Origin of the sequence: Streptomyces sp. NPDC001902, assembly GCF_042891295.1 — a bacterium.
Taxonomy (GTDB): Bacteria; Actinomycetota; Actinomycetes; order Streptomycetales; family Streptomycetaceae; genus Actinacidiphila.
The window spans coordinates 56,986-112,440 of the sequence record NZ_JBIATA010000024.1 but is presented as its reverse complement, the minus strand read 5'-3'; the positions used below and the strand labels follow the sequence as shown (position 1 = coordinate 112,440).

The window sequence follows — 55,455 nt, the reverse complement described above, 5'->3', positions numbered from 1 at the left end:
TCGCCGCTGTCGCGCAACCACACCTTCGGCTTCAACCTGGGCAAGGGCATGACGCTGGAGGAGACCATCGCGGTCACCCGGCAGACCGCCGAGGGCGTCAAGTCCTGCGAGTCGGTGCTCGACCTGGCCCGCCGGCACGGCGTCGACATGCCCATCACCGAGACCGTCGTCGACATCGTGCACAACGGGAAGCAGCCCGTCGTCGCGGTCAAGGAGCTGATGTCGCGCTCCGCGAAGTCGGAACGCTGACGTCCGGAACGGTAAGGTCAACGCGACATGAGCATTCAGCCTTCTTCCCGCAAGCCGCGCGTCGCCGTCGTCTTCGGCGGACGCAGCTCCGAGCACGCCATCTCGGTCGTCACCGCAGGCGCGGTGCTGAGCGCGATCGACCGCGACAAGTACGACGTGCTGCCGATCGGCATCACCACCGACGGCCGTTGGGCGCTCACCGCCGACGACCCGTCCCGGATGGCGATCGCCGACCGCACGCTGCCCAGCGTCGCGCAGCTCACCGAGTCCTCCGACGGCACGGTGCTGCTGCCGGTGGACCCGGCCAGCCGTGAGGTCGTCTACAGCGAGCCCGGCTCGGTGCCCAAGGTCCTGGGCGACGTCGACGTCGTCTTCCCCATGCTGCACGGCCCGTACGGCGAGGACGGCACCCTCCAGGGCCTGCTGGAACTCTCCGGCGTGCCCTACGTCGGCTCCGGAGTGCTCGCCTCGGCCGTGGGCATGGACAAGGAGTACATGAAGCGGGTCTTCACCTCCTTCGGCCTGCCCGTCGGCCCGTACGTCGTGATCCGCCCGCGCGAGTGGGAGAACGACCCGGCCGCGGCCCGCAAGAAGGTCGTGGACTTCGCCGCCGACCACGGCTGGCCGGTCTTCGTGAAGCCCGCCCGTGCCGGGTCCTCCATGGGCATCAGCAAGGTCGACGACCTCGCCGGCCTGGACGAGGCGATCGAGGAGGCCCGCCGGCACGACCCCAAGGTGCTCGTGGAGTCGTTGCTGCGGGGCCGCGAGATCGAATGCGGCGTCCTGGAGTTCGAGGACGGCCCGCGCGCCTCGGTCCCCGCGGAGATCCCCCCGGTCACCGCGCACGACTTCTACGACTTCGAGGCGAAGTACATCGACTCCGCCGAGGGCGTCGTCCCCGCGCCGCTGACCGCGGAGCAGACCGCGCAGGTGCAGCGGCTCGCCGTGGCCGCCTTCGACGCGGCCTCCTGCGAGGGCCTGGTCCGTGCGGACTTCTTCCTGCAGGACGACGGCGAGTTCGTGATCAACGAGATCAACACGATGCCCGGCTTCACGCCGATCTCCATGTACCCGCGCATGTGGCAGGAGAGCGGCGTCGGCTACGCGGAACTGGTGGACCGGCTGATCCAGGCCGCGCTGCGGCGCTCCACCGGCCTGCGCTGAGCCGCGAGCGGCCGGGAGCGGTCCGCCGGACCCGTCAGAGTTCGGAGGGGATCGTCGTCTCCACGGCGCGTCCGAGGTCGGTCAGCGGATCGACCTCGGGCGCGTACTCGGCCGGCACCGTCACCTCGACGAAGGTCCTGCGGCCGGTCGTCGTGAAGCGGTAGCCGTCGTCGGTCTTCTCGATGAGCCAGCTCACGCCGTTGACCTCCACCGCGTCCGCGGTGGGGTTGTACGCCGTGCTGCCCGGGGTCAGCATCTCGGGTCGCGGCACGCCGCAGCGCAGCACCACCGTAGGATCCCCCCATCCGGCGGTGAGGTCGGAGACGGGGCTCACCGACCGCTTCGACAGGCCGTCGACCTTCCGCGGCAGCGCGTCGTGGAGGGCGCCGCACATCCGGGCGGCGGAGGCGGAGGGTGACGGGACGGCGACCCCGCCCGCGGCACCGCCGGAAGCGGAAATCCAGACCGCCGCCGCGGACGAGCACGCGACGGCGGACAGGGAGACGAGCGCGACCCGGCGGTACATCACCCGCCGAGCCTACAGGGGGCCTACAGATGGACGACCGGACAGGTCAGGGTGCGGGTGATGCCCTCCACCTGCTGCACCTTCGCCACCACGAGGCGCCCCAGGTCGTCGACCGTGTCGGCCTGGGCCCGCACGATCACGTCGTACGGACCGGTGACGTCCTCGGCCTGGATGACCCCGGAAATCTTGGAGATCACCTCCGCTACTGCCGAGGCCTTCCCGACCTCGGTCTGGATCAGAATGTACGCCTGTACCACGGAACCTCCAGGGCGGCTACGAGGATCATGTGGGAGGGAACGTCACGGTACCGCGTCGCCGCATGCCGCGGGGAGACCCGCGCGGTACCGGCCGTGCCGAAGCCGTCGCGCAAGCGCACACAGAAGGGGACCGGCCAGGTGAAGGGGACAGTCAGATGAAGGGCACCGTGGGCGAACTGGGGGAGTTCGGACTCATCAGGGAGTTGACCGCCCGGCTCACCTCCAGCCCCGCCGTCCGGCTCGGACCGGGTGACGACGCCGCCGTGGTCGCCGCCCCGGACCGGCGGGTGGTGGCCACCACCGACGCGCTCGTGGAGGGGCGGCACTTCCGCCGCGACTGGTCCACCGCCTACGACGTGGGCCGCAAGGCCGCCGCGCAGAACCTCGCCGACATCGCCGCCATGGGTGCCGTCCCGACCGCGGTGCTGCTCGCCCTGGTCGTCCCTGCCGACCTGCCGGTGACCTGGCCGGTCGAGCTGATGGACGGCATCCGGGACGAGTGCCAGGTGGCCGGCGCGGCCGTGGTCGGCGGCGACGTCGTCCGCGGTGACACGATCATGGTCTCCATCACCGCACTGGGTGACCTGCGCGACCGCGAACCCGTCACCCGATCCGGTGCCCGCCCCGGCGACGTCGTCGCCGTCACCGGCTGGCTGGGCTGGTCCGCGGCGGGACTCGCCGTCCTCTCCCGGGGGTTCCGCTCGCCGCGGGCCTTCGTCGAGGCCCACCGCCGTCCCGAACCGCCGTACCACGCAGGTCCCGCCGCCGCGGAACTCGGCGCGACGGCCATGACCGACGTGAGCGACGGGCTCGTCGCCGACCTCGGCCACATCGCCGCCGCCAGCGGCGTCGCCATAGACCTGTCCTCCGCCGACATCGACATCCCCGCGCAGATGGCCGACATCGGCCAGGCCGTCGGGGTCGACCCGCTGCACTGGGTGCTGACCGGGGGAGAGGACCACGCGATAGTCGCCGCCTTCCCCCCGGACACGAAGCTGCCCGCCCGCTGGCGGGTCATCGGCCGGGTGGTGAAGGCCACCACGGCACCCCAGGTCACCGTGGACGGCGCCCCCTGGGACAAGGCGGGCGGCTGGGACCACTTCGGATCCGAGTAGCGACGGCGACTAGATTCGCCGTATGACGATCCCACCGCGTGTGCTCACCGTCGCCGGCTCCGACTCCGGCGGCGGCGCGGGCATCCAGGCCGACCTGAAGACCATGCTCGCCCTCGGCGTCCACGGGATGAGCGTGGTCACGGCCGTCACGGCGCAGAACTCACTGGGCGTCCAGGGCGCCTGGGACCTGCCGGTGGACGCCGTACGGGCCCAGTTCCGCAGCGTCGTGGACGACATCGGCGTCCAGGCGGTCAAGACCGGGATGCTCTCCTCGGCGGAACTCGTCACCGCCGTCGCGGAACTCCTCGCCCCGCTCGACGTCCCCGTGGTCGTCGACCCCGTCGGCGTCTCCAAGCACGGCGACCCGCTGCTCGCCGCCGACGCCGTCGACGTCGTACGGACCCGCCTGCTGCCGCTGGCCACCGTCGCCACCCCCAACCTGGACGAGGTGCGCCAGATCACAGGAGTCGTCGTGGACGGCGAGCCCGCCATGCGCGAGGCCGCGGCGGCCGTCCTCAAGTGCGGCCCCCGCTGGGTCCTGATCAAGGGCGGCCACCTCAGCGGCGCCGCCGTCGACCTGCTCACCGACGGCAGCCGCGAGCACTGGCTGCGCGCCACGCGCCACGACAACCGGCACACCCACGGCACCGGCTGCACCCTGGCGTCCGCCGTCGCCTCGTTCCTGGCGCGGGGCCTGGACGTCCCCGAGGCGGCCCACGCCGCCAAGGAGTACGTCACCGGCGCCATCGCGGCGGGCTTCCCCCTGGGCGGCGGCATCGGCCCCGTGGACCACGCCTGGCGGCAGCGCTGAGGTGAACCGGCGGGAGGGCACAGCAGAAAGCCGGTCCACCACGAGGGTGGACCGGCTCCGGTAGCCGCAAGGCTGCGCTACGACGTCCTATGCGTCAGCGCGCGACCTTGCCGGCCTTGATGCACGAGGTGCAGACGTTGAGGCGCTTCGGCGTCCGACCGACCACAGCACGCACCGTCTGGATGTTGGGGTTCCAACGACGGCGAGTACGGCGGTGCGAGTGCGAGATGTTGTTGCCGAAGCCCGGCCCCTTGCCGCAGACGTCGCAGTTGGCAGCCACGGGTCACTCCAAAGACTTCAGATGCACTAACGGATAAATCCCGGCGGCATCCGGCATCCGTCAAAATGATTGAAGGAAGACCAGTGATGCCGAGGGACGGCCCGGGACAGCCCCAGGCAACCGGAGCAGCATACTACGTCCGCTCCTGTCCCTCGAAATTACCATGGTCAGCGGTACGGGCGGTCGCCCGGAGGGCCCCGGCGCTCAGTACGCTGCGTGCGGACACCTCCCCACCCCAGGTCCCCGGCCGCCCCCGCAGGAGGAACACGTGCCGCCGACGCTCGACCCTCCCGCGGTGCGCGCATGGTGCCGGCTGTCCCTCCAGGCGCTCGGCCGGGCCCGCGAGGAGATCGACGCGATCAACGTCTACCCCGTCGCCGACGGGGACACCGGCACGAACCTGTTCCTGACCGTGGAGTCCGCCGCCCAGTCCGTGGACGCCGTCTTCGAGGGCCACGCCGCCTCGGGCGGCATCCCGGACCTCACCTCGTGCCTGCGCTCCATGGCGCACGGCGCGCTCATAGGAGCACGCGGCAACTCCGGGACGATCCTCGCCCAACTGCTGCGCGGCATGGCCGAGGTCCTCGCCGAGGACGCCGGTGACCTGCGGCCGGCCCTGCGCCGGGCCGCGGAGTCCGCCTACCAGGCCGTCGCGCATCCGGTCGAGGGCACGATGCTCACCGTCGCCACGGCCGCCGCGGAGGCGGCCGCCGCCGTGACCGGCGACGTCCACGAGGTCTCCCGGGCCGCGTACGAGGCGGCCCGCCTCGCGCTGGCGGCAACTCCGCGGCAACTGGCCGTCCTCGGCGACGCCGGTGTCGTCGACGCCGGCGGCCGCGGCCTCGTCGCCGTCCTGGGCGCCCTCGCGGACGCGGTTTCGGGACAGGCCCCGATGGGCCCGCTCGACGACGCCCTGCGGGTGCCGTTGCCCAGGGGCGCGTCCCAGATCGTGCCCTACGGCTGCGCGACCGGCGGGGACGGCGCGGACCCGCACGCGGTGCCCGGCGGGCCGGACTTCGAGGTCATCTACCTCCTGGAGGCACCCGACCGCGCCGTCCCCGCGCTGCGCACCCGGCTGGACCGGCTCGGCGACTCCCTCGTCGTCGTCGGCGGGGACGGGCTGTGGAACGTCCACGTCCACGTCGACGACGTGGGCGCCGCCATCGAGGCCGGGATCGAGGCGGGACGGCCGTACCGCATCAAGGTGACGCACTTCGGCGACCAGGCCCGCGCGCTCGAGCAGGGCCGCCGCGGGGCCACCGGCGGGCGGGGCGAGCGCACGCTCCGGGCCGTGGTCGCCGTGGTGCGCGGCGACGGCCTCGCCGAGCTGTGCACCCAGGCCGGGGCCACCGTGGTCGCCGTACGGCCCGGAGAGCCGCCCGCGAGCGGCGACATCGCGGAAGCCATCCGCCGTGCGCACGCCCGCGAGGTCGTCCTGCTGCCCAACGACGTCGAACTGCGGCACGCGGTGGGCGCCGCGGCCGAACAGGCGCGCACGGAGGGCGTCCGCGTGGCGCTCATCCCCACGCGGTCCGCGGTGCAGGGCATCGCCGCCCTCGCCGTCCACGAGCCCACCCGGCGCTTCGACGAGGACGTCGTCGCCATGACCTCCGCGGCCGGCGCCACGCGCTACGCCGAGCTCGCCGTCGCGGAGGCCCAGTCCTGGACCATGGCCGGCGTCTGCCAGGCCGGGGACGTCCTCGGCCTCATCGACGGGGACGTCGCGGTGATCGGCGGCAACCTCGTCGAGACCGGGATCATCGTCCTGGACCGCATGCTCGCCGCGGGCGGGGAGATGGTCACGCTCGTCATCGGGTCCGACGCGCCCGCGGACCTGGCGGACCGGCTCGAGGCGCACGTCCGTGACAGCCACCTCGCGGTCGACACGGTCGTCTACGACGGTGGCCAGGAAACGTGCCCCCTCCTCATCGGCGTCGAGTAGCCGCCCCCGCGTCGCCGCGTGCGGCGCCGTTGTGGTTGCCGTTGGGGGTTTCCCCGCCGCCCGCCCTCCCCCCCCGGCCGAAGGCTGGGGGAGGGCGGGAGGGCGGGGGATGCCCGCCGCAGGCGCAACGCACCCGCACACGACCACCCGGGCAGCCCGGCGCAGCCGCAGCACCCCGGGCCGCAACACAAACTTTGTCGGCCCCGTGCGCAAAGATGGACGCGATGTCTGCTGCCCTTGACGAACCGCTCGCAAAATCCGTCGGCGGCCGCACCGCAAAGGTGTTCGCCGACCATCTCGACCTGCGCACCGTCGGCGACCTGCTGCACCACTACCCACGCCGCTACGCGGAACGCGGCGAGCTGACGCGCCTGTCCGACCTCCCGCTGGACGAACACGTCACCGTGGTCGCGCGCGTCGCCAAGGCGACGAAGAAGACCTACGGCCCCGGCAAGTCGCGCCTCGAGGTGGTCGTCACGGACGGCAGCGGCTCGCTGACCCTGGTCTTCTTCGGCCGGGGGGTGTTCAAGCCGGAGCACGACCTCCTCCCGGGCCGCCGCGGGATGTTCGCCGGCAAGGTGTCCGTGTTCAACCGGGCCCTGCAGTTGGCGCACCCCGAGTACCAGTTGCTGGACGCCGAGGACGGCAAGGAGGCCGTGGACGCCTTCGCCGCCCGGCTGATCCCGATCTACCCGGCGTGCAAGCAGGTCAATTCGTGGACGATCGCGAAGACCGTCGACACCGTGCTGACCTCCCTCGGCGCCACGCAGTGGTCCGGCACGGGCGAGCCGCTGCCCGCCACGCTGCGGGAGTCGCGCGGGCTCGTGGCGCTGCCGGAGGCGCTGGAGAAGATCCACCGCCCGCGGTCCAAGGCCGACATCATGATCGCCAAGGAGCGCCTGAAGTGGGACGAGGCGTTCGTGCTGCAGGTGGCCCTCGCGCGGCGCCGGGCGGCGGAGGACGCGCTGCCCGCCGTGCCGCGCGTGCCGGCGGAGGACGGACTGCTGAAGGCCTTCGACGCGCGGCTGCCGTTCACGCTCACCGAGGGCCAGGAGCAGGTGTCGGCCGAGATCTTCGCGGACCTGGCGACGGACCACCCGATGCACCGGCTGCTCCAGGGCGAGGTGGGTTCCGGCAAGACGATGGTGGCGCTGCGCGCCATGCTCGGCGTGGTCGACACGGGCGGCCAGGCCGCGATGCTGGCGCCGACGGAGGTGCTGGCGCAGCAGCACCACCGGTCGATCACGGAGATGATGGGCGACCTCGCCGAGGGCGGCATGCTCGGCGGCTCGGACCTGGGCACGAAGGTCGTGCTGCTGACCGGTTCCATGGGGGCCGCCGCCCGCCGCCAGGCGCTGCTTGACCTGGTGACCGGCGAGGCCGGGATCGTCGTGGGCACGCACGCGCTGATCGAGGACAAGGTGGGGTTCCACGACCTGGGGCTGGTCGTGGTCGACGAGCAGCACCGCTTCGGTGTCGAGCAGCGCGACGCGCTGCGGGGCAAGGCCAAGCAGCCGCCGCACCTGCTGGTGATGACGGCGACTCCGATCCCGCGCACCGTCGCGATGACGGTCTTCGGCGACCTGGAGACCTCCGTGCTGGACCAGTTGCCGGCCGGACGTTCGCCGATCGCCACGCACGTCGTGCCGGCGAAGGACAAGCCGCACTTCCTGTCGCGCGCCTGGGAACGGGTGCGCGAGGAGGTCGAGAACGGGCACCAGGCGTACGTGGTGTGCCCGCGGATCGGCGACGAGGAGCCGGACCCGAAGAAGAAGTCCGCGGAGGACGAGGCGGAGCGGCGGCCGCCGCTGGCGGTGCTGGAGATCGCCGAGCAGCTGGCCAAGGGGCCGCTGGCGGGGCTGCGCGTGGAGGTGCTGCACGGGCGGATGCAGGCGGAGGCGAAGGACGACGTGATGCGCCGCTTCGCCGCCGGCGAGGTCGACGTGCTGGTGGCGACCACGGTGATCGAGGTCGGCGTCAACGTGCCGAACGCCACCGCCATGGTGATCATGGACGCGGACCGCTTCGGCGTCTCGCAGCTGCACCAGTTGCGCGGCCGGGTCGGGCGTGGTGCGGCGGCCGGTCTGTGCCTGCTGGTGTCCGAGATGCCGGAGGCGACCTCGGCCCGCGCCCGGCTGGACGCCGTGGCCGGGACGCTGGACGGCTTCGAGCTCTCCCGCATCGACCTGGAACAGCGGCGTGAGGGCGACGTCCTCGGGCAGGCCCAGTCCGGGACGCGCTCGTCGCTGCGCATGCTCACGGTGATCGACGACGAGGACGTGATCGCGGCGGCCCGGGAGGAGGCCACCTCGCTGGTCGCCGCGGACCCCGGACTGGAGGGTCAGCCGGACCTGCGCAGCGCGCTGGAGAGCCTGGTCGACGCGGACCGCGAGCAGTACCTCGACAAGGGCTGACGGACCGTCATTGTCAGTGCCCCCTGGGAGAATGGACACAGTCCGCGCCGATCCGCTCGGGAATAGGCGTAGTTGGACCTTTGGGGGCTGATTTCATGTCGTTCCGTCACCTCAACGAACTGCCGCTCGGTGAGAAGGTCTTCCGGATCGAGCTCTCCAGCGACGACGACACCACCGTCACCCTGACCCTGGCCGGCTGGTCCGAGGACGACCCGGACACCCTCCTCGCCTCCGGCACGCTCACGCTGCCGCTGACCGACGTCCCGTCCCTGCGCATCGCCCTCAACCGTGCCCTGCGCGCCCTCGCCCTCGTGGCCGACGTGGCCGAGCCCATACCCGACCGCGACGTGCTGCGCGAGCTGTTCCCGGGGCACGGCGCGCCCTGGGTGCCGCAGCACGAGGAGGAACTGGTCCGCCGGTTCCACGACGGCGAGTCCATCGCCCGCGTGGCCGCGCGCTTCGGCCGTACGCCCGACTCCGTCCGGACGAAGCTGCGTGAGCTCGGTCACGACCCGCGCCGCCCCGAGCACTGCCCGCCCGACGGCTGCCTGTCCTGGTCGCGCTACGCCTCGCCGGCGCTCGTCGGGGCCGTGGAAGAGCAGGGCCGGGACTGACCTACGTATCGTGGGGGAGCGGCGCCGCGACGGCGCCGTTCCCCCCGCCCACGAGACGAATGAGCCGCAGATGACCCGCGTGATCGCCGGAGCCGCCGGTGGCCGTCGCCTGGCCGTGCCGCCGGGCAACGGAACCCGACCCACCTCCGACCGGGCGAAGGAGGGGCTGTTCTCCACCTGGGAGTCGCTGCGCGGCGTCCTGCACGGGGCGCGGGTCATCGACCTGTACGGGGGATCGGGCGCCGTCGGCCTGGAGGCGCTCTCACGCGGCGCGGCGCACGTGCTGCTGGTCGAGTCCGACCCTCGCGCCGCCCGCGTCATCCGGGAGAACGTCCGCGCCCTCGGGCTGCCCGGCGCCGAGGTGCGGGCCGGAAAGGCCGAGAAGGTCGTCGCGGGACCGCCTCCGACGGACCCGTACGACCTGGTGTTCCTGGACCCGCCGTACGCGGTCACCGACGACGAGCTGCGCGAGATCCTGCTCACACTCCGTACGCAGGGCTGGCTCGACGCGGACGCCGTCGCCACCGTGGAGAGGAGCACCCGAGGCGGGGAATTCCGCTGGCCCGAGGGGTACGAAGGGATCAGGGCCCGGCGGTACGGCGAAGGGACGCTTTGGTACGGTCGCGCCGCCGACGTCACCGACGCGTCATGAACCACCCGCAGAACCCTCAGAGCGAGGAGTCACCGTTGCGCCGCGCAGTCTGTCCGGGGTCCTTCGACCCCGTCACCAATGGACACCTCGACATCATCGCCCGAGCCTCGCGCCTGTACGACGAGGTCTACGTGGCCGTGATGATCAACAAGTCGAAGAAGGGCCTCTTCTCGATCGAGGAGCGCATCGCCCTCATCGAGGAGGTCACCGCCGGGTACGGCAACGTGCGCGTGGAGGCCTTCCACGGCCTGCTGGTGGACTTCTGCAAGCAGCGCGACATCCCCGCCATCGTGAAGGGCCTGCGCGCGGTCAGCGACTTCGACTACGAGCTGCAGATGGCCCAGATGAACAACGGGCTGTCCGGCGTGGAGACCCTGTTCGTCCCCACCAACCCCACCTACAGCTTCCTGTCCTCCAGCCTCGTCAAGGAGGTGGCGCAATGGGGCGGCGACGTCGCGCACTTGCTGCCCCCCGTCGTGCTGGAGGCCCTCAAGAAGAAGCTCGCGCAGCAGTAGAGTCTGGAACGTGGACGTCCAGAAGAAGCTCGACGAGATCGTGGCCGCCGTGGAGGCCGCCCGGTCCATGCCGATGTCGGCCTCCTGCGTGGTCAACCGTGCCGAGTTGCTCGCCATGCTCGAAGACGTACGGTCGGCGCTGCCCGACTCGCTCTCCCAGGCCCAGCAGCTGCTGGGCGGGCGGGAGCAGATGGTCGAGGAGGCCCGGGCCGAGGCCGGCCGGATCATCGGCGCCGCGCACGCGGAACGCGGTTCGCTGATCTCCGACACCGAGATCGCCCGCCGCTCGCAGCAGGAGGCCGAGCGCATCGTCACGGAGGCGCAGCGCGAGGCCACCGAGATCCGGGCCGAGGCCGACGACTACGTCGACAGCAAGCTCGCCAACTTCGAGGTCGTGCTGACCAAGACCATCGGCTCGGTGGACCGCGGTCGCGAGAAGCTGCTGGGCCACGGCCCGGCCCTCGACGAGAACGGCTACCCGTACGCGGACGAGGACGACGCGCCGGAGCGCAGCGGGGACCCCGAGACGCTGCGCCGCCGCGCGGACGAGTACGTGGACGCCAAGCTGGGCGCCTTCGAGGCGGTGCTCAGCAAGACCCTGGAGGCCGTCGGACGGGGCCGCCTGAAGCTGACCGGCCACCGCCCCATGGACGAACTGGGCGCCCACGACGCGGACCCCGAGGGCCAGGTCCCCGGGCAGTCCGACGCCGAGTACCTCGCGGGCCTGGCCGCCCCCGTGGCCCCCGGCGACTACCAGTACGACCCGAACGCCGTCCAGCAGCCCGACTACGGCTACCAGCAGCCGGACCCGTACCAGCAGCAGGTCCAGCAGCCGGACCCGTACCAGCAGCAGGGCCAGTACGCCGACCCGTACGCCGCCCAGCCGCAGCAGGCCTACTACGACCCGAACTACGGCTGGCAGCAGCCGCAGCAGAGCGGTTACGAGCAGCAGCAGTACGTCGTGCAGCAGCACCAGCAGGGGCAGGGCGCGGCGCTCGACGAGACGAGCTTCTTCGACACCAGCATGATCGACCTGAACCGGCTGCGTGAGCTGGAGCAGGAGCGCGGTTTGGGCTGAGCCCGGGGGACCGGTATCCTGATCCCTCAGCCGTGTGATCCCCGGCGCTTTGGCGTGCCCGCCGTCGTGGCGACGGGCACGCGCCGAACCGAAGAAAGCAGGAGCCCTGAACACCCGCCTCGACCACCGCAACCCGCTCGTGTTCGACACGCACGAGCTGGGTCGTCGTCCTGGGGCGATGAAGAAGGTCTCCCGCTCGGTGCCGGCCCCCAAGGACATGGGCATCGAGGTCATCGGTGTCCGCGAGGGCACGGAGATCGAGCTGGACCTCCGCCTGGAGTCGGTGATGGAGGGGGTGCTCGTCACGGGCACCGCCCGCGCACCGCTCTCGGGGGAGTGCGTAAGGTGTCTGGAGCCGCTCGAGCGTGAGCTCGAGACGGAGTTCCAGGAGTTGTACTCCTACCCCGACGCCGACACCCGGACCGGTGGGCACCACGGTGCCGCCGACGCCGGTGACGACGCCGAGGAGGAGGACACTCTCTTCCTCGAGGGCGACTTGTTCGACCTCGAGCCCGTGCTGCGCGACGCGGTGGTTCTCGAACTGCCGCTGCAGCCGGTGTGCCAGGACGACTGTCCCGGTCTGTGCTCCGATTGCGGGGCGCGGCTGGCGGACGACCCGGACCACCACCACGAGGTCACCGACATCCGTTGGGCGGCCCTGCAGGAAATCCAGCTGAGCGGTGCCGAGGACGGCGCCGACGAGAACCAGGAGAAGTAGCCGTGGCTGTTCCCAAGCGGAAGATGTCGCGCAGCAACACGCGCCACCGCCGTTCGCAGTGGAAGGCTGCGCCCGTGAGCCTGGTGGCGTGCGAGCGCTGCCACGAGCCGAAGCAGCAGCACATCGCGTGCCCGAGCTGCGGCACCTACAACCGTCGTCAGGTCCTCGAGGTCTGATCGGCGGGTGAGGGGCTCCATGTCGTCAGACGGCGCAACGTCGACGGACGCCGGTAAGGCAGCCTCGTCCCCCGCGGTTCTGGAAGGGCGGCTCGGGTACACACTCGAACCCGCCCTTCTGGTGCGTGCGCTGACCCATCGCTCGTACGCGTACGAGAACGGCGGTCTGCCCACCAACGAGCGCCTGGAGTTCCTCGGGGACTCCGTGCTCGGCCTGGTGGTCACGGACACGCTCTACCGCACCCACCCGGACCTCCCGGAGGGCACGCTCGCCAAGCTGCGGGCCGCGGTGGTCAACTCCCGAGCCCTGGCCGACGTCGGCCGTGGCCTCGACCTGGGCAGCTTCGTCCGCCTCGGCCGGGGCGAGGAGGGCACGGGAGGCCGGGACAAGGCGTCGATCCTCGCGGACACCCTCGAGGCGGTGATCGGGGCGGTCTACCTGGACCAGGGCCTGGACGCCGCGTCGGAGCTGGTGCACCGGCTCTTCGATCCACTGATCGAGAAGTCCTCCAACCTCGGGGCGGGACTGGACTGGAAGACCAGCCTCCAGGAACTCACCGCGGGCGAGGGCCTCGGTGTCCCGGAGTACGTGGTCTCCGAGACCGGACCGGACCACGAGAAGACCTTCACGGCTGCCGCCCGCGTCGGTGGTGTCGAGTACGGCACCGGCACCGGCCGCAGCAAGAAGGAAGCAGAGCAGCAGGCCGCCGAGGCCGCCTGGCGCGGGATCCGCGCCAAGCGCGACGCGAACGGCACTGTCGCGAGCTGAACCCGTCAGGCCCGTCCGGCCGGCCCCCGAGGCCGACCGGGCGGGCCTTCCGGTTCCCCGGGCGGGGAACCGCCTTCCGAGAGGAGCGCACCGCGTGCCGGAGCTGCCCGAGGTCGAAGTCGTACGCCGCGGTCTGGACCGCTGGGTCAGCGGCCGCACCGTCGCCCGGGCCGAGGTGCTGCACGCCCGCGCCGTGCGCCGCCACCTCGCCGGCGGCGCGGACTTCGCCGACCGGCTGGCGGCGCAGACCTTCGGTCCCGCCCTGCGCCGCGGCAAGTACCTGTGGCTGCCGCTCCAGGACTCCCCGCTCGCGCTCCTCGGGCACCTCGGCATGAGCGGCCAGCTGCTCGTCCAGCCCGAGGACGCGCCCGCCGAGACCCACCTGCGGATCCGGATCCGCTTCGAGGACGACCTCGGCACCGAGCTGCGCTTCGTCGACCAGCGCACCTTCGGCGGCCTGTCGCTGCACGAGTGCGTGCCCGGCGACCCCGAGCGGCTGCCGGTCCCCCTGTCGCACATCGCCCGTGACCCGCTCGACCCCCGCTTCGACGACGCGGCCTTCCACACCGCGCTGCGCCGCCGCCGCACCACGATCAAGCGGGCGCTGCTCGACCAGTCGCTGATCAGCGGGGTCGGCAACATCTACGCGGACGAGGCGCTGTGGCGCACCAGGCTGCACTACGAGCGGCCGACCGCGACCCTGACCCGCCCGGTCACCACCGAACTGCTCACCCACATCCGCGAGGTCATGACCGACGCCCTCGCCGCCGGCGGCACGAGCTTCGACAGCCTGTACGTCAACGTCAACGGGGAGTCCGGCTACTTCGACCGCTCCCTGGACGCCTACGGCCGCGAGGACGAGCCCTGCCGCCGCTGCGGCACCCCGATCCGCCGCCGTCCCTGGATGAACCGGTCGAGCTACTTCTGCCCGCGCTGTCAGCGACCGCCGCGCGGTCCGGGCGGCACGTCCGCCGTCACCGTCCGCCCGTCGTAGCGCCGCTGCGCCGCCAGCACCTCCGGCATCCGCGACTCCACGAGCCCGATCAGCGCGAGCAGCCGCTCGGCCGTGTCCCGGCCCAGCGGTGTGAGGCTGTAGTCGACCCGCGGCGGGTTGGTGGGCCGCGCCTCGCGGTGCACCAGCCCGTCCCGTTCGAGCGCGTGCAGGGTCTGGGAGAGCATCTTCTCGCTCACCCCGTCGACGCGGCGGCGAAGCTCGTTGAACCGCAGTGCCCCGTCGACCAGCGCGCCCAGCGTCAGCGAGCCCCAGCGGCCGGTCACGTGCTCCAGCGTGGGGCGCGACGGGCACGAGCGGGCGAACACGTCGAACTCCGGGTTCGCTGTGCCGGCACCATCACTGCCGCCGGTGGCGTCGCCGGCCCGCACGGACGTCTCCATGGGCGTGAGCGTACTCGTCCACAGCGCCACCCGTGGGGTTGCGCTTCCCCTCGGTGAGTTACGGCCCCGAATCCCCGGCGTGGCCGAGGCCTTACGGCGCACAATGGGCGGATGCTTCCCGACGGCCCGCCCGCTCCGCCCGCCCCCGCCGCCCCCTACGCCGAGACCGCCGAGCCGCAGCCGGAGATCCCCCTGGTCGGCGGTGACGTGACCGAGGGCGTCGTCCGCGTCGGCGACACCGTCCGCCGTCCGACCGGCGCCCACAGCCCCCTGGTGCACGCCCTGCTCCGTCACCTGGAGGACGTCGGATTCGCCGGCGCGCCGCGCCTCCTCGGCATCGACACCGCCGGCCGGGAGGTGCTGACCTACGTGGCGGGGGAGGTCGCCGGACGGCCGCGGCCCGCCTGGATCGCCGACGAGGGCCGCCTCGTCTCGGTCGGCCGCCTGGTCCGCGCCTACGACGACGCGGTAGCCGGCTTCACCCCACCCGACGGCGTCCAGGCCCCGGCCGGTCCCGCGCCGCACCCGGACATGCCTCCCGCGCCCGCGCATCCCGCCGAGGTGATCGGGCACATGGACTTCACGCCGGACAACATCGTCTTCCGGGCCGGCCGGGCCGCCGCGCTCATCGACTTCGACCTGGCCAGGCCGGTTCCCAGGGTCGAGGAGATCCACAACGCGATGCTCTACTGGGCCCCCATCGGCGACCCCGCCGACGCCGACCCCCAGTTGCGCGACGTGGACGTCCCCCGGCGCTGCCGCCTCCTCGCCGACGCGTACGGCATGTCCGGCATTGACCGCGGCCGCCTGCTGGAGGTCGCCGTGCTCCGGACCCGCCGCGCGTGGTTCTCCATGAAGCGGATGGCCGAGACCGAGGGCGGCGGCTGGGCCCGCATGTGGCACGAGGGGGTCGGCGACCAGATCAAACGCCGCGAGGCCTGGCTGGAACGCCACGGCTCCTCGATCGAGGCGGCTCTCACCGCCCCTTAGGGCACGACGCACACCGCGCCCGAACCCCGGGCGCCACCTGCTCCGGGAGGCTGCCGGGCCGCCCTCCGGCGGCGTGTCCTTCTCGACCACACCCACCTGTACGTGCCCGGAGCCGTCGGCGCTCAACGGAGCGCCGACGGCCGGTGGCCGGCTCAGTAGCCGAAGTCCTGCGTCCACCAGGGGCCGCCGTCGCCGAAGACGGCGCCGACACCGATCGTCTTGTAGTCGCAGTTGAGGATGTTGGCGCGGTGCCCCTCGCTGTTCATCCAGGCGTCCATGACCTCCTGGGCCGTGGCCTGGCCGCGGGCGATGTTCTCGCCGCCGAGGTCCTTGACGCCGGCCTGCGCGGCGCGGTCCCAGGGGTCGTCGCCGTCGGGGTCGGTGTGGTCGAAGAAGGCCCGGGCGGCCATGTCGGCGCTGAAGTCGGAGGCGAGCTCGGAGAGCTTCTTGTCGTCGCGCAGCGGCCGGCAGCCGGCGGTGGCCCGGACGGTGTTCACCAGGGCGAGGACGGAGACCTCGGCGACGCTCTGGTCGCCGTCCTGCGCCTCGTCGCCGCCCGGCACGAGGGTGGCCGCGGGCGGGGAGGGGACGGTGGCCGGCGCGGAGGACGCGGAGGGCTGCGGAGCGGTGGGGGTGGCAGCGCCGTCGTCCGGGGCGGAGGTGGAGGCGGAGGGGGTCGGCGTCGCGGTGGTCGCCGGTGCCGACGGGGCGGCGGGGGGCGCGGTCGTACGGGCGTTGCCGCGGCTGGCGGGTGCGGAGGTATCCCGGCCGGCGGGGACGGCGCCGACGTCCTGGGGGCTCGCGGTGTTCGGCAGCCCGGCGGCCTGGACCTGGCCGGGAGCGTCGTCGTGGTACGAGAACCCGCCGGAGCCGTCCGGCGAGGGCAGCAGCCCGCTGGAGACGCCGATCGCACCCACGGCCAGCGCGGCGGACGAGGCCAGGAGCCCGGTGCGCACCGGGTTCTGCTTGCGCCGCCGGGCCCTGCTGCTCTGCCCGCGGTGGCGCGGCGCCTCCTCCGAGAACGGCGCCGGCTCAAAGGCTTTACGGCTGTGGCGGCCCATCCGGTGCAGTCCTTTATGTCGACGGTGTTCACCCGAACGGGTGAGTCCTGTTGCGGCGCGACTGTACCGAAAGACAGGCGGGGCAGGTGTGAACCCTGGGCAACTGAGGGGTTAGCGTGCTTTCATGAACGACGCTGTCCGACTCACCGCCTGGGTGCGAGGCCGAGTGCACCAAGTGGGTTTCCGCTGGTGGACGCGGGTGAACGCACTGGAGATCGGCGGACTCGACGGGTATGTGAGCAATCTCTCGGACGGCCGCGTGCAGATCGTGGCCGAAGGTGAGCGGTCGCGCTGCGACGGTCTGCTCGACTGGCTGCGGACCGGCGACACGCCCGGACGCGTCGACGGCGTCACCGAAATCTGGGGCGAGCCGCGCGGCGGTTACGACGGCTTCGCGATCCGCTGACCCACCGACCCGCACACCGCCCCGTCCTCGCAGGTGAGGGGTGAGGTGACAGATCAACGGCAATCTCACGTGGCAAGAGCGACAAGGAGGTTGCCATTTCGCGCACCGCGTGCGAGGCTGCCGACATCGAGGACGCGGTGATCTTCGGGGAGCGGTCGACGGCCCTGTCCTCCACGCCACGCGGGACGCCCGCGGCGCCCTCTCGCGCCGTGTTTTCTTAGGCGCACCCGACGCCCGGGCTGTGATCGTGTTGACCGTCTAACTATTTGGTGAGACGCTGGAAGCCCCGCGCACCGCAGCTGTAGGCATGGCAAAGGGCAGCTTCGGCGCACACGGCGCGGGTGCCTATAACCCCTCACTCACGACCCACACCGCTCCCCGGTCGGTCACTCAGCGTGGAGGACCATCCATCATGGCAAAGGCGCTTCTCGGTTACGTCGGCGGCCCCGACCCTCGACTCCTCGCCGAGATGCGAAGGCTGCAGCAGCGTGTCCAGGACCTGGAAACCGAGCTCGTACGGATCCAGGCCGAGAACGATGCGCTGGCCGCTGCCTCGCACGAGCTCGTCGACGTACCTCACGCGGAGCCGGTTCTCGCCTGACCCGGCCTTTCGGCCGGTCAGGGGAAACGACTCCGTTTGGGAATGTGCAAGGGACGCCCCGGCGTCCCTTCGTCGTTTGCCGCCCCGTTCGCCCTCCCATGATCTCCGCCCTTGCATTGCATGTGCCCCCCGCATTCCTCGGTGAAACCGGGAGCGGGAGGTAGAGTCCAGCGGCGTGCACCTCAAGAGCCTGACCCTGCGCGGGTTCAAGTCATTCGCCTCGGCGACGACCCTGCGATTCGAACCCGGAATCACCTGTGTCGTCGGCCCGAACGGTTCCGGCAAGTCCAACGTCGTGGACGCGCTGTCCTGGGTCATGGGCGAACAGGGCGCCAAGTCGCTGCGCGGCGGCAAGATGGAGGACGTCATCTTCGCCGGCACGACGGGACGGCCGCCGCTCGGCCGGGCCGAGGTGTCGCTCACGATCGACAACAGCGACGGTGCCCTCCCGATCGATTACGCCGAGGTCACCATCACGCGGATCATGTTCCGCAACGGCGGCAGCGAATACCAGATCAACGGTGACACCTGCCGGTTGCTGGACATCCAGGAACTGCTCTCCGACTCCGGTATCGGCCGCGAAATGCACGTCATCGTCGGCCAGGGACAACTGGATTCGGTGCTGCACGCCGATCCGATGGGCCGCCGCGCCTTCATCGAGGAGGCGGCCGGGGTCCTCAAGCACCGCAAGCGCAAGGAAAAGGCGCTGCGCAAGCTGGACGCCATGCAGGCGAACCTGGCCCGCGTCCAGGACCTGACCGGTGAGCTGCGCCGTCAGCTCAAACCGCTGGGCCGGCAGGCACAAGTCGCCCGCCGGGCGGTGGTCATCCAGGCCGACCTGCGCGACGCCCGGTTGCGACTGCTCGCCGACGACCTGGTCACCCTGCGGAAGGCGTTGCACGCCGAGGTCGCCGACGAGGCCGCGCTCAAGGAGCGCCGCGACGCCGTCGAGGCGGAGCTGGCGGCCGCGGTACAACGCGAGGCGCGGCTGGAGGAGCAGGTCAGGGCGCTCGCGCCGCGGCTCGCCGAGGCCCGGGCCACCTGGTACGGGCTGTCGCAACTGGCCGAGCGGGTGCGCGGCACCATTGGCCTGGCCGAGCAGCGCGTACGTCATGCCACCGCGCAGCCCGCCGAGGAGCGGCGCGGCCGCGATCCGGAGGACATGGAGCGCGAGGCCGCCCGCATCCGCGAACAGGAGGCGGAACTCACCGACGCCCTGGAGGCCGCCCAGCGCGCCCTGGACGACACGGTCGACCACCGGGCCGAGCTGGAACGCCGCCTCGCGGACGAGGACAAGGCGCTCAAGGCCGCCGCCCGCGCCATCGCCGACCGTCGCGAGGGTCTGGCCCGGCTGCAGGGTCAGGTCAACGCCGCCCGCTCCAAGGCCGGATCCGCCGAAGCCGAGATCGGCCGGCTGACCGCCGCCCGCGACGAGGCGCGCGAGCGTGCCGAGTCCGCGCAGGAGGAGTACGAGGAACTCCGCGCCCGGGTCGAGGACCTGGACGCCGACGACTCCGAGCTCGACGAGCGCCTCGAAGCGGCCAAGGACGAGCAGGCCGGCGCCGACGAGGCCCACTCCGCCGCCCGCGAGGCCGCCACCACCGCCGAACGCCGGCGGGCCGCCCTCGCCGCGCGCCACGACGCACTCGCCCTCGGTCTGCGCCGCAAGGACGGCACCGGTGCCCTGCTCGCCGCGGGCGACCGCCTGGCCGGGCTGCTCGGCCCCGCCGCCGAACTCCTCACCGTCGCCCCGGGCCACGAGGTGCCGGTCGCGGCCGCGCTGGGCGCCGCCGCCGACGCCGTCGCCGTCTCGGGCCCGTCCGCCGCCGCCGAGGCGCTGCGGCTGCTGCGCAAGGACGACGCGGGACGCGCGACGCTGCTCCTCGCCGGTGACGCCGCCCCGCAGGAGACCGCCGAGGCGCCCCCGGGCGCGCGTGCGGCGGCCGCGCTCGTCGGCGGCCCCGACGAACTGCTCCCGGCCGTGCGCCGTCTGCTGCGGGACTACGTCGTCGTGGAGAGCCTCGCCGACGCCGAGTCACTGGTCGCCGCCCACCCGCGGTTGACCGCGGTGACCGCCGAAGGCGATGTCCTCGGCGCCCACTTCGCCCACGGCGGCTCGGCCGGTGCCCCCAGCCTGCTGGAGGTGCAGGCCGCCGTCGACGAGGCCGCCGCGGAGCTGGAGGCACTGGCCGGGCGCTGCGAGGCGCTCGCGCACGAGCAGGCCGCGGCCAAGGAACGCCGGGCGGCCGCCGCCCGGGTGGTCGACGAGCTGACGCAGCGTCGGCGGGCCGCGGAGAAGGAGAAGTCGGCCGTGGCCCAGCAGCTGGGCCGGCTGGGCGGCCAGGCACGCGCCGCGGCGGGGGAGGCGGAACGTTCTGCCGCCGCCGTGGGCCGCGCCGAGGAGTCCCTGGCGGCCGCCATAGAGGAGTTCGAGGAGCTCTCCTTCCGGCTGAGCGAGGCGGAGGCCGCCCCTGCCGAGGAGGAGCCGGACACCTCCGTGCGGGACCGGCTGGCCGCCGACGGCGCCAACGCCCGGCAGACCGAGATGGAGGCGCGGCTCCAGGTCCGTACCCACGAGGAGCGGGTCAAGGGCCTGGCCGGCCGCGCCGACGGCCTGGACCGCGCCGCCCGCGCCGAGCGCGAGGCCAGGCAGCGGGCCGCCCGGCGCAAGGCACGTCTGGAGTACGAGGCGCAGGTCGCCTCGGCGGTGCTGAAGGGCGCGCAGGGCCTGCTGGCCTGCGTCCAGGTCTCGCTGGGGCGCGCGGACGAGGAACGCGGCGCGGCCGAGCGCGCCAAGGCCGAGCGCGAGGCGGAGCTGGACACCGCGCGCCGCCAGGGCCGGGAGCTGAAGTCCGAACGGGACCGGCTGACCGACTCCGTCCACAAGGGCGAGGTGCTGGGCGCCGAGAAGCGGATGCGGGTCGAGCAGCTGGAGGGCAAGGCCCTGGAGGAGTACGGCGTCGAGCCCGAGGGCCTGGTCGCGGAGTACGGGCCGGACCAGCTCGTGCCGCCGTCCCCGCCCGCCGAGGGCGAGGTGCTGCCGGAGGACCCGGAGCACCCGCGCAACACGCCGCGCCCGTACCACCGGGGCGAGCAGGAGAAGCGGCTGAAGGCGGCGGAGAGGGCGTACCAGCAGCTGGGCAAGGTCAACCCGCTGGCGCTGGAGGAGTTCGCGGCGCTGGAGGAGCGGCACAAGTTCCTCTCGGAACAGCTGGAGGACCTGAGGAAGACCCGGGCCGACCTGCTCCAGGTGGTGAAGGAGGTGGACGAGCGGGTCGAGCAGGTCTTCACCTCCGCGTACCACGACACGGCGCGCGAGTTCGAGGGCGTGTTCTCCCGGCTCTTCCCCGGCGGCGAGGGCCGGCTGATCCTCACCGACCCCGAGAACATGCTCACCACCGGTGTGGAGGTGGAGGCCCGGCCGCCGGGCAAGAAGGTCAAGCGGCTGTCGCTGCTGTCGGGCGGGGAGCGCTCGCTGACCGCCGTGGCGCTGCTGGTGTCGATCTTCAAGGCCCGGCCGAGCCCGTTCTACGTGATGGACGAGGTCGAGGCCGCGCTGGACGACACCAACCTGCAGCGGCTCATCCGCATCATGCGTGAGCTGCAGGAGAGCTCGCAGCTGATCGTCATCACCCACCAGAAGCGGACCATGGAGGTCGCCGACGCGCTGTACGGCGTGTCCATGCAGGGCGACGGTGTGTCGAAGGTCATCAGTCAGCGCCTCAAGGACTGACTTCACGTTGTGAACGAATGCAGGGGATCCCTGAGGGATCCTCTGCTCTGTTGCGTCAAAATGGGCGGGTTTGACTTTGAAGATTGTAGGAATAAGGTCTGCAATGTTGTTTTAGCGTTCGAGTGATGGTGACTTGGGAAGTCCCGGCACTCGTTGCTCCTGCCCCCCACCTGAGGGCTCAATGCAGAGTCCGGGAGATTCACCAGTGACCACCACCGCACCGAAGTCCCAGGCGGCCGGCCGCTCCGGCGGCCGTGCCGACCACCTCGGGCACGTCATCTTCATCACCGCGGCCGCCGCCATGGGCGGCTTCCTCTTCGGCTACGACAGCTCCGTCATCAACGGCGCCGTCGAGGGCATCCGCGGGAAGTACGACATCGGCTCGGCCGCGCTCGCCCAGGTCGTCGCCATCGCGCTGATCGGCTGTGCGATCGGCGCCGCCACCGCGGGCCGCGTCGCCGACCGCATCGGGCGCATCCGCGTCATGCGGATCGCCGCCGCGCTCTTCACGGTCAGCGCCGTGGGCTCCGCCCTTCCCTTCAGCCTCTGGGACCTGGCGCTGTGGCGCGTGGTCGGCGGCTTCGCCATCGGCATGGCGTCGGTGATCGGCCCCGCCTACATCGCCGAGGTCGCGCCCGCCGCGTACCGCGGCCGGCTCGGCTCCTTCCAGCAGGCCGCGATCGTGATCGGCATCGCCGTCTCCCAGCTCGTCAACTGGGGCCTGCTCCAGGCCGCCGACGGCGACCAGCGCGGCGACCTGCTGGGCGTCGAGGCGTGGCAGGTCATGCTCGGCGTGATGGTCGTGCCCGCCGTCCTGTACGGCCTGCTGTCCTTCGCGATCCCCGAGTCGCCCCGCTTCCTGATCTCCGCCGGCCGGACCGCCGACGCCGAGAAGGTGCTGCGCGACGTCGAGGGCGAGCACACCGACACGGCCGCACGGGTCGCCGAGATCCGCGAGCACATGCGCAGCGAGCACCGCTCCCGCTTCAAGGACCTGCTCGGCGGGCGCTTCGGCTTCGCCCCGATCGTGTGGGTCGGCATCGGGCTGTCGGTGTTCCAGCAGCTCGTCGGCATCAACGTGATCTTCTACTACTCGGCCACCCTCTGGCAGTCCGTGGGCGTCGACCCGAGCAGCTCGTTCTTCTACTCCTTCACCACGTCGATCATCAACATCATCGGCACCGTGATCGCGATGCTGTTCGTCGACCGGATCGGCCGCAAGCCGCTCGCCCTCATCGGTTCCGTCGGCATGGCGGTCTCGCTGGGCCTGGTCGCCTGGGCCTTCTCCCACAAGACCGGCACCGGCGGCCACATCAGCCTCCCCGGCACCGAGGGCGCCGTGGCACTCGTCGGCGCGCACGCCTTCGTGCTCTTCTTCGCCCTGTCGTGGGGCGTCGTGGTGTGGGTCTTCCTCGGCGAGATGTTCCCGAACCGGATCCGCGCCGCCGCGCTCGGCGTCGCCGCCTGCGCGCAGTGGGTCGCCAACTGGGTGATCACCGCCAGCTTCCCCAGCCTGTCGGACTGGAACCTGTCGCTGACCTACGTGATCTACACGGCCTTCGCCGCGCTCTCCGTCCCCTTCGTCGTCAGGTTCGTCCCGGAGACGAAGGGCAAGACCCTGGAGGAGATGGGCTGACCAGCCCCACCCGCTCCCGCCGCGCCGCCCCCGTGGTGCCCCTCCGGGCCCGGGGGCGGCGCCGTGCGCCGGGCCGCTCGCGGCCGGGCCCGGTCAGTCCTTCAGCCGGGGCAGCACCTGCTCGGCGAACAGGTGCAGGCTCCGCCAGCCCTCCTCGACCGGCATGCCCCCGCACAACGGGTGCAGCACGAGGGCGGCGGCCGGGTCGGTGCTCGCCTCCGCGAAGGCGACGCACTCGTCGGGGGTGACCACGCGGTAGACGCCCTCGCGGCGCAGTTCCTCCGGGGAGGCCGCGCTGGAGCGCACCGCCGAGCGGATGCCGGCGGACTGCCAGGAGGCGTAGGTGGCGGCCTCGTGGAACAGGTGCCGCCCGTACTCGGCCCAGGTGCGGTCGGGGTCCTCGGACAGGTGGAGCAGCGGCACCTGCGGCGGGGGCATCAGGCACCAGCCCTCGGTGCCGTGCTCGGCGAGCTGCTCCCGGTAGTACGTCTCCAGCTCCGGGAGGTGGGCGCTGGGGAAGAACGGCAGGCCGAACCGCGCCGCCCGGCGCGCCGCGGCGCGCGAGCTGCCGCCGACGATCAGCAGCGGGTGCGGGGAGCTGTGGGGGCGGGGCGTGACCCGGACGGTCCGGCCGCGGAAGACGAAGGGCTCACCGGTCCACGCCGTGAGCAGCGTCTCCAGCAGCTCGTCCTGGAGGGCGCCACGCCGGTGCCAGTCCACCCCGAGGGCCGCGTACTCCTCCGGGCGGTAGCCGATGCCGGCGACGGTGACCAGCCGGCTGCCGCCGACGTGGTCGAGCACCGCGAGGTCCTCCGCCAGCCGCAGCGGGTCGTACAGCGGTCCGATCAGCGCGGAGACGGTGACCGCGATCCGGCGGGTCGCGCCGAGGACCGCCCCCGCGAAGGTCAGGGGTGAGGGCAGCCAGCCGTCGGGGGAGCCGTGGTGCTCCTCGGTCTGGAGGGTGGCGACGCCGTGCTCGTCGGCGTACGCGGCCATCTCCAGGGCCGCCCGGTAGCGGTGGCTCAGCGCCCCGGGCGCGGCCGCGGGGTCGACGAGGTTGAAACGTACGACAGTGGCGGGCATGCGCCGACGTTAGCTGACGAACCGTCAGATGAACAGACTCGTGGGCCCCCGCCGGGTGGCTCCCGGGAGGGCCCGCCGCGTGACCGATACTGGACGGGTTATGGAAACCGTCATTCTTGCCGTAGTCATCGCCCTGGTCGTGATCCTGGCGGCCGGCGGGCTGGTGGTGGGCAGCCGCCGCAGGAAGCAGCTGCCCCCCGCACCGCCCACCGAGCCGCCGACGATCACCGCGCCCCCCGCCGAACCGCAGATCGGCGACGAGGCGGAGGCCCCGCGGGACGAACCCCGCCGGACCATCGAAGAGGTCGAGCTCCCCGAGTCGGAAGACGCCTCCGCCGGCGGCGTCCTCGTCGAGGAGCGCCCGGCCGCCCCCGAGATCGAGCGGCCCGAGCCCACCGCCGGCCGTCTGGTGCGGCTGCGCTCCCGGCTCTCGCGCTCGCAGAACGCGCTCGGCAAGGGGCTGCTCACGCTGCTCGCGCGCGAGCACCTCGACGAGGACACGTGGGAGGAGGTCGAGGACACCCTGCTCACCGCGGACGTCGGGGTCGCCCCCACCCAGGAACTCGTGGAGCGGCTGCGCACCCGGGTGAAGGTGCTCGGCACCCGCACCCCCGCCGACCTGCGGCAGCTGCTGCGCGAGGAACTGCTGACCCTGATCGGCACGGATCTGGACCGCACGCTCCACACGGACGGGCTGCCGAACGGGGACGGGGCCGACCAGCCGGCCGTGCTGATGGTCGTCGGCGTCAACGGCACCGGCAAGACCACCACCACCGGCAAGCTCGCCCGGGTCCTGGTGGCCGACGGCCGCAGCGTCGTGCTGGGCGCCGCCGACACCTTCCGCGCCGCCGCCGCGGACCAGCTGCAGACCTGGGGCGAGCGGGTCGGCGCCCGGACCGTGCGCGGTCCCGAGGGCGGCGACCCGGCGTCGGTCGCCTTCGACGCGGTGAAGGAGGGCATCGCCGAGGGTGCGGACGTCGTGCTCATCGACACCGCGGGCCGGCTGCACACCAAGACCGGCCTGATGGACGAGCTCGGCAAGGTCAAGCGCGTCGTGGAGAAGCACGGCCCGGTGGACGAGGTCCTGCTGGTCCTGGACGCCACGACGGGTCAGAACGGACTGGTGCAGGCCCGGGTCTTCGCCGAGGTCGTCGACATCACCGGCATCGTGCTCACCAAGCTCGACGGCACGGCCAAGGGCGGCATCGTCGTCGCCGTCCAGCGCGAGCTGGGCGTTCCGGTCAAGCTGATCGGCCTGGGCGAGGGGGCGGACGACCTCGCGCCGTTCGAGCCCGAGGCCTTCGTGGACGCGCTGATCGGCTCGTAGCCGGCGGCGTCCGCAGACGAGCGGACACGTGGACAAGGGGCGCACTCCTCCGAGTGCGCCCCTTGCTCGTCGTTCACGCGTACGCGCGGTCCCGGTGGCAGACGTACGCCAGCGTGCCGAGCAGCAGCCGGGCCTCCGGCGGCTGGCGGGCGGCGTCCAGCGCCGGCGGCCGCAGCCAGCGGACCGGGCCGAGGCCGCCGAGGTCGGAGGGCGGGGCGGTCACGTGGTCGCCCGGCCCGAGGCAGCGCAGGTCGAGGTCGGCGTCGTCCCAGCCCATGCGGTACAGCAGGTGCGGGAGCTCGGCGGCGGCCCCCGGCGCGACGAAGAACTGCGCCCGGCCGTCCGGGGTGGCGATGACCGGGCCGAGACGCAGCCCCATGCGCTCCAGGCGCACCAGGGCGCGTACGCCGGATCGTTCCGCCACGTCGATCACGTCGAAGGCGCGTCCCACGGGGAGCATCAGCGCCGCGCCCGGCACGCGCTCCCAGGCGGCCACGGCCTCCTCGAGGGTGGCCCCGGCCGGCACCTCGCCGGCGAACTCCAGTGCGTGGGCGCCCGGTGCCTTGCACCCCGGGTCACCGCAGGAGCACTGCCCGCCCCCGCGCGTGGCGCGCGCACCCGGCGCCACCGCCCATCCGCACAACCCGGTGTACTCCGCCACGGTGGTGCACGCCGAGGCGTGCGTCCGGCGGCGCGCGCCGGAGCGGATGTGTCGCATCTCCCGCATGCTGCCGATCGTGAAGCCCATGACACCCCCAACGGGTCGCAGTTGCCGATGGTTACGCCCGTGCCTGATCGGCATGTGTCAAGTGAATCGCGCCGTGTGCACATGTAGTTCATTCGAAGGGGTGGCGAATGGTGGCGTTTTCGCTGGAGGCATCGCCGGATGGGTGATCGTAGGATTACTTTCGGTTTGCAAGCCCCGGAAGTGTGCGGGCCGGCGGGTATGCCGGAGGCAAGACTCGTAGGACACTGAGGCACATGGGGGCCAGGCAGGCAACGGCCCTCATCCCCGGAGGTGTTGGGCGACGGAATGGGGGCGTCACGGTGGGCGGCACACAGGACAAGCAGCCCAACGCGCAGTTGACCTCTTGGTTTGTGCGCAGCGGCTGGTCCAAGGGCGAACTCGCCCGTCAGGTGAACCGCAGGGCACGCCAGATGGGCGCGCTGCACGTCAGCACGGACACCTCACGGGTGCGCCGCTGGCTGGACGGCGAACAGCCGCGCGAACCCATCCCGCGCATCCTGTCCGAGCTGTTCTCCGAACGCTTCGGCACCGTCGTCCCGGTGGAGGACCTCGGTCTGCGCCCCGCCCACCAGCCCCCCGCCGCGACCGGCGTGGACCTGCCGTGGGCCGGGCCGCAGACGGTCCAGCTGATCAACGAGTTCTCCCGCAGCGACCTGATGCTCGGCCGCCGCGGCTTCCTCGGGACCTCCCTGGCGCTGGCCGCCGGCCCCGCCCTCGTCGAGCCGATGCAGCGCTGGCTGGTGCCCACCCCCGCGTCCGGCGCCGACGTCCCCCCGCCGCGCGAGCCCGGGGGCAGGGTCCGGCTCTCCGAGCCCGAGCTGGAGCTGCTGGAGGCCACCACGGTGATGTTCCGCCAGTGGGACAACCAGTGCGGCGGCGGCCTGCGCCGCAAGGCCGTGGTGGGCCAGCTGCACGAGGTCACCGACCTGCTCCAGGAGTCCCATCCGCAGTCCGTCGCCAAGCGGCTCTACCGCGTCACCGCCGAGCTCGCCGCGCTCGCCGGCTGGATGTCGTACGACGTCGGCCTGCACCCCACGGCGCAGAAGTACCTGGTCCTGGCCCTGCACGCGGCCAAGGAGGCGGACGACCGCCCGCTGGGTGCCTTCGTCCTGTCCAGTATGAGCCGCCAGATGATCCACCTGGACCGGCCCGACGACGCACTGGAACTCATCCACCTCGCGCAGTACGGCAGCAGGGACAGCGCGACCGCCACCACCCAGGCGATGCTGTACGCGATGGAGGCCCGCGCCTACGCCAACATGGGCCAGGTCAGCAAGTGCCACCGCGCCGTGCGGATGGCCGAGGACTCCTACACCGACTCCCGCCCCACCGAGGACCCGGACTGGATCAGCTTCTTCAACGAGGCCGAGCTCAACGCCGAGAATGCCCACTCCTACCGTGACCTGGCGTACGTGGCCGGCCGCAGCCCCACGTACGCCTCGCTGGCCCACCCGGTGATGCAGCGGGCCGTCGAGCTCTTCTCCCAGGACACCGTCCACCAGCGCGCCTACGCCCTCAACCTGATCGGCATGGCCACCGTGCACCTGCTCCAGCGGAGCCCGGAGGAGGCCGCCGGCCTCACCGTCCAGGCCATCGACGTCGCCAAGCACGTGCGCTCCGAGCGGGTGAACACCCGCATCCGCAAGACCGCAGACACCGCGCTGCGCGACTACGGCAAGATCGCCGAGGTCGCCCAGCTCAGCGAGCGCCTGGCGTCCGACCTCCCCGAGGTCGCCGGGACCGCCTGACCCGGCGGTCCACCCCGAACCCCGGCCGCGGCCGGCCATCCCGACAGCCCGACTCGGCTCCCCCATGCCAGGTCAACCGGGTGGCCCGCCGCGGCCGGTCCTCGTCCACCGACCCGTCCGTTCGACGGCGTGGCGAGGTTTGTACACCCCGGCCCGCGCGGCACGTATACAGCTCGTCGGCCCGCCGGAGGGGTAACGGAGTCGTGACGGCGTCGTCATGGCGGCGCCCGCTGGGGTGGCGGTTCATCGCGACGTAACACGGACGACTTCTTCGTCACGGTTCCGAAACACCCGATGGCGTCGACGGAAACCCGGCTGGGACAACCTCATGGCGAAAACCGGCCCATCGAGCCCGCTTCCCGCACGGGCCGTTCGGATGACGAGGAGACGCCGATGGCAGCAGGCTTCTTGACGCTTGCCGCAGATACGCCCACGCTCGACAGCGGTAGCACGGCGTTCATGCTGCTGAGCGCAGCGCTGGTGCTCGTGATGACCCCCGGTCTCGCCTTCTTCTACGGCGGCATGGTGCGGGTCAAGAGCGTGCTGAACATGCTGATGATGAGCTTCATCGCCATCGGCATCGTCACCGTGCTGTGGACGCTCTACGGGTTCACCGTCGCATTCGACTCCGGCAACGCCTTCTTCGGCGGCTTCGACTGGACCGGCATGCGCAACATCGGGATCTCCCAGCTGTGGGACGGCTACACCATCCCGGTCTACGTCTTCGCCGTCTTCCAGCTGATGTTCGCGATCATCACGCCCGCCCTGATCAGCGGCGCCCTGGCGGACCGGGTGAAGTTCACCGCCTGGTCGCTCTTCGTGGCCCTGTGGGCGACGGTCGTGTACTTCCCGGTCGCCCACATGGTCTGGGCGTCGGACGGCTTCCTCTTCACCCGCGGCGTGATCGACTTCGCCGGCGGTACGGCGGTGCACATCAACGCCGGTGCCGCGGCGCTCGGCGTGATCCTCGTCATCCGCAAGCGCGTGGGCTTCAAGAAGGACCCGTTCCGCCCGCACAACCTGCCGCTGGTCATGCTCGGCGCCGGCCTGCTGTGGTTCGGCTGGTTCGGGTTCAACGCCGGCTCCTGGCTCGCCTCCGACGGCGTCGCGGCCGTGGCCTTCACCAACACCCAGGTCGCCACCGCCTCCGCGATGCTCGGCTGGCTCGCCTACGAGAAGATCAAGCACGGCTCCTTCACCACCCTGGGCGCCGCCTCCGGCGCGGTCGCCGGTCTGGTCGCCATCACCCCGGCCTGCGGCTCGGTCAGCCCGCTCGGCGCGATCGCGGTCGGAGTCATCGCCGGTGTGGCCTGCGCCGCCGCGGTCGGCCTGAAGTACAAGTTCGGCTACGACGACTCCCTCGACGTGGTCGGCGTCCACATGGTCGGCGGCATCGTCGGCTCCCTGCTCATCGGCTTCTTCGCCACCGGCGGGGTCGGCCAGACCGCCAAGGGCGTCTTCTACGGCGGCGGCTTCGACCAACTGTGGAAGCAGTTCCTGGGCGTCGGCGTGGTCCTGTTCTACTCGCTCATCGCCTCGGCGATCCTTGCCAAGCTCATCGACCTGGTGATCGGATTCACCGTCAGCGAGGACACCGAGGTCGCGGGCATCGACCAGGCCGAGCACGCGGAGACCGGCTACGACTTCGCGGGCGTGGCCGGCGCGGTCCGCTCCGCCCTCTCCTCCCTGGACAGCAGCAGTGGCAGCGGCACCCAGGTGACCGACGCCCCGTCGAAGAAGGTGGACGCGTGAAGCTCATCACCGCGGTCGTGAAGCCGCACCGGCTGGACGAGATCAAGGAGGCGCTGCAGGCCTTCGGCGTCCAGGGCCTGACGGTCACCGAGGCCAGTGGCTACGGCCGCCAGCGGGGGCACACCGAGGTCTACCGTGGTGCCGAGTACACCGTGGACCTGGTGCCCAAGATCCGCATCGAGGTGCTCGTCGAGGACGGCGACGCCGACCAGCTGATCGACGTCATCGTCAAGGCCGCCCGTACCGGCAAGATCGGTGACGGCAAGGTCTGGAGCATCCCGGTCGAGACCGCCGTACGGGTCCGGACCGGGGAGCGCGGCCCGGACGCGCTCTGAGGACGCGGGGGCGCGGCCGGGACTCCGGCCGCGCCCTTTCGCTCCACCGAACCCGAGCAGTTCCACCGCACGGCCTGCGACTGGAGACAGTGTGACGGAGAACGTCGACGCGAAAGCCCACGACGGACACGCCCCTGCAGGCTATGCGGCGGCCCGGCTGGCCCTCCTGAACGGCGAGGGCCCGTCCGGGCCGCCGCGGCGCAAGGCGCTCGCCTCCTTGACCGATGCCTGGCTCGCCGACCTCGCCCGCGGCGCGGCCGACCGTACCGGGGCACGGGGCTGGTCGCTGGTCGCCGTCGGCGGCTACGGCAGGGGGGAGCTCTCCCCGCGCAGCGACCTCGACCTGCTGCTGCTCCACGACGGCTCCGCAGGGCCCGCGGACGTCGCCGGCCTCGCCGACGGGATCTGGTACCCGGTCTGGGACCTGGGCGTCGCCCTCGACCACTCCGTCCGCACCCCCGCCGAGGCCCGCAAGACCGCCACCGAGGACCTCAAGGTCCAGCTCGGCCTCCTCGACGCCCGCCACATCGCGGGCGACGCCGCCCTCACGGCCTCCCTGCGCACCGCGGTCCTCGCCGACTGGCGCAACCAGGCGCCCAAGCGGCTCCCCGCGCTCCACGAGCTGTGCCTGGAGCGCGCCGAACGCCACGGGGAGCTCTCGTACCTGCTGGAGCCCGACCTCAAGGAGGCCCGCGGCGGGCTGCGCGACGCCACAGCCCTGCGCGCCGTTGCCGCCTCCTGGCTCGCCGACGCGCCCCGCGAGGGCCTGGAGGACGCCCGGACCCGGCTGCTCGACGCCCGGGACGCCCTCCACCTGGTGACCGGCCGCGCCACCGACCGGCTGGCCCTGCAGGAGCAGGACCAGGTGGCCGGCGCACTCGGCCTGCTCGACGCCGACGCACTGCTGCGCCAGGTGTACGAGGCCGCCCGGACCGTCGGCTACGCCTTCGACGTCACCTGGCGCGAGGTCGGCCGGGTCCTGCGCTCCCGCCAGATGCCGCCCCGCCGTCGCGGGCTGCTGGGCCGCTCCCGCCCGGAGCAGAGCACGAACGGGCCCGAGCGCACCCCGCTGGCCGACGGCGTCGTGGAGCACGAGGGCGAGGCCGTCCTCGCGCTCACGGCCAGGCCCGAGCGTGACCCGGTGCTGCCGCTGCGCGCCGCCGCGGCCGCCGCCGAGCACGGTGTACCGCTGTCGCTGCACGCGGTCCGCCGGCTGAGCGTGGCCCAGGCCACCCGGCCGCTGCCGGTGCCGTGGCCCGCCGAGGCCCGCGAACAGCTCGTGACGCTGCTCGGCGCGGGGGAGTCCACCGTCCAGGTGTGGGAGGCACTGGAGGCCGCGGGCATGATCACGCGGCTGCTCCCCGACTGGGAACGGGTCCGCTGCCGCCCGCAGCGCAACGCCGTGCACATCTGGACCGTCGACCGGCACCTCATCGAGTGCGCGGTGCGCGCCTCGCGCCTGACCCGCCGGGTGGGCCGCCCCGACCTGCTGCTCATCGCCGCCCTGCTGCACGACATCGGCAAGGGCTGGCCCGGCGACCACTCCGAGGCCGGCGAGGTCATCGCCCGGGACGTCGCGGCCCGCTTCGGATTCGGCCGCGCCGACGTGGAGACGCTGGCCCTGCTGGTCCGCCACCACCTGCTGCTGATCGAGACCGCGACCCGGCGCGACCTGGACGACCCCGCCACCGTGCAGAGCGTCGCCGAGGCCGTCCGCGACTCCGAGACGCTGGAGCTGCTCCACGCGCTGACCGAGGCGGACGCCCTCGCCACCGGTCCGGCCGCCTGGAGCGCATGGCGGTCCTCACTCGTCGGCGACCTGGTCAAGCGGGTCGCCGCCGTGCTGGTGAGCGGGGCGGTGCCCGCGCCCGCCGACCCCGAGCCCACCGCGGAGGAGGAGCGTCTGGCGGTCGAGGCGGCGCGCACCGGGGGCCCGGTCATCGCGCTGCACGCCCACGCCGAGCCCGACCCCGACGGGGTCCCGCGGACCGCGGACGGCGAACCCGAGCCCGTCGGCGTGGAGCTGCTGCTCGCCGTCCCCGACCGGCCCGGGCTGCTGGCGGCGGCGGCGGGCGTGCTCGCCCTGCACCGGCTCACCGTCCGGGCCGCCGACCTGCGCGCGGTCGACCCCATCCACCAGGGCCCGGTGACCCTCCTGCGCTGGCGGGTGGCCGCCGAGTACGGCTCGCTGCCCGAGGCGGCACGGCTGCGCAACGACTTCGCCCGGGCCTTCGCGGGCTCCCTCGACATCGAGGCACGGCTGGCGGAGCGGGAGTCGGCGTACCCCCGCCGTCGCGGGGTCACGCCCCCTCCGCCCCGCGTCACCGTCGCCCCCGGCAGCTCCAGCGCCGCGACCGTCATCGAGGTCCGCGCCCACGACGCCCCGGGGCTGCTGCACCGCATCGGCCGGGCCCTGGAGTCCACCGGCGTGAACGTCAGGTCCGCCCGGATCAGTACGCTCGGCGCCAACGCGGTCGACGCGTTCTACGTCACGGACACCGCGGGCGATCCGCTTCCCGACGTACGGGCGGCCGAGGTCGCCGACGAGGTGGAGCGGGCCCTGCGCTGACGCGGTGGAGACCATTCGCGGCCCGGGCGGATACCCTTGAGGACGACCTATCACCCGCCCCCGACCTGAGGATCCGCGACCGACGTGTTCGACACCCTTTCCGACCGCCTCGCAGCGACGTTCAAGAACCTCCGGGGCAAGGGCCGCCTTTCCGAGGCGGACATCGACGCCACCGCGCGCGAGATCCGCATCGCGCTGCTGGAGGCGGACGTCGCGCTGCCGGTGGTGCGCGCCTTCATCAAGCAGGTCAAGGAGCGGGCGACCGGGGCCGAGGTCTCCCAGGCGCTGAACCCCGCCCAGCAGGTCATCAAGATCGTCAACGACGAGCTCGTCGGCATCCTCGGCGGTGAGACCCGCCGGCTGCGGTTCGCCAAGCAGCCGCCGACCGTGATCATGCTCGCCGGTCTGCAGGGTGCGGGCAAGACGACGCTGGCCGGCAAGCTCGGCCGCTGGCTGCAGGGCCAGGGCCACGCCCCGCTGCTGGTCGCCGCGGACCTCCAGCGTCCCAACGCCGTCAACCAGCTCCAGGTCGTCGCGGAGCGGGCCGGCGTCGCGGTCTTCGCGCCGGAGCCCGGCAACGGCGTGGGCGATCCGGTCCAGGTCGCCAAGGACTCCCTCGACCACGCCCGCACCAAGCAGTACGACGTCGTCATCGTCGACACCGCCGGCCGCCTCGGCATCGACGCCGAGATGATGCAGCAGGCCGCGGACATCCGCGACGCCGTGCAGCCCGACGAGATCCTCTTCGTCGTCGACGCCATGATCGGCCAGGACGCGGTCAACACCGCCGAGGCCTTCCGCGACGGCGTCGGCTTCGACGGCGTGGTGCTCTCCAAGCTCGACGGCGACGCCCGCGGTGGTGCGGCGCTCTCCATCGCGCACGTCACCGGCCGCCAGATCATGTTCGCCTCCAACGGCGAGAAGCTGGACGACTTCGACGCCTTCCACCCCGACCGGATGGCCTCGCGCATCCTGGGCATGGGTGACGTCCTCAGCCTGATCGAGAAGGCCGAGCAGACCTTCAGCCAGGCCGAGGCCCAGAAGATGGCCGAGAAGCTGGCCAAGGGTCCCAAGGAGTTCACCCTCGACGACTTCCTCCAGCAGATGGAGCAGGTCCGCAAGATGGGCTCGATCTCCAAGCTGCTCGGCATGCTGCCGGGCATGGGCCAGATCAAGGACCAGATCAACAACCTCGACGAGCGTGACGTGGACCGCACGGCCGCGATCATCAAGTCGATGACCCCGGGTGAGCGCCAGGACCCCACGATCATCAACGGCTCCCGTCGCGCCCGCATCGCCCGCGGTTCCGGTGTGGACGTCAGCGCCGTGAAGAGCCTGGTGGAGCGGTTCTTCGAGGCCCGCAAGATGATGTCGCGGATGGCCCAGGGCGGTATCCCGGGGATGCCCGGCATGCCGGGCATGGGCGGCGGCGCACGTCAGAAGAAGCAGCAGAAGAAGGCCAAGGGCAAGCGGCAGAGCGGCAACCCGCTCAAGCGCGCCGAGCAGGAGAGGGCCGACGCCGCCCGTCGCGAGCAGCAGCAGGCCGGTGGCGCCTTCGGCCTGCCGGCCGGCCAGGAGGGCCAGAACTTCGAACTGCCCGACGAGTTCAAGAAGTTCATGGGCTGACCCAGGTCCGCGTCCGTACGGCGGCGGCGTCCCCTGCGCAGGGGGCGCCGCCGCCGCGCGTGCATCATGGACCCATGCGCGTACACATCCGTCCCCCGGAGCCGGCCGACGCCCCCGCCTACCGGGAGGCGGTGCTGCGCTCCGCCGAGCACGTCGGCCGGTGGAACCCGGTCGAACCGGACGGGCTGCCCGAACTGCTGCGGCGCCAGGGGCCCGTGCTGCGGACGTTCCTGATCCTCGACGAGGAGAGCGGCGGGATCGTCGGCAAGTGCAACGTGGCCAACATCGTCATGGGGCGCTTCCGCAACGGCAGCCTGGGCTACGACAGCTACGTGCCCTTCGCCGGGACCGGGCGGATGAGCGAGGGCCTGCGGCTGGTCGTCGACCGCTGCTTCGCCCCCGAACCGCGGGGCCTGGGCCTGCACCGGCTGGAGATCAACGTGCAGCCGGAGAACGAACGGTCCGTCGCCATGGCCAGGCGCCTCGGTTTCCGCCACGAGGGCTTCACGCCCCGGATGCTCTACCTGAACGACGCCTGGCGCGACCACGAGCGCTTCGCGCTCACCGCCGAGGAGTGGCCGGGGGTCTGAGGGGCGCCGGAGCGGCACTGTCCTTATTGTCGGGATATGGGCAATCCCGTACCGCCCCGGCAGAATCCGGACGACCCATGGCGGACGGAGGGCGCGCCAGCCTCGCCGCCCACCCGGCGACGGCGCCGCATGGGCGGCTGGGGCGGCATGATCCTGACGGCGCTCGTCGTCTTCCTCATCACCGACCTGGTGCTCTCGTTCTTCACCGGGTCCCGGCCGACCACGATCTCGTACACCGAGTTCAACCGGCAGCTGGCCACGGACAACATCTCGAAGATCTACTCCAAGGGCGACTCCATCGAGGGGCAGCTCAAGAAGAAGCAGGACGTGCCGGGGGCGGACGAGGGCACGTACATGCAGTTCAAGACCCAGCGGCCGGTCTTCGCCGACGACGACCTGTGGGCGACCCTGACGAAGAACAAGGTCACCGTCACCGCCGAACCCGTGGTCCAGCAGCGCGGCCTGCTCTACAACCTGCTGCTCTCGCTCGCCCCGGTGCTGCTGCTGGTCCTGCTCTGGCTCTACGTCTCCCGCCGGATGAGCAAGCTCGCGGGCGGGCTCGGCGGCCTGGGCGGCCTCGGCCGCAGGGCCCCGCCGACGCCGGTCGTCCCGGAGGCGGGCCGCCGCACCACCTTCGCCGACGTGGCGGGCATCGACGAGGTGGAGGCCGAGCTCAACGAGGTCGTCGACTTCCTCAAGCGCCCGCAGGCCTACCGGGCGCTCGGGGCGCGGATGCCGCGCGGCGTGCTGCTCGCCGGGCCGCCGGGCACCGGCAAGACCCTGCTCGCCCGGGCCGTGGCCGGCGAGGCCGACGTGCCGTTCTTCTCCGCCTCCGCCTCCGAGTTCATCGAGATGATCGTCGGCGTCGGCGCCGGCCGGGTGCGCGAGCTGTTCGCCGAGGCCCGCAAGGTCGCTCCGGCGATCATCTTCATCGACGAGATCGACACCATCGGCCGTGCCCGCGGCGCCGCGGGCGGCATCGGCGGCCACGACGAGCGGGAGCAGACCCTCAACCAGATCCTCACCGAGATGGACGGCTTCTCCGGCTCCGAGGGCGTCGTCGTCACAGCCGCCACCAACCGGCCCGACGTCCTCGACCCCGCCCTGACCCGGCCGGGCCGCTTCGACCGCGTCGTCCACGTCAGCCCGCCCGACCGTACGGGCCGCGAGGCGATCCTCCGCATCCACCTGCGCCAGGTACCCCTGGAGGGCGGCATCGACCTGACCGCCGTGGCCCGTGCGACGCCGGGGATGACGGGCGCCGAACTGGCCAACCTCGCCAACGAGGCCGCGCTGCTCGCCGTCAAGCGCGGCAAGGGCGCCGTCGGGCAGGGCGAGCTCTCCGACGCCCTGGAGAAGGTGCAGCTGGGCGCGGCACGCCCGCTCGTGATCCCCATCGAGGAGCGCCGCCGTACCGCCTACCACGAGTCCGGGCACGCCCTGCTCGGCATGCTGCACCCGGGCGCCGACCCCGTACGCAAGATCACCATCGTCCCGCGCGGCCGCGCCCTCGGCGTCACCCTCTCCACCCCCGACTCCGACCGCTACGCGTACACCGAGGAGTACCTGCGCGGCCGGATCATCGGCGCGCTCGGCGGCATGGCCGCCGAGCACGTCGTCTTCGGGGTGATCACCACCGGTGCCGAGAACGACCTGGAGCAGGTCACCAACGTCGTCCGGGGCATGGTCGGCCGCTGGGGCATGAGCGAGAAGGTCGGCCCGCTCTCGGCGATCCCGGCCGACTCCCAGCAGCCCTACGGACTGTCCGCCGCCCCCGCCACCCTCGACGTGATCGACGCCGAGATGCGCAGGATCGTGGACGAGTGCTACGGGACGGCCTGCCGGCTGCTGGGCCGGCACCGCGAGCAACTGGACGCCCTCGCGGAGCGGCTGCTGGAGGCCGAGACGCTGGAGGAGGACGAGGCCTACGAGGCGGCGGGCATCCCACGGCTCGCGAAGGCCGTGGAGTAGCCGCCCTGCGGTCGCGCGGGAACGTCGTCGGTTACACCCGGGCCACCAGGTAACGGAACACGTTCTCCATCCGGACCGTGCCGTCGCCGCGCCGGTACGCGTGCAGCGCCTCGCGCAACTCCTTGCGCACCTGGTCCTCGTCGGTGGCCGCCACGGCGGCGTCGAAGAGCCCGGTCGACACCAGGCCGCGCACCGCGCTGTCCATGTCGGGGTAGCCGAACGGGCAGGACACCCGCCCCGAGCCGTCCGGACGCAGCCCCGCCTCCCGCGCCAGCTCCTCCAGGTCGTCACGGCCGCTGAGCCGGACCGCGGGGGTGGTGCCGCGCGGCTCGGCCAGCCGGGCCGCGACCCGCAGCACCCGCCCGGTGGCGCAACGCTCGGGCGGCCCCCAGCCGGCCAGCACGACCGGGGCGCCCCGCTCGGCCAGGCCCGCCGCGGCGCCGAGCGCCGGGACCAGCGCCGCCGGCGCCGTCCCCGGGTCGAGGGCGGTGATCATCGTGAACGGTGCCCCCTCCGGCACGGGGACCTCCTCCGGGCCGCCCGCCACGAGCCGGGTGCGCCCGCCGCGCGACCGTGCCGGTGCGCCCCACTGCTGCTCGGGCAGCAGCCGCTGCCGGGCCAGTTCGAGGCGCCGTTCGTCCGGATCGCACCCCGTGACCGCCGCGCCCCGGGCCGAGGCCATGAGCAGCGCGAGTCCCGATCCGCACCCGATGCCGAGCAGCCGGGTGCGGGGGCCGACCTCCAACCGCTCGTGCACCGCCTCGTAGAGCGGTACGAGCATCCGCTCCTGGATCTCCGCCCAGTCACGCGCCCTGCCGTCGGTCCGGTGTGTTCGTGGGTGCCGTGCGAGCGTAGGTGTCATCGAGCGCCCCAATCAGCCGCGTCGCCGTCTCGCCGAAAGCCTTCCTCGTACGCCCCCCGGTTACGCCGCGCACCGTCATCGTCACGCCGCGCATGCCCCCGGAGCCAGCCAACTCCCCTTCCGGGCCGTAGTCCAGAGGTTTGAAGGTGAGGATTGGGCCGATTCCCGACCCCGCCGATTCACGTCCGGTGCCGCTGTCCCCGTACCATCTGCGGCATGGCAAAGGCTCCCGTACTCACACCCCAGGCGGACGACTTCCCGCGCTGGTACCAGGACCTGATCAACAAGGCCGAGCTGGCCGACAACGGCCCGGTGCGCGGCACCATGGTCATCCGGCCGTACGGGTACTCGCTGTGGGAGCGGATGCAGCAGGAGATGGACGCGCGGATCAAGGAGGCGGGCGCCCAGAACGCGTACTTCCCGCTCTTCATCCCGCAGTCCTACCTGACGCGGGAGGCCGAGCACGTCGAGGGCTTCGCGCCGGAGCTGGCCGTGGTCACCCACGGCGGCGGCAAGGAGCTGGAGGAGCCGGTCGTCGTCCGGCCCACCTCCGAGACGATCATCAACGAGTACTTCTCCAAGTGGGTGCAGAGCTACCGCGACCTGCCCCTGCTCATCAACCAGTGGGCCAACGTGGTCCGTTGGGAGATGCGCTCGCGGCTCTTCCTCCGTACGAGTGAGTTCCTGTGGCAGGAGGGCCACACCGCGCACGCCACCTACGAGGACGCCCGCGACTACGCCGCGATGATCCACCGCGACGTGTACGGCGACTTCATGACCGACGTCCTCGGCATCGACGTGGTCCTCGGCCGCAAGACCGCCCGCGAGCGCTTCGCCGGCGCCATCAACACCCTCACCCTCGAGGGCATGATGGGCGACGGCAAGGCGCTGCAGCTGGGCACCAGCCACGAGCTGGGCACCAACTTCGCCAAGGCCTTCAACACCTCCTACCTGTCCAAGGAGGGGCAGCAGGAGCTGGTCTGGCAGACCTCCTGGGGCGTGTCGACCCGCATGGTCGGGGGCCTGATCATGTCCCACGGCGACGACAACGGACTGCGCGTGCCGCCGCGGCTGGCGCCGGTGCAGGCCGTCGTGCTGGCGATCAAGGGTGACGACGAGGTCGTGGCCAAGGTCCGCGAGATCGGCGACCGGCTCAAGGCCGCGGGCATCCGTGTGCAGGTGGACGTGCGCACCGACACCCCGTTCGGCCGCCGCGCCGTGGACTGGGAGCTCAAGGGCGTCCCCGTCCGCGTGGAGGTCGGCCCGCGCGACCTGGAGAACGGCACCGCGATGCTGGCCCGCCGCATCCCCGGGGGCAAGGAGCCGGTGGCGATCGACGAGCTGACCGCGCTGGTGCCCAAGGTGCTGGAGGAGGACCAGGCCACGCTGCTGCGCCAGTCCCGCGAGCGCCGCGAGTCCCGCACCGTGGACGTCAAGACGATCGCCGAGGCCGCCGAGGCCGCGGCCACCGGCTGGGCCCGCATCCCCTGGGCCGACCTCGGCCCGGAGGGCGAGGCCAGGCTGGCCGAGCAGGGCGTGTCCGTGCGCTGCCTGCTGACCGAGGACGGCCAGGTTCCGGAAACGGACGACGCGCCGGGTACCGCGGCGATCGTCGCGCGGGCATACTGACCGTCAACTGACTGAAAAGCGACGTACGTAATCGGCAGTACGTCCACGCTTGAGGCGGGTGCGTGACTTCTCCACTGTCCTCCGCACCCGCCCTCAGCCGTACGCATCATCCGGAACTGACTAGTACGTGCAAAATATTTGGGATGGCCCGGTATCGGAACACAGGGCGCCCCCGGCTCGTTGTCACGACGTGAGCACGACACCACCAGTCCTCGCCGCCGAGCTGGCAGTCGCATGGGCCGACATTCAACGGCACCATCCCGAACTGCCCGACCTGGCCGCCCCCGAGTCCCTGATCGGAGAGTCCTCGTCCGCGTGCGGCACGGAGCTCTCCTTCGAGCGCCTGCTGCACGAGGCCGTCCACGGAGTCGCCGCCGCGCGCGGCGTCCGGGACACCTCGCGGGCAGGCCGCTACCACAACCGTCGATTCCTGGCCATCGCCGACGAGCTCGGCCTGGACCACTCCGAGGAGCCGCACCCCAGCAGCGGCTTCTCCCTGGTCCAGCTGCGCCCGGACACCAAGAAGCGCTACCGGGCGACGATCGACCGCCTGCAGCGCGCGCTCAGAGCGCACACCGTGGCGACCGCCGCCGACACCGCCCGCAGTTTCCGCGGGCCCGCCGCCCGGCACGGGTCCTCGGGCGGAGGCGTACGGGTGAAGGCGGTCTGCGACTGCGGGCGCAACGTCCGGGTCGTGCCGTCCGTCCTCGCGCAGGCGCCGATCGTCTGCGGGGCGTGCGGTACGCCGTTCCGGATTCCGGAGGCCGCGGCGGTCGCGTGAGCGCCCGCCGCGCACGGGGGCGGCACCGTACGGGGGACGGCGCCGGTGGGGTCACCGGCGTGCGGCGGCATGCCCGCCGTATGGCAGAATGGTCAGCTGAGCACTCGGCAGCCGTGCAGGACCCCTCTCTCCTTCGGCTGACGCGTCCGTCGGGCAACCGGCTCCACAACCCCACGTGGTGGTCCGGCCTGCCCAACCACGTCAACTCCAGGAGAACCCACTCCCGTGGCAGTCAAGATCAAGCTGAAGCGTCTGGGCAAGATCCGTTCGCCTCACTACCGCATCGTCGTCGCCGACTCCCGTACCCGCCGTGACGGCCGGGCCATCGAGGAGATCGGTCTGTACCACCCCGTGCAGAACCCGTCGCGCATCGAGGTCAACGCCGAGCGCGTCGCGTACTGGCTGGGTGTCGGCGCGCAGCCGACCGAGCCCGTGCTCGCCATCCTGAAGAAGACCGGCGACTGGCAGAAGTACAAGGGCGAGCCGGCCCCGGCCCCGCTCCTGGTCGCCGAGCCCAAGGCCGACAAGCGCGCCCTCTTCGAGGCCGCCGCCAAGGACGCCGGTGACGGGTCCAAGGGCGAGGCCATCACCCAGAAGGCGAAGAAGTCCGACAAGAAGGACGAGGCCGCCGAGGCGGCCGAGTCGACCGAGGCCTGATCGTGCTCGAGGAGGCCCTCGAACACCTGGTCAAGGGGATCGTCGACAACCCCGACGACGTGCAGGTCGCCGAGCGCACCCTGCGTCGGGGGAAGGTCCTGGAGGTCCGGGTGCACCCCGACGACCTCGGCAAGGTGATCGGCCGCAACGGCCGCACCGCCCGCGCCCTGCGCACGGTCGTGGGCGCGATCGGCGGACGCGGTGTCCGCGTCGACCTCGTCGACGTGGACCACGTCCGCTGAGGTACGCAGCACCGGCACGGGCCGGGGGTGGCACTTGGGCCGCCCCCGGCCCGTGGCCGTATCCGACACGTGAGCACAGGAGCGCGATCAAGTGCAGCTGGTAGTGGGACGCATCGGTCGCGCCCATGGCATCAAGGGCGAGGTCTCGGTGGAGGTGCGCACCGACGAGCCGGAACTGCGGCTCGCCCCGGGCGCCGTGCTCGTCACGGACCCGGCGTCGGCCGGCCCGCTCACCGTCGAGACGGGCCGGGTGCACAGCGGCCGGCTGATGCTGCGCTTCGCGGGCGTCAAGGACCGCACCGGCGCCGAGGCGCTGCGCAACGTCCTGCTGATCGCCGACGTCGACCCGGACGAGACGCCGGAGGACCCCGAGGAGTTCTACGACCACCAGCTGGTCGACCTCGACGTGGTCACCGCCGACGGGACCGAGGTCGGCCGGATCAAGGAGATCTCCCACCTGCCGTACCACGACCTGCTGGTCGTCGAACGGCCGGACGGCAGCGAGGTCATGGTGCCCTTCGTCGCCGAGATCGTCCCCGAGATCGACCTGGAGCAGCAGCGCGCGGTCATCACGCCCCCGCCCGGCCTGCTGGACGAGGCCGAGGCGGAGCAGTAGGCCCATGCGCATCGACGTCGTCACGATCTTCCCCGAGTACCTGGAGCCGCTGAACGTCTCCCTGGTCGGCAAGGCCCGGGCGCGCGGTCAGCTGGACGTGCGCGTCCACGACCTGCGCCGGTGGACCCACGACCGGCACAACACGGTCGACGACACCCCGTACGGCGGTGGCCCGGGCATGGTCATGAAGCCCGAGCCGTGGGGCGAGGCCCTGGACGCGGTCCTGGAGTCGGGGGAGGGCGATCCCGTGCTGGTGGTCCCCACCCCGAGCGGCCGCCCCTTCACCCAGGAGCTCGCGGTCGAGCTGTCCGCGAAGCCGTGGTTGGTCTTCACCCCGGCCCGGTACGAGGGCATCGACCGGCGGGTCATCGAGGAGTACGGCGAGCGGCTGGACGTCCGCGAGGTCTCCATCGGCGACTACGTCCTGGCCGGCGGCGAGGCCCCGGTGCTGGTGATGGTGGAGGCCGTGGCCCGGCTCCTGCCGGGCGTGCTGGGCAACGCCGAGTCGCACCGCGACGACTCCTTCGCCCCCGGTGCCATGGCCGACCTGCTGGAGGGCCCGGTCTTCACCAAGCCCCCGGTCTGGCGCGACCGCGGAGTGCCGGAGGTGCTGCTCAGCGGCCACCACGGCAAGGTCGCCCGCTGGCGCCGCGACGAGGCCTTCCGCCGTACGACGCAGAACCGCCCCGACCTGATCGAGCGTTGCGACCCGGCGGCCCTGGACAAGAAGGACCGCGCGATGCTCGCGGCCCTCGGCTGGGTGCAGGGCGAGGACGGCCGATTTGGGCGACTCCCGGAGTCCGTGGAAGAATAGGCGGCTGCTGCCTTGCGTCCGGCGTGCGCCCCTGCCACAGGGGGACATGACGCCCGTCCGACGCGGAGGCGGTCGGATCACCACCACTACTCCCGCCGATGACCTGTGGCATGGGCGAAGAAAGCAGACGAACATGTCCCACCTGCTCGACTCCGTCGACGCCGCGTCGCTGCGCAGCGACGTCCCGGCCTTCCGCCCCGGTGACACCGTCAACGTCCACGTCCGCGTGATCGAGGGCAACCGCTCCCGTATCCAGCAGTTCAAGGGCGTTGTCATCCGTCGCCAGGGCGCCGGCGTCCGTGAGACCTTCACGGTCCGCAAGGTCTCCTTCAGCGTCGGCGTCGAGCGTACCTTCCCGGTACACAGCCCGATCTTCGAGAAGATCGAGCTCGTGACCCGCGGTGACGTGCGTCGCGCCAAGCTGTACTACCTCCGTGAGCTGCGCGGCAAGGCCGCGAAGATCAAGGAGAAGCGCGACAACTGAGTCCGCCCGGCACATGCGGGGCCCTATAGGCTCTGCGCCTGATGGACACAGAGGTACACCTCCCGGAGCGCGACCGCGCCGATCCCGCCGAACAGCGGGATGAGCGGTCGCGCTTCGGCGTACGTACACAGCGGTATGCGCTGCTCGCCGTGGCGGCCGCCGCCGTGGTCGCGCTGGTCAACGTCTTCGTGGCCCAGCCCTTCGAGATCCCCAGCGGGTCGATGGAGGACACCCTGCGGGCAGGGGACCGCGTGCTGGTCAACAAACTGGCGTACCGTTTCGGCGAGGCGCCCGCCAGAGGTGACGTCGTGGTGTTCGACGGCGAGGGATCGTTCGTCCAGGACTCCGGCGGGAGCGACTACGTCAAGCGGGTCATCGGTGTCGGTGGGGACCGGGTGACCTGCTGCGACGAGCGGGGCAGGATCACCGTCAACGGGCGCCCGCTGGACGAGACCTATCTTTACCCCGGGGACACGCCGTCCCGGGTAGCGTTCGACATCGAGGTTCCGAAGGGGAGGCTGTGGGTGATGGGTGACCACCGTGCCGACAGCCGGGATTCCCGTGACCATCTGGGCGACCCCGGAGGGGGCACCGTTCCGGTGGACAAGGTGATCGGCCGGGCCGAGGCGACCTTCTGGCCGCTGGGCCGCCGCCGCTCCCTGGACGGCGCCCATGGGTAGCCGCGGGCGGGCCAACGCCGGCCAGCCGAGCCGTGCCGAGTACCTGGGCGAGGAGCCGGCGGGCCCGCGCAGGGGCGGCGGCCGGGCCGAGCGGCGCAAGCTGGCGCGGAAGGTCAAGCGCAGGCGGCGTCGTTCCGCGGCCAGGGAGATACCCCTGCTCATCGGGGTCGCGCTGCTGATCGCGCTGGTGCTCAAGACCTTCCTGCTGCAGGCCTTCGTCATCCCGTCGGGCTCGATGGAGCAGACGATCAGGATCGGGGACCGCGTCGTCGTCGACAAGCTCACGCCGTGGTTCGGCTCCCGGCCGCAGCGCGGCGACGTGGTGGTGTTCAAGGACCCCGGCAACTGGCTGGAGGGCGAGCAGGCCCAGTCCGGCGAGGACCCGGTGGTCGTGAAGCAGGTCAAGGAGTTCTTCACCTTCATCGGGCTGCTGCCGTCCGCGGACGAGCAGGACCTGATCAAGCGGGTGGTCGCGGTCGGCGGCGACACGGTGAAGTGCTGCGACGCCCAGGGGAAGATCACCGTCAACGGGACCCCGCTGGACGAGCCCTACATCCATCCGGGCAATCCGCCGTCGGAGATCAAGTTCACGGTCAAGGTCCCGCCGAACCGGCTCTTCGTGATGGGCGACCACCGGTCCAACTCCGCGGACTCCCGCTTCCACCTCAAGGACGCCGGCGACGGCACCGTGCCGGAGAACCTGGTGGTGGGCAGGGCCTTCGCCGTGGCCTGGCCGATGGGGCACTGGGCGGGGCTGAAGGAACCGGCGACGTACTCCGGCGTCGCCGCGCCGGGGGGTTCGGGCGCGTCTGCCGCGAGGGCGGGCCCGGGAGTGGCAACATCCAACAATCGGCAAGGAATGACCCCGCTCCCGACTCCTGCGGAACTCCCGCTCGTTATGGGGGTGGTGGGCTTGCGCCGCATATGGCGCGGGCGGCAGCGCGCAGCAAGCGGAGTAAGGAGTGGATGTGGGGGACCTGGTGGTCGGCGCAAGGTCCGGACGCGGAGAGCCGGAGGATCGGGACCCCACGTCGGGCGGCTCGGCGGGCGACGGCGAGGCGCCGCTCGGAAAGAAAGGCCCGGACGCGGGCGCGGAAACCTCCGAAGAGGCGAGTGGCACGAAGGGCCGTGACGGCGACGCGGGCAAGAAGCAGCAGCAACGTTCGTTCTGGAAGGAACTGCCGCTGCTGATCGTCATCGCGCTCGCGCTGGCCTGGCTGATCAAGACCTTCCTGCTGCAGGCGTTCTCCATCCCCTCGGCGTCGATGGAGAACACCCTGAGGATCGGCGACCGGGTCCTGGTCGACAAGCTCACGCCCTGGTTCGGCTCCGAGCCCGAGCGCGGCGAGGTCGTCGTCTTCCACGACCCGGGCGGCTGGCTCGGCGAGACCGTCCCGGTGGACACCAACCCGGTGACGAACGCGATCCAGAAGGGTCTGAGCTTCGTCGGCCTCATGCCGTCCGCGGAGGAGAAGGACCTGATCAAGCGGGTCATCGCGGTCGGCGGGGACACGGTGGAGTGCAAGGGCACCGGCCCGGTCAAGGTGAACGGCAAGGCGCTGGACGAGCCGTACATCTACCCGGGGAACACCCCCTGCGGTGACCGTCCCTTCGGCCCGATCAAGGTCCCGGACGGCCGCATCTGGGTGATGGGCGACCACCGGCAGGACTCCCTGGACTCCCGTTACCACCAGAACCTGCCGGGCAACGGCACGGTCTCCGTGGACGAGGTCGTCGGCCGCGCGGTCGTCGTGGCCTGGCCGATCAGCAACTGGTCCACCCTCCCCGTGCCCAGCACCTTCGACCAGCCCGGCATCAACGCGGCGGCCGCAGGTCTGCCGGCCGCGGGTCTGCCGGCCGCGGGCGGACTGGCCGGTGCGGTCCCGCTGGTGCTGTGGCGGCGGCGCCGTCTGATCAACCGGGCCGGGTGAGAGGGCTGCCCCCGGTCCGTACCGCCGGGTAGGGTGCGGACGCATGAGCACGAGCACACGCACGGGCACGCGGACGGCGACGGGGCGAGCAGGCGAACAGGGCGGCGGGCGGACCGGACGGATAGTCTCCGGTCTGGCCGTCGCCCTCGGCTGCGTGCTGTTCCTCGGCGGTTTCGTCTGGGGTGCGCTGGTCTACCGGCCGTACACCGTCCCCACCGGATCCATGACCCCGACCGTCGACGCGGGCGACAAGATCCTCGCCCAGCGGATCGACGGCTCCGATGTGCGGCGCGGGGACATCGTGGTCTTCACCGACCCGCTGTGGGGCGACGTCCCCATGGTGAAGCGGGTCGTGGCGGTCGGCGGTGACAAGGTGGCCTGCTGCGACAAGCAGGGGCGGCTCACGGTCGACGGCAAGCCGGTCGACGAGCCGTTCCGGCTCGACCCCGAGGGCCCGGCGTCGCCGACCTCCTTCTCGGCCACCGTTCCCCGGGGCAACCTGTTCATGATGGGCGACAACCGGGCGACGTCCGAGGACTCCCGCTTCCGCCTCGGCGACGCCGACAACGGCTCCGTGCCGCGCAGCACGGTGTCCGCGCGGGTCGACGGTGTGGCCTGGCCGCTCGGCCGCGCGGGCATGGTCGCCAGGACCGGCGCGTTCGCCGCCCTGCCGGGCGACGGGCCCTCCGGCCCCGGGCCGCTGCGCACGGTGGGCGTCGCGCTCGCGGTCGGCGTGGTCCTGATCTTCGCTGGTGCGGCCTACGGCCCGGTCGCGGACCGGGCCCGGCGGCGGAGGGCGGCGCGATAACGATGCGACGGCGCGCGGCCCGGGTCGTCCTCCTGGACCCCTCCGACCGGATCCTGCTGCTCCACGGGTACGAGCCGGACGACCCGTCCGTCACCTGGTGGTTCACCCCGGGCGGCGGTGTCGAGGAGGGCGAGAGCCTGGACGTCGCGGCGCGCCGCGAGCTCGCGGAGGAGACCGGGATCACCACGGCCCTGCTCGGGCCGGTGCTGTGGGAGCGCTCGTGCGCCTTCGACTTCGACGGCCGACGCTGGGAGCAGGACGAGTGGTACTACCTGGCCCGCACCGACGACGTCCGGGTGCACACGGCCGGTCTCACCGAGCTGGAGCAGCGCAGCGTCGACGGCCTGCGATGGTGGACCTGTGAGGAACTGCTCGCCTCGCATGAGACGGTGTACCCGACCAGGCTCGCCGAGCTGCTGCGCGCATTGCTCGACGAAGGTCCCCCATTGTCCCCGATTCACCTGGGGACGGAGCGTGACTGACGCACAATGGGGGGACGTACGGCTGAAGGGGAACATGCCATGAGCGCCGAGGACCTCGAGAAGTACGAGACCGAGATGGAGCTGAAGCTCTACAGGGAGTACCGGGATGTCGTCGGCCTGTTCAAGTACGTGATCGAGACGGAGCGTCGTTTCTACCTCACCAACGACTACGAGATGCAGGTGCACTCGGTCCAGGGCGAGGTGTTCTTCGAGGTCTCCATGGCCGACGCGTGGGTGTGGGACATGTACCGGCCGGCGCGCTTCGTGAAGCAGGTGCGCGTGCTGACGTTCAAGGACGTGAACATCGAGGAGCTGAACAAGGCGGACCTCGACCTGCCCTCGGACGACTCCGGCTTCAACGGCTGAGCCGGCCGGGGCCGGCGGGTTGTCCACAGGCCCCGATCAAGATCATCTCTCGGGCGCCACCTCCCTCACAGTGAGTGACGGAGGTGGTACCGATGAACGCCCGAGGAGCTTTCGGACGCTACGGCGAGGAACTGGCGGCACGGTCTCTGACCGAGGCCGGGATGACCGTGCTGGAGCGGAACTGGCGGTGCAGGCACCGCGAACGGCACGGCGAGATCGACATCGTGGCGGCGGACGGCGACGCGCTCGTGGTGTGCGAGGTGAAGTCGCGCGCGGAGTCCTGCGGCGAGCACCCGATGGCCGCCGTCACCCCGCGCAAGGCGGAGCGGCTGCGGCTGCTCGCCGAATGCTGGCTCGCCGACCACGGCGGACCGCCGCCGGGCGGGGTGCGGATCGACGTGGTCGGTGTGGTGCTGCCGCCCCGGGGCGCCGCCCGCGTCGAGCACGTGCGGGGGGTGGAGTGATGGGCTTCGCCCGGACGTGTTCGGTGGCGCTGCTGGGCGTGGAGGGCGTCGTCGTCGAGGTCCAGGCGGACCTGGAGGCGGGGGTGGCGGCGTTCACGCTGGTGGGGCTGCCGGACAAGAGCCTGAGCGAGAGCCGCGACCGGGTCCGCGCCGCCATCGTGAACAGTGGCGAGACCTGGCCGCAGAAGAAGCTCACGGTCGGCCTCAGCCCGGCCTCCGTCCCCAAGGGTGGCAGCGGCTTCGACCTGGCGGTCGCGTGCGCCGTCCTCGCCGCGAACGACCGCGTCGCCCCGCGCGACATCGCCGACCTGATGATGATCGGCGAGCTCGGCCTCGACGGCCGGGTCCGCCCGGTCCGCGGGGTGCTGCCCGCGGTCCTCGCCGCCGCCGACGCCGGGTACCGCCACGTCGTGGTGCCCGAGCGCACGGTCGCCGAGGCCTCGCTCGTACCGGGGGTCTCCGTGCTCGGGGTCCGCAGCCTGCGGCAGCTGATCGCACTGCTCAACGACGAGCTCGCCCCGGAGGAGGACGAGGAGCCCGCCGACGGGAGGCCGGACCCGATGCTGGCCGGCCTGACCCTGCCGGGCGCCGGCCACGGCACGGGGCTCGCCGACACCGGCACCCCGGATCTGGCCGAGGTCGCAGGGCAGGGCACCGCCAGGACCGCCCTGGAGGTCGCCGCCGCCGGCGGTCACCACATCTATCTGAAGGGGCCGCCGGGCGCGGGCAAGACGATGCTGGCCGAGCGGCTGCCCGGGCTGCTGCCGCCGCTCACCCGGCAGGAGGCGGTGGAGGTCACCGCCGTGCACTCGGTCGCCGGGATGCTGCCTCCGGGCCGGCACATGGTGGACCAGCCGCCGTACTGCGCGCCGCACCACTCGGCGACCATGCAGTCCCTGGTCGGCGGCGGAAACGGGCTGCCGCGGCCGGGTGCCGTCTCGCTCTCCCACAAAGGTGTGCTTTTTCTGGACGAAGCACCCGAATTCAATGGTCAGGCTCTCGACGCGCTGCGTCAGCCCCTGGAGTCCGGCCACGTGGTGATCGCCAGGGCGGCCGGAGTCGTCCGCCTTCCCGCGCGGTTCCTGCTCGTCCTGGCCGCCAACCCCTGCCCCTGCGGGCGGTACGGCTCACCCGGCGGGACGTGCGACTGCACGCCGAGCATGATCCGCCGCTACCAGGGGCGGCTCTCGGGGCCCCTCCTGGACAGGGTTGATGTGCGGGTCGAGGTGGAGGCCGTCAGCCGCTCCGAGCTGATCGGGGGCGCCGGCTCCGCGGAGACCACCGCGGTGGTCGCCACGCGGGTGCGGGAGGCCCGCGAGCGCGCCGCCGCCCGGTACCAGGACACCCCGTGGCGGCTCAACAGCGAGGTCCCCGGCCATGAGTTGCGCACCCGCTGGGCCATGGCGCCCGGAGCCCTGCGCTCCGCGGAGCGGGACATGGAGCGCGGGCTCCTCACCGCGCGGGGACTCGACCGGGTCCTGCGCGTGGCCTGGACGGTCGCCGACCTCGCGGGCCGTGACCGGCCCGACGGCGTCGACATGGAGCGCGCCCTGGAGCTGCGCACCGGTGTGCGCCGCGGTATGGCGGCGGCGACGGGGGCCGCGCGATGACGCAGATGCCGCCCGGCACGGACACGGACGGGGACGCCGGGCCGGGCTTGGAGGAGGAGCCGCCACCGACGCCCGAGGAGCGTCTGGCCCGCGCCGCCGTGACGCGGATCGCCGATCCCGGCGACGGACTCGTCGACGCCTGGCTGCGGGAGCTCGGCCCCGTCGAGACCGTAAGGGCCCTCACCGCCGGTGAAGAGCTGCCCGGGGCGGGCGAGCAGCGGGCGGCCGGATACGCCCTGCGGGCCCGCCGGACCCGGCCGGAGCGGGATCTGACGGCGGCCCGGGCCATGGGGGCCCGTTTCGTGTGCCCCGGTGACCCGGACTGGCCACGGCAGCTCGACGACCTGGGCGGCGAGCGCCCGTACGGACTGTGGGTGCGCGGCGGCGCCTCGCTGCGGATGTGGGCGCTGCGGTCGGTCGCCGTCGTGGGCGCCCGCGCCTGCACCGACTACGGCTCCCACATGGCGGCGTCCCTCGGCGCTGACCTGGCGGAGGCCGGCTGGGTCACCGTCTCCGGGGCCGCCTACGGCGTCGACGGCGCCGCGCACCGGGGAGCGCTGTCCGTGACGGGGGCGACCGTGGGGGTCGTCGCCTCCGGAGTGGACGTGCCGTATCCGCCGGGTCATGCCGAGTTGATCGGACGCATCGCCGAACAGGGGCTGCTCATCGGTGAATTGCCACCCGGATCGCATCCCACCCGCAGCCGCTTCGTGCTTCGCAACCGCGTGATTGCCGCCCTCACCCGGGGCACCGTCGTCATCGAGGCCCAGTACCGCAGCGGCTCCCTGATCACCGCCCGCCGGGCCCGCAAGCTGGGCCGTTTCGTCATGGGCGTGCCGGGACCCTGCACCTCGGCGCTGTCCCAAGGGGTCCACGAGCTGCTGCGCGCCGAGGGGGTCCTGGTCACCGGCGCCGCCGACGTCATCGAGCTCGTCGGCCGCATCGGCGAGGACCTCGCGCCCGAGCGCCGAGGGCCGGTCCTGCCGCGGGATCTCCTCCCGCCCGCGGCCGCCCGGGTCCTGGAGGCCCTGCCCGCCCGGGGCGGGGCCGGCGTAGCGGAGCTCGCGGTCGCCGCCGCGAGCACCCCCGACGACACCCTGACCAGGCTCCATGAGCTGCACGCCCTCGGTTTCGTCGAACGGGACGGCCCGCGCTGGAAGTTGTCGCAAGGCCGTGAGGCGGCTCCCACCGGTCCCACGACAGAGGGAGGTGGCCAAGCCGACACGCTCTCCCGGTGAACACACCATCAGGTGACAGGACGGTTCTTGACCTGGGACCCCCTGGATGGCGAGGTTATGGGGACGCCCGGACGTCGCCCTGAGCGACGGTATGGTCACGCTACGCTCAAGGAGGTTCGAGTCCCGCCCGTCCCTCAGGTCACGCAGAACGGCTCAGATCGACGCATGCACCGGCACACTCCCGGGCACGAAGGCAGCACGGCGGCGACCGCCGTCACCGGAAACCCCCGGCCGCCCGCCCCCACCTCGCTCGACGCGCTGTGGCGGACCTACAAGTCCACGGGGGACGCACGCCTGCGCGAGCAGCTGATCCTGCACTACTCACCCCTTGTGAAGTACGTCGCAGGACGCGTGAGCGTCGGCCTGCCCGCCAACGTGGAACAGGCGGACTTCGTCTCCTCCGGGGTCTTCGGGCTCATCGACGCCATCGAGAAGTTCGACCCCGAGCGCGCGATCAAGTTCGAGACCTACGCGATCACCAGGATCCGCGGGGCCATGATCGACGAGCTGCGCGCCCTGGACTGGATCCCGCGCTCGGTGCGCCAGAAGGCCCGCGCGGTGGAGCGCGCCTACGCCACCCTCGAGGCCTCCCTGCGGCGCACCCCGAGCGAGTCCGAGGTCGCCGCCGAGATGGGCATCGCCCTGGAGGAGCTGCACGGCGTCTTCAGCCAGCTCTCCCTGGCCAACGTCGTCGCCCTGGAGGAGCTGCTCCACGCGGGCACCGACGGCGGCGACCGGCTCACCCTGGTCGACACCCTGGAGGACACCGGCGCCGACAACCCCGTCGAGGTCGCCGAGGACCGCGAGCTGCGCCGCCTGCTGGCCCGCGCCGTCAACACGCTGCCCGAGCGCGAGAAGACCGTGGTCACCCTCTACTACTACGAGGGGCTCACCCTCGCGGAGATCGGCCAGGTGCTCGGGGTCACCGAGAGCAGGGTCAGCCAGATCCACACCAAATCCGTTCTGCAATTGCGCGCGAAACTGGCCGACGTCGGCCGTTGACGCCGCTTTGCCCACGGGTGCGCCCGATGGCAGCGCCGCTTCCGTACAGTGGTGAGGTGCCCAAGATTCGAGCGGCCTCGGTGGCCGAGCACCGGTCGATGCAGCGCGACGCCCTGCTGGACGCCGCGCGCAGTCTGCTCTCCGAAGGCGGGACGGAGGCCCTGACCTTCCCCGCCCTCGCGGAGCGCACCGGGCTCGCCCGGTCCTCCGTCTACGAGTACTTCCGCTCCCGGGCCGCAGTCGTCGAGGAGCTGTGCGCCGTCGACTTCCCCGTCTGGGCGGCCGAGGTCGAGGCGGCCATGGAGGCCGCCCCCACCGCCGAAGCCAAGATCGAAGCGTACGTCCGCAGCCAGCTCACGCTCGTCGGTGACCGCCGGCACCGGGCCGTGGTCGCGATCTCCGCGGGTGAACTCGACTCGGGCGCCCGTGAGAAGATCCGCGCCGCCCACGGAGGTCTGGTCGCCATGGTCGTCGAGGCGCTCGCCGGGCTCGGCCACCATGAGCCGAGGCTCACCGCGATGCTGCTCCAGGGCATCGTCGACTCCGCGGTCCGCCGGATCGAGCTCGGCGCCGCCGAGGAGCCGGACGCCATCGCCGACGCGGCCGTCACCATGGCCCTGCGCGGCGTCCTGGGCTGACCGGCGGGACCTTCCCGAGCGCCTCGATCGCACCGGCCGCCGTTCCGGCCGCCGTTCCGGCCACCCCTTCCGGCAAGGGCACCCCGAAGACCGGCAGGAGTCGCGACGGCCCGCCGCGCAGCACCCCGTCCGGCAGCAGCGACAGCGGGTCGAGGTAGACCTCCCCGCGCAGCAGCCCCCAGTGCAGGCAGCCGCCGGGGCAGTGCCACGGGCCTTCCGAGAGCACCCCCACCTCCTGCCCCGCTCCGACCTCGTCGCCCACCGCGACCGAGGACCGCACCGGCTGGTACGTGATGCGCAGCCCGCCGGCGAGCTCGATCGCCACGACCCCGCGCCCCGCCACCTGACCGGCGTACGACACCCTGCCGGGCGCCGCCGCGCGCACCGGTGCGCCGGGCCCCGCGCGCAGGTCCACCCCGCGGTGCCCCGCCGCCCACGGCACCGCCGGCGGATCGAACCCCCGCTCCACGACCGGTCGCCGGCCCCCGCCGGACGGATCCACCGGCCAGGCCCGGTCCGCGCCCCCGCCGGCCGGGACGACCGGCGTCCGGGCAGCGGCCCCCACCGGGTGCACGAGCCCCCCGAGCCACGTCAGTGCCGCCAACACCACCACCGCGTATGTCCTCATGGTCCAACGGTGACGTGTTCCGCCGTCGCCGGACGATCATGGAAGCGGCCTGTGGACAACCTCGTACGGCCCCCGCCCCCAGGCACGATGTCGCCCGCCGCTCCGGCGGTCCCGTACACTTTCCATGGCGATCCGGGTCACCGGGTCGACTTCGCACGCCCCGCCACCGCCCTACAGCGAGCGGTGGACGCGCTCCTCGGTCCCTCGTGGCACGGCGCGTTCGGGGCGTCAGGCGCGGCCGCCGTCCGGCGACCGCGAAAACCGAGTACCCCTAGGAGTACGGCCATGGCCGTCGTCACGATGCGGGAGCTGCTGGAGAGCGGCGTCCACTTCGGGCACCAGACCCGCCGCTGGAACCCGAAGATGAAGCGCTTCATCTTCACCGAGCGCAACGGCATCTACATCATCGACCTGCTCCAGTCGCTGTCGTACATCGACCGCGCCTACGAGTTCGTCAAGGAGACCGTCGCACACGGCGGCACCATCCTCTTCGTCGGTACGAAGAAGCAGGCCCAGGAGGCCATCGCCGAGCAGGCGACCCGCGTCGGCATGCCCTACGTGAACCAGCGCTGGCTGGGCGGCATGCTCACCAACTTCTCGACCGTCTACAAGCGCCTGCAGCGCCTGAAGGAGCTCGAGGAGATCGACTTCGAGGACGTGGCCGCCTCCGGCCTCACCAAGAAGGAGCTCCTGGTCCTCTCCCGTGAGAAGGAGAAGCTGGAGAAGACCCTGGGCGGCATCCGCGAGATGCAGAAGGTGCCGAGCGCCGTCTGGATCGTGGACACCAAGAAGGAGCACATCGCCGTCGGTGAGGCGCGCAAGCTCCGCATCCCGGTCGTCGCGATCCTCGACACCAACTGCGACCCCGACGAGGTCGACTACAAGATCCCGGGCAACGACGACGCGATCCGCTCCGTCACCCTGCTGACCCGTGTGATCGCCGACGCCGTCGCCGAGGGCCTCATCGCCCGCTCCGGTGCCGCCACCGCCGGTGACAAGGCCGAGGGCGAGCCGCTGGCCGCCTGGGAGCGCGAGCTGCTCGAGGGCGACAAGGCGAAGGCCGAGGAGACCGCCGCCGAGGCTGCGCCGGCTGCCGAGACCGCTGAGGCGCCTGCCGCCGAGGCCGCTGAGGCGCCCGCCGCCGAGGCTGCGCCGGCTGCCGAGACCGCCGAGGCGCCCGCCGCCGACGCCGAGCAGGCCTGAGCCTCAGCCCGCCTTCCGATGCGTGTGAGGACGGCGGGGGCTCCGGCCCCCGCCGTTCGTCCGTAGAACCACCGCTCACCGGATCCACCGACTTCCGAGAAGAGACTGACAGACCATGGCGAACTTCACCGCCGCCGACGTCAAGAAGCTCCGCGAGCTGACCGCCGCGGGCATGATGGACTGCAAGAAGGCGCTCGAGGAGGCCGAGGGCGACCTGGACAAGGCCGTCGAGATCCTCCGCGTCAAGGGCCAGAAGGGCGTCACCAAGCGCGAGGGCCGCTCCGCCTCCAACGGCGCCGTCGTGTCCCTGATCGCCGGTGACAACAGCGAGGGTGTCCTCGTCGAGCTCAAGTGCGAGACCGACTTCGTCGCCAAGGGCGACAAGTTCATCGCCGCCGCCGACGCCCTCGCCGCCCACGTCGCCGCCAGCAAGCCGGCCGACCTGGAGGCGCTGCTCGCCTCCGAGATCAAGGACGGCCAGACCGTCCAGGCCTTCGTCGACGAGGCCAACGCCACCCTCGGCGAGAAGATCGTCCTGGACCGCTTCGCCCAGTTCACCGACGGCTACGTCGCCTCCTACCTGCACCGCACCAGCCCGGACCTGCCCCCGCAGGTCGGTGTCCTGGTCGAGCTGGACAAGGCCGACGCCCAGGTCGCCAAGGACGTCGCGCAGCACATCGCCGCCTTCGCCCCCACCTTCCTGTCCCGCGAGGAGGTGCCCGCCGAGACCGTCGAGAACGAGCGTCGCGTCGCCGAGGCCACCGCCCGCGAGGAGGGCAAGCCCGAGGCCGCCCTGACGAAGATCGTCGAGGGTCGCGTCAACGGCTTCTTCAAGGAGAACGTCGTTCTCGAGCAGGCCTTCGCCAAGGACAACAAGAAGACCGTCCAGAAGGTCCTGGACGAGGCCGGCGTCTCGCTCAAGCGCTTCGCCCGCTTCCGCGTCGGCGTCTGAGCGACCACCGCGCAAGCGATTGACCGACGGCCCCGCTAGGGTCGTACGCAGCCGGCCGCTCACCGGCAGGCCGCAGTTGTGACGAGGAGGCCATTGCCCACAGGGAACCATCACGGACCCTCGGCAATGGCCTTCTTCGTACGTGCACGAGGAGATCTCCATGGAACAGGACGCCGACAAGGCACCCACCGCCACCGGCAGCACCCACAAGGGCCGGTACCTGCTCAAGCTCTCCGGCGAGGCCTTCGCCGGCGGAGGGGGACTCGGAGTCGACCCCGACGTCGTGCACACGATGGCCCGCGAGATCGCCGCCGTCGTCCGCGACGGCTACGAGATCGCCGTCGTCATCGGAGGAGGCAACTTCTTCCGCGGTGCCGAACTCCAGCAGCGCGGCATGGACCGGGCCCGCTCCGACTACATGGGCATGCTCGGCACGGTCATGAACTGCCTCGCCCTCCAGGACTTCCTGGAGAAGGAGGGCATCCAGTCGCGGGTGCAGACGGCGATCACCATGGGC

Annotated in this window: 57 protein-coding genes (2 of these 57 cut by a window edge); 48 read left to right on the top strand and 9 right to left on the bottom strand. The window is 72.3% G+C overall.

The window, feature by feature from the left end:
* Positions 1 to 249, top strand: partial view of an NAD(P)H-dependent glycerol-3-phosphate dehydrogenase gene (locus tag ACFYYN_RS31830; protein ID WP_500548521.1) — the 3' end only. Its footprint begins 699 nt before the window's first position; the window shows 249 of its 948 coding nt (coding positions 700–948); its start codon lies beyond the left edge, outside the window; the stop codon is at positions 247 to 249.
* A 27-nt stretch (positions 250 to 276) separates the two neighbouring features.
* The gene (locus tag ACFYYN_RS31825; RefSeq protein WP_500548498.1) at positions 277 to 1,413 is read left to right on the top strand and encodes a D-alanine--D-alanine ligase family protein; all 1,137 of its coding nucleotides are present in this window, start codon (positions 277 to 279) and stop codon (positions 1,411 to 1,413) included.
* Positions 1,414 to 1,447: 34 nt separating this feature from the next.
* On the opposite strand, the gene ACFYYN_RS31820 is transcribed toward ACFYYN_RS31825, so the two are convergent.
* Entirely contained in the window at positions 1,448 to 1,939 is a 492-nt protein-coding gene (locus tag ACFYYN_RS31820) for a DUF3515 domain-containing protein (RefSeq protein ID WP_500548520.1), read from the bottom strand.
* Positions 1,940 to 1,962: 23 nt separating this feature from the next.
* Positions 1,963 to 2,196, bottom strand: coding sequence for an Lrp/AsnC family transcriptional regulator (locus ACFYYN_RS31815; RefSeq protein WP_018562083.1), 234 nt, complete (start codon positions 2,194 to 2,196; stop codon positions 1,963 to 1,965).
* A gap of 155 nt (positions 2,197 to 2,351) precedes the next feature.
* Here ACFYYN_RS31815 and ACFYYN_RS31810 point away from each other — a divergent pair, with 155 nt between their 5' ends.
* Together ACFYYN_RS31810 and thiD are read left to right on the top strand one after the other, a co-directional pair.
* Entirely contained in the window at positions 2,352 to 3,311 is a 960-nt protein-coding gene (locus ACFYYN_RS31810; protein WP_499514196.1) for a thiamine-monophosphate kinase, read from the top strand.
* Between the two features lie 22 nt (positions 3,312 to 3,333).
* A complete protein-coding gene (thiD, locus tag ACFYYN_RS31805; protein ID WP_500325636.1) occupies positions 3,334 to 4,122 on the top strand; it encodes a bifunctional hydroxymethylpyrimidine kinase/phosphomethylpyrimidine kinase in 789 nt (262 codons plus the stop codon).
* 94 nt (positions 4,123 to 4,216) lie between these two features.
* Here the strand turns inward: thiD and rpmB are convergent, their stop codons facing one another.
* Entirely contained in the window at positions 4,217 to 4,402 is a 186-nt protein-coding gene (gene rpmB / locus ACFYYN_RS31800) for a 50S ribosomal protein L28 (protein WP_014628431.1), read from the bottom strand.
* A 268-nt stretch (positions 4,403 to 4,670) separates the two neighbouring features.
* On the opposite strand from rpmB, the gene ACFYYN_RS31795 reads away from it, so the two are divergent.
* From ACFYYN_RS31795 to mutM, 10 genes are all read left to right on the top strand, one after another.
* Positions 4,671 to 6,344, top strand: coding sequence for a DAK2 domain-containing protein (locus ACFYYN_RS31795; RefSeq protein WP_500548497.1), 1,674 nt, complete (start codon positions 4,671 to 4,673; stop codon positions 6,342 to 6,344).
* A 215-nt stretch (positions 6,345 to 6,559) separates the two neighbouring features.
* A complete protein-coding gene (recG, locus tag ACFYYN_RS31790) occupies positions 6,560 to 8,758 on the top strand; it encodes an ATP-dependent DNA helicase RecG (RefSeq protein WP_500548496.1) in 2,199 nt (732 codons plus the stop codon).
* A gap of 95 nt (positions 8,759 to 8,853) precedes the next feature.
* A complete protein-coding gene (locus ACFYYN_RS31785) occupies positions 8,854 to 9,372 on the top strand; it encodes a hypothetical protein (RefSeq protein ID WP_499514200.1) in 519 nt (172 codons plus the stop codon).
* 70 nt (positions 9,373 to 9,442) lie between these two features.
* Positions 9,443 to 10,024 carry a 16S rRNA (guanine(966)-N(2))-methyltransferase RsmD gene (rsmD, locus tag ACFYYN_RS31780; RefSeq protein ID WP_500548495.1) on the top strand — a complete coding sequence of 194 codons (582 nt, stop codon included), beginning with the start codon at positions 9,443 to 9,445 and terminating at the stop codon, positions 10,022 to 10,024.
* 35 nt (positions 10,025 to 10,059) lie between these two features.
* Positions 10,060 to 10,539, top strand: coding sequence for a pantetheine-phosphate adenylyltransferase (gene coaD, locus ACFYYN_RS31775; RefSeq protein ID WP_499514202.1), 480 nt, complete (start codon positions 10,060 to 10,062; stop codon positions 10,537 to 10,539).
* Positions 10,540 to 10,549: 10 nt separating this feature from the next.
* Entirely contained in the window at positions 10,550 to 11,617 is a 1,068-nt protein-coding gene (locus ACFYYN_RS31770) for an ATP synthase subunit B family protein (protein WP_500548494.1), read from the top strand.
* Between the two features lie 178 nt (positions 11,618 to 11,795).
* Positions 11,796 to 12,335, top strand: coding sequence for a YceD family protein (locus ACFYYN_RS31765; protein WP_500325645.1), 540 nt, complete (start codon positions 11,796 to 11,798; stop codon positions 12,333 to 12,335).
* 2 nt (positions 12,336 to 12,337) lie between these two features.
* Positions 12,338 to 12,511: a 50S ribosomal protein L32 gene (gene rpmF / locus ACFYYN_RS31760; protein WP_026251550.1), complete on the top strand. Its 174-nt coding sequence runs from the start codon at positions 12,338 to 12,340 to the stop codon at positions 12,509 to 12,511.
* A 19-nt stretch (positions 12,512 to 12,530) separates the two neighbouring features.
* On the top strand, positions 12,531 to 13,280 hold the full coding sequence (gene rnc / locus ACFYYN_RS31755; protein ID WP_499514205.1) for a ribonuclease III family protein: 750 nt from the start codon (positions 12,531 to 12,533) through the stop codon (positions 13,278 to 13,280).
* A 94-nt stretch (positions 13,281 to 13,374) separates the two neighbouring features.
* A complete protein-coding gene (mutM, locus tag ACFYYN_RS31750) occupies positions 13,375 to 14,274 on the top strand; it encodes a bifunctional DNA-formamidopyrimidine glycosylase/DNA-(apurinic or apyrimidinic site) lyase (RefSeq protein WP_500548493.1) in 900 nt (299 codons plus the stop codon).
* Here mutM and ACFYYN_RS31745 read toward each other — a convergent pair.
* Positions 14,217 to 14,675: a winged helix-turn-helix transcriptional regulator gene (locus tag ACFYYN_RS31745; RefSeq protein WP_500548492.1), complete on the bottom strand. Its 459-nt coding sequence runs from the start codon at positions 14,673 to 14,675 to the stop codon at positions 14,217 to 14,219. The genes mutM and ACFYYN_RS31745 overlap by 58 nt on opposite strands.
* A gap of 111 nt (positions 14,676 to 14,786) precedes the next feature.
* Between ACFYYN_RS31745 and ACFYYN_RS31740 the strand changes: the two genes are divergently transcribed.
* Positions 14,787 to 15,665, top strand: a complete 879-nt coding sequence (locus ACFYYN_RS31740; RefSeq protein WP_500548491.1) for a phosphotransferase — start codon at positions 14,787 to 14,789, stop codon at positions 15,663 to 15,665.
* Positions 15,666 to 15,817: 152 nt separating this feature from the next.
* Here ACFYYN_RS31740 and ACFYYN_RS31735 read toward each other — a convergent pair whose 3' ends face one another.
* Positions 15,818 to 16,726 (bottom strand): CAP domain-containing protein, encoded by a 909-nt coding sequence (locus ACFYYN_RS31735; protein WP_500548490.1) that lies wholly within the window; start codon positions 16,724 to 16,726, stop codon positions 15,818 to 15,820.
* 124 nt (positions 16,727 to 16,850) lie between these two features.
* Between ACFYYN_RS31735 and ACFYYN_RS31730 the strand changes: the two genes are divergently transcribed.
* From ACFYYN_RS31730 to ACFYYN_RS31715, 4 genes are all read left to right on the top strand, one after another.
* Positions 16,851 to 17,132: an acylphosphatase gene (locus ACFYYN_RS31730; RefSeq protein WP_500325655.1), complete on the top strand. Its 282-nt coding sequence runs from the start codon at positions 16,851 to 16,853 to the stop codon at positions 17,130 to 17,132.
* A 412-nt stretch (positions 17,133 to 17,544) separates the two neighbouring features.
* A complete protein-coding gene (locus ACFYYN_RS31725) occupies positions 17,545 to 17,733 on the top strand; it encodes a hypothetical protein (protein ID WP_319131640.1) in 189 nt (62 codons plus the stop codon).
* A gap of 175 nt (positions 17,734 to 17,908) precedes the next feature.
* Complete coding sequence (gene smc / locus ACFYYN_RS31720) at positions 17,909 to 21,466, top strand: chromosome segregation protein SMC (RefSeq protein ID WP_500548489.1); 3,558 nt, start codon at positions 17,909 to 17,911, stop codon at positions 21,464 to 21,466.
* Positions 21,467 to 21,671: 205 nt separating this feature from the next.
* Positions 21,672 to 23,102, top strand: a complete 1,431-nt coding sequence (locus tag ACFYYN_RS31715) for a sugar porter family MFS transporter (RefSeq protein WP_500548488.1) — start codon at positions 21,672 to 21,674, stop codon at positions 23,100 to 23,102.
* Between the two features lie 93 nt (positions 23,103 to 23,195).
* Here the strand turns inward: ACFYYN_RS31715 and ACFYYN_RS31710 are convergent, their stop codons facing one another.
* Positions 23,196 to 24,185, bottom strand: a complete 990-nt coding sequence (locus ACFYYN_RS31710) for an LLM class flavin-dependent oxidoreductase (RefSeq protein WP_500548487.1) — start codon at positions 24,183 to 24,185, stop codon at positions 23,196 to 23,198.
* Positions 24,186 to 24,285: 100 nt separating this feature from the next.
* Here ACFYYN_RS31710 and ftsY point away from each other — a divergent pair, with 100 nt between their 5' ends.
* Complete coding sequence (ftsY, locus tag ACFYYN_RS31705; protein WP_500548486.1) at positions 24,286 to 25,512, top strand: signal recognition particle-docking protein FtsY; 1,227 nt, start codon at positions 24,286 to 24,288, stop codon at positions 25,510 to 25,512.
* A gap of 73 nt (positions 25,513 to 25,585) precedes the next feature.
* Here ftsY and ACFYYN_RS31700 read toward each other — a convergent pair whose 3' ends face one another.
* Complete coding sequence (locus tag ACFYYN_RS31700; RefSeq protein WP_499514215.1) at positions 25,586 to 26,260, bottom strand: bifunctional DNA primase/polymerase; 675 nt, start codon at positions 26,258 to 26,260, stop codon at positions 25,586 to 25,588.
* Positions 26,261 to 26,493: 233 nt separating this feature from the next.
* Between ACFYYN_RS31700 and nsdA the strand changes: the two genes are divergently transcribed.
* From nsdA to ftsH, 7 genes are all read left to right on the top strand, one after another.
* The gene (gene nsdA / locus ACFYYN_RS31695; RefSeq protein WP_500548485.1) at positions 26,494 to 28,008 is read left to right on the top strand and encodes a transcriptional repressor NsdA; all 1,515 of its coding nucleotides are present in this window, start codon (positions 26,494 to 26,496) and stop codon (positions 28,006 to 28,008) included.
* A gap of 393 nt (positions 28,009 to 28,401) precedes the next feature.
* The gene (locus ACFYYN_RS31690) at positions 28,402 to 29,760 is read left to right on the top strand and encodes an ammonium transporter (RefSeq protein WP_500548484.1); all 1,359 of its coding nucleotides are present in this window, start codon (positions 28,402 to 28,404) and stop codon (positions 29,758 to 29,760) included.
* The gene (locus tag ACFYYN_RS31685; protein ID WP_018562967.1) at positions 29,757 to 30,095 is read left to right on the top strand and encodes a P-II family nitrogen regulator; all 339 of its coding nucleotides are present in this window, start codon (positions 29,757 to 29,759) and stop codon (positions 30,093 to 30,095) included. Before ACFYYN_RS31690 ends, ACFYYN_RS31685 begins: the two co-directional genes overlap by 4 nt.
* A 91-nt stretch (positions 30,096 to 30,186) precedes the next feature.
* The gene (locus ACFYYN_RS31680) at positions 30,187 to 32,664 is read left to right on the top strand and encodes a [protein-PII] uridylyltransferase (RefSeq protein WP_500548483.1); all 2,478 of its coding nucleotides are present in this window, start codon (positions 30,187 to 30,189) and stop codon (positions 32,662 to 32,664) included.
* Positions 32,665 to 32,748: 84 nt separating this feature from the next.
* The gene (gene ffh, locus ACFYYN_RS31675; RefSeq protein WP_500325670.1) at positions 32,749 to 34,290 is read left to right on the top strand and encodes a signal recognition particle protein; all 1,542 of its coding nucleotides are present in this window, start codon (positions 32,749 to 32,751) and stop codon (positions 34,288 to 34,290) included.
* A gap of 74 nt (positions 34,291 to 34,364) precedes the next feature.
* Positions 34,365 to 34,880, top strand: a complete 516-nt coding sequence (locus ACFYYN_RS31670; protein ID WP_500325671.1) for a GNAT family N-acetyltransferase — start codon at positions 34,365 to 34,367, stop codon at positions 34,878 to 34,880.
* A gap of 36 nt (positions 34,881 to 34,916) precedes the next feature.
* The gene (gene ftsH / locus ACFYYN_RS31665) at positions 34,917 to 36,851 is read left to right on the top strand and encodes an ATP-dependent metallopeptidase FtsH/Yme1/Tma family protein (RefSeq protein WP_499514221.1); all 1,935 of its coding nucleotides are present in this window, start codon (positions 34,917 to 34,919) and stop codon (positions 36,849 to 36,851) included.
* Between the two features lie 31 nt (positions 36,852 to 36,882).
* On the opposite strand, the gene ACFYYN_RS31660 is transcribed toward ftsH, so the two are convergent.
* Complete coding sequence (locus ACFYYN_RS31660; protein ID WP_500356672.1) at positions 36,883 to 37,632, bottom strand: class I SAM-dependent methyltransferase; 750 nt, start codon at positions 37,630 to 37,632, stop codon at positions 36,883 to 36,885.
* 297 nt (positions 37,633 to 37,929) lie between these two features.
* Between ACFYYN_RS31660 and proS the strand changes: the two genes are divergently transcribed.
* From proS to ACFYYN_RS31570, 18 genes are all read left to right on the top strand, one after another.
* Positions 37,930 to 39,342 (top strand): proline--tRNA ligase, encoded by a 1,413-nt coding sequence (proS, locus tag ACFYYN_RS31655; RefSeq protein WP_500548482.1) that lies wholly within the window; start codon positions 37,930 to 37,932, stop codon positions 39,340 to 39,342.
* Positions 39,343 to 39,532: 190 nt separating this feature from the next.
* On the top strand, positions 39,533 to 40,123 hold the full coding sequence (locus ACFYYN_RS31650; protein ID WP_499514224.1) for a hypothetical protein: 591 nt from the start codon (positions 39,533 to 39,535) through the stop codon (positions 40,121 to 40,123).
* Between the two features lie 225 nt (positions 40,124 to 40,348).
* Complete coding sequence (gene rpsP / locus ACFYYN_RS31645) at positions 40,349 to 40,780, top strand: 30S ribosomal protein S16 (protein WP_499514225.1); 432 nt, start codon at positions 40,349 to 40,351, stop codon at positions 40,778 to 40,780.
* Positions 40,781 to 40,782: 2 nt separating this feature from the next.
* Positions 40,783 to 41,022, top strand: a complete 240-nt coding sequence (locus ACFYYN_RS31640) for an RNA-binding protein (protein ID WP_450395265.1) — start codon at positions 40,783 to 40,785, stop codon at positions 41,020 to 41,022.
* 91 nt (positions 41,023 to 41,113) lie between these two features.
* Complete coding sequence (rimM, locus tag ACFYYN_RS31635) at positions 41,114 to 41,638, top strand: ribosome maturation factor RimM (RefSeq protein ID WP_500325681.1); 525 nt, start codon at positions 41,114 to 41,116, stop codon at positions 41,636 to 41,638.
* A gap of 4 nt (positions 41,639 to 41,642) precedes the next feature.
* Positions 41,643 to 42,452, top strand: coding sequence for a tRNA (guanosine(37)-N1)-methyltransferase TrmD (gene trmD / locus ACFYYN_RS31630; protein ID WP_500548481.1), 810 nt, complete (start codon positions 41,643 to 41,645; stop codon positions 42,450 to 42,452).
* Positions 42,453 to 42,585: 133 nt separating this feature from the next.
* Positions 42,586 to 42,936: a 50S ribosomal protein L19 gene (rplS, locus tag ACFYYN_RS31625; protein ID WP_105869103.1), complete on the top strand. Its 351-nt coding sequence runs from the start codon at positions 42,586 to 42,588 to the stop codon at positions 42,934 to 42,936.
* 41 nt (positions 42,937 to 42,977) lie between these two features.
* Positions 42,978 to 43,616 (top strand): signal peptidase I, encoded by a 639-nt coding sequence (lepB, locus tag ACFYYN_RS31620; protein WP_500548480.1) that lies wholly within the window; start codon positions 42,978 to 42,980, stop codon positions 43,614 to 43,616.
* Positions 43,609 to 44,748: a signal peptidase I gene (gene lepB, locus ACFYYN_RS31615; protein WP_500548479.1), complete on the top strand. Its 1,140-nt coding sequence runs from the start codon at positions 43,609 to 43,611 to the stop codon at positions 44,746 to 44,748. The genes lepB (ACFYYN_RS31620) and lepB (ACFYYN_RS31615) overlap by 8 nt, the downstream gene beginning before the upstream one ends.
* Positions 44,749 to 44,794: 46 nt before the next feature.
* The gene (gene lepB / locus ACFYYN_RS31610; protein WP_500325863.1) at positions 44,795 to 45,547 is read left to right on the top strand and encodes a signal peptidase I; all 753 of its coding nucleotides are present in this window, start codon (positions 44,795 to 44,797) and stop codon (positions 45,545 to 45,547) included.
* 43 nt (positions 45,548 to 45,590) lie between these two features.
* On the top strand, positions 45,591 to 46,355 hold the full coding sequence (lepB, locus tag ACFYYN_RS31605) for a signal peptidase I (RefSeq protein ID WP_500548478.1): 765 nt from the start codon (positions 45,591 to 45,593) through the stop codon (positions 46,353 to 46,355).
* Positions 46,356 to 46,357: 2 nt separating this feature from the next.
* Positions 46,358 to 46,837, top strand: a complete 480-nt coding sequence (locus tag ACFYYN_RS31600; RefSeq protein WP_500325690.1) for an NUDIX hydrolase — start codon at positions 46,358 to 46,360, stop codon at positions 46,835 to 46,837.
* 39 nt (positions 46,838 to 46,876) lie between these two features.
* Positions 46,877 to 47,203, top strand: coding sequence for a DUF2469 domain-containing protein (locus ACFYYN_RS31595; protein WP_018562949.1), 327 nt, complete (start codon positions 46,877 to 46,879; stop codon positions 47,201 to 47,203).
* 92 nt (positions 47,204 to 47,295) lie between these two features.
* The gene (locus tag ACFYYN_RS31590) at positions 47,296 to 47,667 is read left to right on the top strand and encodes a YraN family protein (RefSeq protein WP_499514232.1); all 372 of its coding nucleotides are present in this window, start codon (positions 47,296 to 47,298) and stop codon (positions 47,665 to 47,667) included.
* Complete coding sequence (locus tag ACFYYN_RS31585) at positions 47,667 to 49,277, top strand: YifB family Mg chelatase-like AAA ATPase (RefSeq protein ID WP_500548477.1); 1,611 nt, start codon at positions 47,667 to 47,669, stop codon at positions 49,275 to 49,277. The genes ACFYYN_RS31590 and ACFYYN_RS31585 overlap by 1 nt, the downstream gene beginning before the upstream one ends.
* Complete coding sequence (gene dprA / locus ACFYYN_RS31580) at positions 49,274 to 50,515, top strand: DNA-processing protein DprA (protein WP_500548476.1); 1,242 nt, start codon at positions 49,274 to 49,276, stop codon at positions 50,513 to 50,515. The genes ACFYYN_RS31585 and dprA overlap by 4 nt, the downstream gene beginning before the upstream one ends.
* Before the next feature lie 165 nt (positions 50,516 to 50,680).
* Positions 50,681 to 51,517, top strand: a complete 837-nt coding sequence (gene whiG / locus ACFYYN_RS31575; protein ID WP_499514235.1) for an RNA polymerase sigma factor WhiG — start codon at positions 50,681 to 50,683, stop codon at positions 51,515 to 51,517.
* 80 nt (positions 51,518 to 51,597) lie between these two features.
* A complete protein-coding gene (locus ACFYYN_RS31570) occupies positions 51,598 to 52,155 on the top strand; it encodes a TetR/AcrR family transcriptional regulator (protein WP_500325864.1) in 558 nt (185 codons plus the stop codon).
* Here the strand turns inward: ACFYYN_RS31570 and ACFYYN_RS31565 are convergent.
* Positions 52,124 to 52,783, bottom strand: coding sequence for a murein hydrolase activator EnvC family protein (locus ACFYYN_RS31565; RefSeq protein ID WP_500548475.1), 660 nt, complete (start codon positions 52,781 to 52,783; stop codon positions 52,124 to 52,126). The two genes, ACFYYN_RS31570 and ACFYYN_RS31565, sit on opposite strands and share 32 nt — an antisense overlap.
* Before the next feature lie 285 nt (positions 52,784 to 53,068).
* On the opposite strand from ACFYYN_RS31565, the gene rpsB reads away from it, so the two are divergent.
* From rpsB to pyrH, 3 genes are all read left to right on the top strand, one after another.
* Positions 53,069 to 53,986, top strand: coding sequence for a 30S ribosomal protein S2 (rpsB, locus tag ACFYYN_RS31560; protein WP_500548474.1), 918 nt, complete (start codon positions 53,069 to 53,071; stop codon positions 53,984 to 53,986).
* Positions 53,987 to 54,101: 115 nt separating this feature from the next.
* The gene (tsf, locus tag ACFYYN_RS31555) at positions 54,102 to 54,938 is read left to right on the top strand and encodes a translation elongation factor Ts (RefSeq protein WP_500325702.1); all 837 of its coding nucleotides are present in this window, start codon (positions 54,102 to 54,104) and stop codon (positions 54,936 to 54,938) included.
* 160 nt (positions 54,939 to 55,098) lie between these two features.
* Positions 55,099 to 55,455, top strand: the 5' portion of a protein-coding gene (gene pyrH, locus ACFYYN_RS31550; RefSeq protein ID WP_499514239.1) for a UMP kinase. Its footprint extends 408 nt past the window's final position; only the first 357 of its 765 coding nucleotides appear in the window; it begins with the start codon at positions 55,099 to 55,101; the stop codon falls past the right edge of the window.

Excerpts from the sequence above, each read along its gene's own strand:
- ACFYYN_RS31825 (WP_500548498.1), top strand. The coding sequence starts at position 277 with ATGAGCATTCAGCCTTCTTCCCGCAAGCCGCGCGTCGCCGTCGTCTTC.
- ACFYYN_RS31820 (WP_500548520.1), bottom strand. The coding sequence starts at position 1,939 with ATGTACCGCCGGGTCGCGCTCGTCTCCCTGTCCGCCGTCGCGTGCTCG.
- ACFYYN_RS31810 (WP_499514196.1), top strand. The coding sequence starts at position 2,352 with ATGAAGGGCACCGTGGGCGAACTGGGGGAGTTCGGACTCATCAGGGAG.
- thiD (WP_500325636.1), top strand. The coding sequence starts at position 3,334 with ATGACGATCCCACCGCGTGTGCTCACCGTCGCCGGCTCCGACTCCGGC.
- recG (WP_500548496.1), top strand. The coding sequence starts at position 6,560 with ATGGACGCGATGTCTGCTGCCCTTGACGAACCGCTCGCAAAATCCGTC.
- ACFYYN_RS31785 (WP_499514200.1), top strand. The coding sequence starts at position 8,854 with ATGTCGTTCCGTCACCTCAACGAACTGCCGCTCGGTGAGAAGGTCTTC.
- rsmD (WP_500548495.1), top strand. The coding sequence starts at position 9,443 with ATGACCCGCGTGATCGCCGGAGCCGCCGGTGGCCGTCGCCTGGCCGTG.
- ACFYYN_RS31765 (WP_500325645.1), top strand. The coding sequence starts at position 11,796 with ATGAAGAAGGTCTCCCGCTCGGTGCCGGCCCCCAAGGACATGGGCATC.
- rnc (WP_499514205.1), top strand. The coding sequence starts at position 12,531 with ATGTCGTCAGACGGCGCAACGTCGACGGACGCCGGTAAGGCAGCCTCG.
- ACFYYN_RS31745 (WP_500548492.1), bottom strand. The coding sequence starts at position 14,675 with ATGGAGACGTCCGTGCGGGCCGGCGACGCCACCGGCGGCAGTGATGGT.
- ACFYYN_RS31740 (WP_500548491.1), top strand. The coding sequence starts at position 14,787 with ATGCTTCCCGACGGCCCGCCCGCTCCGCCCGCCCCCGCCGCCCCCTAC.
- ACFYYN_RS31735 (WP_500548490.1), bottom strand. The coding sequence starts at position 16,726 with ATGGGCCGCCACAGCCGTAAAGCCTTTGAGCCGGCGCCGTTCTCGGAG.
- ACFYYN_RS31730 (WP_500325655.1), top strand. The coding sequence starts at position 16,851 with ATGAACGACGCTGTCCGACTCACCGCCTGGGTGCGAGGCCGAGTGCAC.
- ACFYYN_RS31725 (WP_319131640.1), top strand. The coding sequence starts at position 17,545 with ATGGCAAAGGCGCTTCTCGGTTACGTCGGCGGCCCCGACCCTCGACTC.
- ACFYYN_RS31710 (WP_500548487.1), bottom strand. The coding sequence starts at position 24,185 with ATGCCCGCCACTGTCGTACGTTTCAACCTCGTCGACCCCGCGGCCGCG.
- ftsY (WP_500548486.1), top strand. The coding sequence starts at position 24,286 with ATGGAAACCGTCATTCTTGCCGTAGTCATCGCCCTGGTCGTGATCCTG.
- ACFYYN_RS31700 (WP_499514215.1), bottom strand. The coding sequence starts at position 26,260 with ATGGGCTTCACGATCGGCAGCATGCGGGAGATGCGACACATCCGCTCC.
- nsdA (WP_500548485.1), top strand. The coding sequence starts at position 26,494 with ATGGGGGCCAGGCAGGCAACGGCCCTCATCCCCGGAGGTGTTGGGCGA.
- ACFYYN_RS31690 (WP_500548484.1), top strand. The coding sequence starts at position 28,402 with ATGGCAGCAGGCTTCTTGACGCTTGCCGCAGATACGCCCACGCTCGAC.
- ACFYYN_RS31670 (WP_500325671.1), top strand. The coding sequence starts at position 34,365 with ATGCGCGTACACATCCGTCCCCCGGAGCCGGCCGACGCCCCCGCCTAC.
- ftsH (WP_499514221.1), top strand. The coding sequence starts at position 34,917 with ATGGGCAATCCCGTACCGCCCCGGCAGAATCCGGACGACCCATGGCGG.
- ACFYYN_RS31660 (WP_500356672.1), bottom strand. The coding sequence starts at position 37,632 with ATGCTCGTACCGCTCTACGAGGCGGTGCACGAGCGGTTGGAGGTCGGC.
- proS (WP_500548482.1), top strand. The coding sequence starts at position 37,930 with ATGGCAAAGGCTCCCGTACTCACACCCCAGGCGGACGACTTCCCGCGC.
- trmD (WP_500548481.1), top strand. The coding sequence starts at position 41,643 with ATGCGCATCGACGTCGTCACGATCTTCCCCGAGTACCTGGAGCCGCTG.
- rplS (WP_105869103.1), top strand. The coding sequence starts at position 42,586 with ATGTCCCACCTGCTCGACTCCGTCGACGCCGCGTCGCTGCGCAGCGAC.
- lepB (WP_500548480.1), top strand. The coding sequence starts at position 42,978 with ATGGACACAGAGGTACACCTCCCGGAGCGCGACCGCGCCGATCCCGCC.
- lepB (WP_500548479.1), top strand. The coding sequence starts at position 43,609 with ATGGGTAGCCGCGGGCGGGCCAACGCCGGCCAGCCGAGCCGTGCCGAG.
- lepB (WP_500548478.1), top strand. The coding sequence starts at position 45,591 with ATGAGCACGAGCACACGCACGGGCACGCGGACGGCGACGGGGCGAGCA.
- ACFYYN_RS31600 (WP_500325690.1), top strand. The coding sequence starts at position 46,358 with ATGCGACGGCGCGCGGCCCGGGTCGTCCTCCTGGACCCCTCCGACCGG.
- ACFYYN_RS31595 (WP_018562949.1), top strand. The coding sequence starts at position 46,877 with ATGAGCGCCGAGGACCTCGAGAAGTACGAGACCGAGATGGAGCTGAAG.
- ACFYYN_RS31590 (WP_499514232.1), top strand. The coding sequence starts at position 47,296 with ATGAACGCCCGAGGAGCTTTCGGACGCTACGGCGAGGAACTGGCGGCA.
- ACFYYN_RS31585 (WP_500548477.1), top strand. The coding sequence starts at position 47,667 with ATGGGCTTCGCCCGGACGTGTTCGGTGGCGCTGCTGGGCGTGGAGGGC.
- dprA (WP_500548476.1), top strand. The coding sequence starts at position 49,274 with ATGACGCAGATGCCGCCCGGCACGGACACGGACGGGGACGCCGGGCCG.
- whiG (WP_499514235.1), top strand. The coding sequence starts at position 50,681 with ATGCACCGGCACACTCCCGGGCACGAAGGCAGCACGGCGGCGACCGCC.
- ACFYYN_RS31565 (WP_500548475.1), bottom strand. The coding sequence starts at position 52,783 with ATGAGGACATACGCGGTGGTGGTGTTGGCGGCACTGACGTGGCTCGGG.
- rpsB (WP_500548474.1), top strand. The coding sequence starts at position 53,069 with ATGGCCGTCGTCACGATGCGGGAGCTGCTGGAGAGCGGCGTCCACTTC.
- tsf (WP_500325702.1), top strand. The coding sequence starts at position 54,102 with ATGGCGAACTTCACCGCCGCCGACGTCAAGAAGCTCCGCGAGCTGACC.